The 56,731-nt window shown below is 69.9% G+C and carries 41 protein-coding genes, 1 tRNA gene, 2 rRNA genes and 1 pseudogene (1 of these 45 cut by a window edge); 15 read left to right on the plus strand and 30 right to left on the minus strand.

Annotated elements, in window-relative coordinates; all coding sequences use genetic code 11:
* From I004_RS35540 to I004_RS0123170, 3 genes are all read right to left on the minus strand, one after another.
* Window positions 1-80 carry the 5' portion of a hypothetical protein gene (locus I004_RS35540; protein ID WP_051345336.1) on the minus strand. It extends 205 nt beyond the left edge of the window, so 80 of the gene's 285 nt are visible here — the first part of the coding sequence; the start codon lies at window positions 78-80; the stop codon falls past the left edge of the window.
* 64 nt (window positions 81-144) lie between these two features.
* Entirely contained in the window at window positions 145-1,653 is a 1,509-nt protein-coding gene (gene miaB, locus I004_RS0123165) for a tRNA (N6-isopentenyl adenosine(37)-C2)-methylthiotransferase MiaB (protein WP_028437469.1), read from the minus strand.
* 103 nt (window positions 1,654-1,756) lie between these two features.
* Entirely contained in the window at window positions 1,757-2,662 is a 906-nt protein-coding gene (locus I004_RS0123170) for an oxidoreductase (protein WP_028437470.1), read from the minus strand.
* 145 nt (window positions 2,663-2,807) lie between these two features.
* Between I004_RS0123170 and I004_RS0123175 the strand changes: the two genes are divergently transcribed.
* The 4 genes from I004_RS0123175 to I004_RS35545 all read left to right on the plus strand — a co-directional run bounded on the left by I004_RS0123175 (window position 2,808) and on the right by I004_RS35545 (window position 5,879).
* Entirely contained in the window at window positions 2,808-3,398 is a 591-nt protein-coding gene (locus tag I004_RS0123175; RefSeq protein WP_028437471.1) for a TetR/AcrR family transcriptional regulator, read from the plus strand.
* Between the two features lie 76 nt (window positions 3,399-3,474).
* Complete coding sequence (locus I004_RS0123180) at window positions 3,475-4,497, plus strand: TAXI family TRAP transporter solute-binding subunit (RefSeq protein ID WP_051345337.1); 1,023 nt, start codon at window positions 3,475-3,477, stop codon at window positions 4,495-4,497.
* 429 nt (window positions 4,498-4,926) lie between these two features.
* Window positions 4,927-5,442 carry a hypothetical protein gene (locus tag I004_RS0123185; protein WP_158677075.1) on the plus strand — a complete coding sequence of 172 codons (516 nt, stop codon included), beginning with the start codon at window positions 4,927-4,929 and terminating at the stop codon, window positions 5,440-5,442.
* Window positions 5,439-5,879: a winged helix-turn-helix domain-containing protein gene (locus tag I004_RS35545; RefSeq protein ID WP_078511686.1), complete on the plus strand. Its 441-nt coding sequence runs from the start codon at window positions 5,439-5,441 to the stop codon at window positions 5,877-5,879. Before I004_RS0123185 ends, I004_RS35545 begins: the two co-directional genes overlap by 4 nt.
* A 7-nt stretch (window positions 5,880-5,886) precedes the next feature.
* Here the strand turns inward: I004_RS35545 and I004_RS35550 are convergent, their stop codons facing one another.
* The 7 genes from I004_RS35550 to I004_RS35560 all read right to left on the minus strand — a co-directional run bounded on the left by I004_RS35550 (window position 5,887) and on the right by I004_RS35560 (window position 14,300).
* Complete coding sequence (locus tag I004_RS35550; protein WP_051345338.1) at window positions 5,887-6,927, minus strand: hypothetical protein; 1,041 nt, start codon at window positions 6,925-6,927, stop codon at window positions 5,887-5,889.
* The gene (locus tag I004_RS0123200; RefSeq protein WP_486580181.1) at window positions 6,924-7,313 is read right to left on the minus strand and encodes a PadR family transcriptional regulator; all 390 of its coding nucleotides are present in this window, start codon (window positions 7,311-7,313) and stop codon (window positions 6,924-6,926) included. Before I004_RS0123200 ends, I004_RS35550 begins: the two co-directional genes overlap by 4 nt.
* Before the next feature lie 304 nt (window positions 7,314-7,617).
* Window positions 7,618-9,774, minus strand: coding sequence for a serine/threonine-protein kinase (locus I004_RS0123205; protein WP_028437475.1), 2,157 nt, complete (start codon window positions 9,772-9,774; stop codon window positions 7,618-7,620).
* Between the two features lie 293 nt (window positions 9,775-10,067).
* Complete coding sequence (locus tag I004_RS35555; protein WP_051345339.1) at window positions 10,068-12,068, minus strand: P-loop NTPase fold protein; 2,001 nt, start codon at window positions 12,066-12,068, stop codon at window positions 10,068-10,070.
* Window positions 12,069-12,220: 152 nt separating this feature from the next.
* Entirely contained in the window at window positions 12,221-13,120 is a 900-nt protein-coding gene (locus I004_RS0123215) for a nucleotidyl transferase AbiEii/AbiGii toxin family protein (RefSeq protein ID WP_037977424.1), read from the minus strand.
* Window positions 13,117-13,710, minus strand: a complete 594-nt coding sequence (locus I004_RS0123220; RefSeq protein WP_199779452.1) for a type IV toxin-antitoxin system AbiEi family antitoxin domain-containing protein — start codon at window positions 13,708-13,710, stop codon at window positions 13,117-13,119. The genes I004_RS0123215 and I004_RS0123220 overlap by 4 nt, the downstream gene beginning before the upstream one ends.
* Before the next feature lie 107 nt (window positions 13,711-13,817).
* Window positions 13,818-14,300: an ATP-binding protein gene (locus I004_RS35560; RefSeq protein ID WP_037977426.1), complete on the minus strand. Its 483-nt coding sequence runs from the start codon at window positions 14,298-14,300 to the stop codon at window positions 13,818-13,820.
* 203 nt (window positions 14,301-14,503) lie between these two features.
* Between I004_RS35560 and I004_RS0123230 the strand changes: the two genes are divergently transcribed.
* The 3 genes from I004_RS0123230 (at window position 14,504) to I004_RS0123240 (ending at window position 18,638) form a co-directional block, all read left to right on the plus strand.
* Complete coding sequence (locus tag I004_RS0123230) at window positions 14,504-15,298, plus strand: Scr1 family TA system antitoxin-like transcriptional regulator (RefSeq protein WP_028437478.1); 795 nt, start codon at window positions 14,504-14,506, stop codon at window positions 15,296-15,298.
* On the plus strand, window positions 15,295-15,498 hold the full coding sequence (locus tag I004_RS0123235) for a DUF397 domain-containing protein (protein ID WP_028437479.1): 204 nt from the start codon (window positions 15,295-15,297) through the stop codon (window positions 15,496-15,498). The genes I004_RS0123230 and I004_RS0123235 overlap by 4 nt, the downstream gene beginning before the upstream one ends.
* Before the next feature lie 95 nt (window positions 15,499-15,593).
* Window positions 15,594-18,638: a glycoside hydrolase family 38 N-terminal domain-containing protein gene (locus tag I004_RS0123240; protein ID WP_028437480.1), complete on the plus strand. Its 3,045-nt coding sequence runs from the start codon at window positions 15,594-15,596 to the stop codon at window positions 18,636-18,638.
* A gap of 102 nt (window positions 18,639-18,740) precedes the next feature.
* On the opposite strand, the gene I004_RS35565 is transcribed toward I004_RS0123240, so the two are convergent.
* The gene (locus I004_RS35565) at window positions 18,741-20,216 is read right to left on the minus strand and encodes a sensor histidine kinase (RefSeq protein ID WP_078511691.1); all 1,476 of its coding nucleotides are present in this window, start codon (window positions 20,214-20,216) and stop codon (window positions 18,741-18,743) included.
* A gap of 29 nt (window positions 20,217-20,245) precedes the next feature.
* Window positions 20,246-20,965 carry a response regulator transcription factor gene (locus tag I004_RS0123250; RefSeq protein WP_028437481.1) on the minus strand — a complete coding sequence of 240 codons (720 nt, stop codon included), beginning with the start codon at window positions 20,963-20,965 and terminating at the stop codon, window positions 20,246-20,248.
* Window positions 20,966-21,240: 275 nt separating this feature from the next.
* Between I004_RS0123250 and I004_RS0123255 the strand changes: the two genes are divergently transcribed.
* From I004_RS0123255 to I004_RS0123275, 5 genes are all read left to right on the plus strand, one after another.
* The gene (locus I004_RS0123255; protein WP_028437482.1) at window positions 21,241-22,017 is read left to right on the plus strand and encodes an amino acid ABC transporter ATP-binding protein; all 777 of its coding nucleotides are present in this window, start codon (window positions 21,241-21,243) and stop codon (window positions 22,015-22,017) included.
* A 224-nt stretch (window positions 22,018-22,241) separates the two neighbouring features.
* Window positions 22,242-23,162: a glutamate ABC transporter substrate-binding protein gene (locus I004_RS0123260; RefSeq protein ID WP_028437483.1), complete on the plus strand. Its 921-nt coding sequence runs from the start codon at window positions 22,242-22,244 to the stop codon at window positions 23,160-23,162.
* Between the two features lie 152 nt (window positions 23,163-23,314).
* Window positions 23,315-23,962, plus strand: coding sequence for an amino acid ABC transporter permease (locus I004_RS0123265; protein WP_028437484.1), 648 nt, complete (start codon window positions 23,315-23,317; stop codon window positions 23,960-23,962).
* On the plus strand, window positions 23,959-24,828 hold the full coding sequence (locus I004_RS35570; protein ID WP_037977429.1) for an amino acid ABC transporter permease: 870 nt from the start codon (window positions 23,959-23,961) through the stop codon (window positions 24,826-24,828). The genes I004_RS0123265 and I004_RS35570 overlap by 4 nt, the downstream gene beginning before the upstream one ends.
* 226 nt (window positions 24,829-25,054) lie before the next feature.
* Entirely contained in the window at window positions 25,055-26,857 is a 1,803-nt protein-coding gene (locus I004_RS0123275) for an FAD-dependent monooxygenase (RefSeq protein WP_028437485.1), read from the plus strand.
* Between the two features lie 424 nt (window positions 26,858-27,281).
* On the opposite strand, the gene recX is transcribed toward I004_RS0123275, so the two are convergent.
* The 6 genes and pseudogenes from recX to I004_RS35580 all read right to left on the minus strand — a co-directional run bounded on the left by recX (window position 27,282) and on the right by I004_RS35580 (window position 31,828).
* On the minus strand, window positions 27,282-28,097 hold the full coding sequence (recX, locus tag I004_RS0123280; RefSeq protein WP_078511692.1) for a recombination regulator RecX: 816 nt from the start codon (window positions 28,095-28,097) through the stop codon (window positions 27,282-27,284).
* Window positions 28,098-28,100: 3 nt separating this feature from the next.
* Window positions 28,101-29,234, minus strand: a complete 1,134-nt coding sequence (recA, locus tag I004_RS0123285) for a recombinase RecA (protein WP_028437487.1) — start codon at window positions 29,232-29,234, stop codon at window positions 28,101-28,103.
* 242 nt (window positions 29,235-29,476) lie between these two features.
* A complete protein-coding gene (locus tag I004_RS0123290; protein WP_028437488.1) occupies window positions 29,477-29,671 on the minus strand; it encodes a DUF3046 domain-containing protein in 195 nt (64 codons plus the stop codon).
* A gap of 45 nt (window positions 29,672-29,716) precedes the next feature.
* Entirely contained in the window at window positions 29,717-30,031 is a 315-nt protein-coding gene (locus I004_RS0123295) for an AzlD domain-containing protein (protein WP_028437489.1), read from the minus strand.
* Window positions 30,028-30,861, minus strand: coding sequence for an AzlC family ABC transporter permease (locus I004_RS35575; protein ID WP_078511693.1), 834 nt, complete (start codon window positions 30,859-30,861; stop codon window positions 30,028-30,030). The genes I004_RS0123295 and I004_RS35575 overlap by 4 nt, the downstream gene beginning before the upstream one ends.
* A gap of 140 nt (window positions 30,862-31,001) precedes the next feature.
* Window positions 31,002-31,828 (minus strand): annotated as a pseudogene (locus I004_RS35580) (AraC family transcriptional regulator).
* A 48-nt stretch (window positions 31,829-31,876) separates the two neighbouring features.
* Between I004_RS35580 and I004_RS0123310 the strand changes: the two are divergent.
* Both I004_RS0123310 and I004_RS0123315 read left to right on the plus strand, forming a co-directional pair.
* The gene (locus I004_RS0123310; RefSeq protein ID WP_199779453.1) at window positions 31,877-36,640 is read left to right on the plus strand and encodes an Lhr family ATP-dependent helicase; all 4,764 of its coding nucleotides are present in this window, start codon (window positions 31,877-31,879) and stop codon (window positions 36,638-36,640) included.
* A 105-nt stretch (window positions 36,641-36,745) separates the two neighbouring features.
* Window positions 36,746-37,600, plus strand: coding sequence for a DNA-formamidopyrimidine glycosylase family protein (locus tag I004_RS0123315; protein ID WP_028437491.1), 855 nt, complete (start codon window positions 36,746-36,748; stop codon window positions 37,598-37,600).
* A 565-nt stretch (window positions 37,601-38,165) separates the two neighbouring features.
* Here I004_RS0123315 and I004_RS0123320 read toward each other — a convergent pair.
* From I004_RS0123320 to I004_RS0123355, 8 genes are all read right to left on the minus strand, one after another.
* On the minus strand, window positions 38,166-38,549 hold the full coding sequence (locus tag I004_RS0123320) for a helix-turn-helix domain-containing protein (RefSeq protein ID WP_028437492.1): 384 nt from the start codon (window positions 38,547-38,549) through the stop codon (window positions 38,166-38,168).
* Between the two features lie 130 nt (window positions 38,550-38,679).
* On the minus strand, window positions 38,680-39,246 hold the full coding sequence (locus I004_RS0123325; protein ID WP_051345340.1) for a CinA family protein: 567 nt from the start codon (window positions 39,244-39,246) through the stop codon (window positions 38,680-38,682).
* Window positions 39,243-39,950, minus strand: coding sequence for a CDP-diacylglycerol--glycerol-3-phosphate 3-phosphatidyltransferase (pgsA, locus tag I004_RS0123330; RefSeq protein WP_028437494.1), 708 nt, complete (start codon window positions 39,948-39,950; stop codon window positions 39,243-39,245). Before pgsA ends, I004_RS0123325 begins: the two co-directional genes overlap by 4 nt.
* Entirely contained in the window at window positions 39,947-41,524 is a 1,578-nt protein-coding gene (rimO, locus tag I004_RS0123335) for a 30S ribosomal protein S12 methylthiotransferase RimO (RefSeq protein ID WP_028437495.1), read from the minus strand. The genes pgsA and rimO overlap by 4 nt, the downstream gene beginning before the upstream one ends.
* 128 nt (window positions 41,525-41,652) lie before the next feature.
* Window positions 41,653-42,474, minus strand: a complete 822-nt coding sequence (locus I004_RS0123340) for a helix-turn-helix domain-containing protein (RefSeq protein ID WP_028437496.1) — start codon at window positions 42,472-42,474, stop codon at window positions 41,653-41,655.
* Between the two features lie 191 nt (window positions 42,475-42,665).
* Complete coding sequence (locus I004_RS0123345; RefSeq protein WP_028437497.1) at window positions 42,666-45,392, minus strand: DNA translocase FtsK; 2,727 nt, start codon at window positions 45,390-45,392, stop codon at window positions 42,666-42,668.
* A 175-nt stretch (window positions 45,393-45,567) separates the two neighbouring features.
* Window positions 45,568-46,275 (minus strand): response regulator, encoded by a 708-nt coding sequence (locus I004_RS0123350; protein ID WP_028437498.1) that lies wholly within the window; start codon window positions 46,273-46,275, stop codon window positions 45,568-45,570.
* Between the two features lie 246 nt (window positions 46,276-46,521).
* A complete protein-coding gene (locus I004_RS0123355; protein ID WP_037977433.1) occupies window positions 46,522-52,215 on the minus strand; it encodes a HAMP domain-containing protein in 5,694 nt (1,897 codons plus the stop codon).
* A 500-nt stretch (window positions 52,216-52,715) separates the two neighbouring features.
* On the opposite strand from I004_RS0123355, the gene I004_RS0123360 reads away from it, so the two are divergent.
* A complete protein-coding gene (locus I004_RS0123360; RefSeq protein ID WP_028437500.1) occupies window positions 52,716-55,331 on the plus strand; it encodes a SpoIIE family protein phosphatase in 2,616 nt (871 codons plus the stop codon).
* An 86-nt stretch (window positions 55,332-55,417) separates the two neighbouring features.
* Here the strand turns inward: I004_RS0123360 and I004_RS0123365 are convergent.
* The 4 genes from I004_RS0123365 to I004_RS0123380 form a co-directional block, all read right to left on the minus strand.
* Window positions 55,418-55,490: transfer RNA gene (locus tag I004_RS0123365), tRNA-Thr, on the minus strand.
* A gap of 107 nt (window positions 55,491-55,597) precedes the next feature.
* Window positions 55,598-56,284 (minus strand): DegT/DnrJ/EryC1/StrS family aminotransferase, encoded by a 687-nt coding sequence (locus I004_RS0123370; RefSeq protein ID WP_028437501.1) that lies wholly within the window; start codon window positions 56,282-56,284, stop codon window positions 55,598-55,600.
* A 106-nt stretch (window positions 56,285-56,390) separates the two neighbouring features.
* Window positions 56,391-56,507 (minus strand): 5S ribosomal RNA (gene rrf / locus I004_RS0123375).
* A gap of 129 nt (window positions 56,508-56,636) precedes the next feature.
* Window positions 56,637-56,731, minus strand: a 23S ribosomal RNA gene (locus tag I004_RS0123380); the annotation flags it as partial.

Consider the following 56,731-nt stretch of genomic DNA (forward strand, 5'->3'; position numbering starts at 1 on the left):
AACTCGCCGAGCAGGAACGCCTCCCAACGGCGGTCGCGGAAGCCACCGGTCTCCTCGACGATCAGTCCCCAGCGCGGCACGCGCTCCCCTTCGTTCGGACTTCCTTGTGGACACGGGCGGTTCGGTGCGGCACCGCCGCCGAGTTCAGCAGACGCCGCAGCCGCTGCCGCCCGCGTCGGCGGGCAGAGGTTCGGGCACCCCGACGGTCGGCAGGCCCAGCATCACGCCCTGCTTCGCGGCCGCCGCCCCGCCGGGAGCGGCGTTCCGCGCCTCCCACGCGTCCCCGGCCCGCGTGCGGCGCACGGCGGTCGGCGGCGCCTCGGCGAGCAGGTGGTGGGGTGCCGCGTAGGTCACTTCGACGGTGACCATGTCGCCCGGCCGCACTTGCCCGGCGGGGCGCGCGAAGTGCACGAGCCGGTTGTCGGCGGCGCGCCCCGACAACCGGTTCGTTGCGTCGTTCTTGCGGCCTTCTCCCTCGGCGACGAGCAGTTCGAGGGTGCGTCCGACCTGCTTCTTGTTCTCCTGCCAGGAGATCTCCTCCTGGAGGGCGACGAGGCGTTCGTACCGCTCCTGGACGGTCTTCTTCGGGATCTGCCCGTCCATCTCGGCGGCGGGCGTCCCGGGCCGCTTGCTGTACTGGAAGGTGAAGGCCTGCGCGAAGCGCGCTTCGCCCACGACGTGCAGCGTCTCCTGGAAGTCTTCCTCTGTCTCGCCGGGGAAGCCCACGATGATGTCCGTGGAGATCGCCGCGTGCGGCATGGCCGCACGGACCTTGTCGATGATGCTCAGGAAGCGTTCCTGCCGGTAGGAGCGCCGCATGGCCTTCAGCACCCGCGACGAGCCGGACTGCAGGGGCATGTGGAGCTGCGGCATCACGTTCGGCGTCCCGGCCATCGCCTCGATCACGTCGTCGGTGAAGTCGCGCGGGTGCGGCGAGGTGAAGCGGACGCGCTCCAGGCCCTCGATGCGTCCGCAGGCGCGCAGCAGCTTGCTGAACGCCTCGCGGTCGCCGATGTCCGACCCGTAGGCGTTGACGTTCTGCCCGAGCAGCGTGATCTCGCTGACACCCTCGGCGACCAGCGCCTCGACCTCGGCGAGGATGTCGCCTGGCCTGCGGTCCTTCTCCTTGCCGCGCAGCTGCGGGACGATGCAGAACGTGCAGGTGTTGTTGCACCCGACCGAGACGGAGACCCAGGCCGCGTACGCGCTCTCGCGCCGCGTCGGCAGCGTCGAGGGGAACGCCTCCAGCGATTCGGCGACCTCGACCTGCGCCTCCTCCTGGATGCGGGCCCGCTCGAGCAATACCGGCAGCTTGCCGACGTTGTGCGTGCCGAAGACGACGTCGACCCAGGGGGCCTTCTTCACGATCGTCTCGCGGTCCTTCTGCGCCAGGCAGCCGCCGACCGCGATCTGCATGCCGGGCCGTGCGGCCTTCTTCGGCGCGAGCTGACCGAGATTGCCGTAGAGGCGGTTGTCGGCGTTCTCCCGTACCGCGCAGGTGTTGAAGACGACGACGTCAGCGCCGTCGCCGCCCTCCGCGCCCTCAGGCGCGCGCACGTAGCCCGCTTCCTCCAGCAGGCCCGCCATCCGCTCGCTGTCGTGGACGTTCATCTGGCAGCCGAACGTCCGCAGCTCATAAGTCTTCGCAGTCATCTCAGTCGAACAGGGTACGCGCTCGGGCACGGCGCACGCCCCTCGCAGCCGGAGCCCCTCTCCCCCCTCGTACCGCGGAGGCCGGCTCCCCCGTGTCCGCGGGTCAGGCGCGTCCGGGGGCGGCGGAGGTGAGGGGGAAGGCGACACCGGTGAGGCTCTCCGAGAGCCCCCAGAGGCGCTCGGCGTCACGCGCGTTCTTCGCGGCGGCACTCCTGCGGGCCGGCGCCGGGTGTCCGCGGCTCTCCATCAGACCGCCGGGTCCGGTGTAACTGCCGCTCGGCAGCGGCTGGGTGGCGGCGTACAGCGACGGCAGGGCACCCATCTCGTCGGGCTGCGCGACCAGTCGGTTCGTGGCTGCCATGAGCGCCTTCTCGGCCTTGTTCGTCGTGTGGCCCTGGAGGTTGGTCGCGGAGTACCCGGGGTGGGCGGCGTGCGCCGTGACCGGCGACCCCACCGACTCCAGCCGCCGGGCGAGTTCGGCCGTGAAGAGGAGGTTCGCGAGCTTGGACTGCCCGTAGGCCCTCCAACGGCTGTACCCGCCACGGGAGTTGATGTCGTCGAAGGCGATGCGGCCGGTGCGGTGCGCCATGGAGGAGACGGTCACCACGCGGCCGGTGATGTGCGGCAACAGGAGGTTGGTGAGGGCGAAGTGGCCGAGATGGTTGGTGCCGATCTGCATCTCGAAGCCGTCGGCCGTGCGGCGCTCGGGTATCGCCATGACGCCCGCGTTGTTGAACAGGACGTCGAGCGTGCCCTCCCACTTCTCGGCGAAGGCGCGTACGGAGGCCAGGTCGGCGAGATCCAGCCGCCGCACCTCGGTGCTGCCCCGCACCGTGGACGCGGCAGCCTCGCCGCGCGCCGTGTCCCGGACGGCGAGGACGACGTGCGCGCCGGCGCGGGCCGTCTCCCGCGCGGTGACGAGACCGAGGCCGCTGTTGGCTCCGGTCACGACGACCGTGCGGCCGGATAGGTCGGGGAGCTGCTGTGCTGTCCATCGTGAAGTAGTCATGACTGCGAATGTAGTCAGTGACAACATGGGTCGTCAATTCCAGCCACCGCATCGCGTCCCGACCACTCCTCCGGCCAGTACTCACCGGGTTCCGGGTGCTCTCCTGGCGAGCTGCTGACCAGGGCCGGTCGAGTACTCTGCCGCCATGCGCGCCCGCTCCTACCACCACGGCAATCTCCGCTCCGCCCTCCTCGCACGTGCCGAGGAGACGGTGCGCGAGCGCGGCGTCGCTGCACTCTCCCTCCGCGAGCTCGCCCGCGAGACCGGCGTCAGCCACGGCGCACCCCGGCGCCACTTCGGCGACCGGCAGGCGCTGCTCGACGCGCTCGCCGAGGACGGTTTCGTACGCCTCGGCGAGGACCTCGACGCCGCCGTGCGGGACGCCGAGCCGGAATGCACCGCCCAGCTGCAGGCCCTCGCCCGTGCGTACGTCCGCTTCGCCACGCGGCACGCGGCCCTGCTGGAGCTCATGTACGCCGGAAAGCACCGCGAGGGCGCCGAGTCCGTGTACGCGGCGGCGGAGCGGGCGTTCGCCGTCTCGCTCGGCGTGATCTCCACCGCGCAGGAGTCCGGCGAGCTCGTGGCCGGCGATCCCGAATACCTGGCCCAGCTGGCGCTCGCGACACTCCACGGGCTGGCCGCCATGGCCAACAGCGGGATGCTCGACGCCGACGAACTGGAATCCGTCGTACCCGACGCTGTCGAGAAACTCCTCCACGGGCTGCGGCGACGGTGAGAGCCGCCGGCCCGCCGCCCCCGCCCGGTGCCCCCGGCCTCGCGTCCGGCGCCCTTGCCTGGCACGATCACCGTCCATGTTGAGCCTCCGACGTACCGCAAGCCGACTGAGCGGCGGCCTGCACACGGGCAGACGGCACCTGCTGCGCACCGCCGCGGCCGTGGTCGTCGTACTCGGGGTGCTCGTGTGGTGGCTGGTGCCAGGCGGCAGCGCCTCCCCCAGCGGCACCGTCACCTTCGCCACGGGTGTGCCGACGGGCGTGTACGCGCGCTACGGCTCCCTCCTCCAGGAACGTCTCCACCGCGAACTGCCCGACGTCCAGCTGCGGTTGCTCAGCAGCCAGGGCTCGGTGCAGAACCTCGACCTGGTCACCTCCGGCAAGGCCTCCTTCACCATCGCCGCCTCGGACGCGGTGGCCACCTACAAGGACGGCAAGGAACCGGGCGCCGGCGGGCTGCGCGCGTGCGCGCGGCTGTACGACGACTACATGCAGCTCGTCGTCCCGGCGGGCTCGGGTGTGCGCAGCGCCAAGGACCTCAAGGGCATGCGGGTCGGCGTCGGCCAGGAGAGGTCCGGGGTGAACCTCATCGCGGGAAGGCTGCTGCGCGCCGCCGGGCTGGACGCCGACAAGGACGTGCACGCGGTACGCCAGGGCATCGACCGCATGCCCGACCTGCTGGAGAGGGGCAAGATCGACGCCTTCTTCTGGTCCGGCGGCCTGCCGACCGCGGCCATCGAGAACCTGTCGGCGAGGACCAACATCCAGCTCGTACAGCTCGGTGATCTGGTGGAGAAGCTCCACGCCCTGGAACCCGAGACGCGCTACTACCGCGCCGCCGTGATGCCTGCCGACGCCTACCCGTCCATCCAGCAGGGCGAGCCCGTCGACACCGTCGCCGTGGCGAACCTCCTGGTCACCACGGACCGTACGGACACCGCCCTGACCGAAGGCATGACGCGGGCGGTGCTCAACAGCCGCGACCAGATCGGCGAGAAGGTCCACGCGGCGCAGAAGGTCGACAGGCGCACCGCGATCTACACGGCGCCGCTGCCGCTGCACAAGGGCGCCCGGCACTACTACAGGTCCGTCAAGCCGTAGCGCGCCGGCGCGCGGGGCGGAGGGATGGCAGTACCCAGCCCTGCCGAGCGTTCGAAGCAGCGCCGTATTGCCCGATCCGCTGGAGCCCACCACGGCGCGTACGCCGACGCCGAGTTCGATGTTGGCGTCGTCGGGAGCCGGCGTCCGGCGGATACGGACGGACGGCCGAGGTCACCATCCCGGCCGTCCAAGAGTCCCGCGCCAGGCCCCTGTTGGTCCCGGCCTTCAGCCAGGCGCGGCGTCCCCGGACCTCCGCGGCCGCGCACCGCGCTGAGCGGCGCTCCCCGACCGGCGCGCCGCCGCGCCCGCCCCAACTCCCGGCCACGCCTGGCACTTTCCACCCAGGCAAGTACTTGCCGGACCCGACAATCGACTGCTACTTTCCTATCGGGAAAGTAGTTTCACCGGAGAAACGTAGGAGTGGTCACCATGACCGAACGGCGTACGACGCCCGACGAGGCAGCCCGCGCGCTCACTCAGGTCGGCCGGAGCGAGGAGCAGGCGCTCGAGGGTGGCACGAGCGACACCCTCTGGGTACGGGTGGTCTTGGGCCTGCTGCTCCTGGGGAACCTCGCATCGCGCGACTTCCTCGATGTCGACGTCAGCTCATGGATCTCCATAGGGTTTTCGCTGCTGATCGTCGTGTACGCGATAATGCTGCGGACCCGCCGCGGATCGAGCGCGCTCGGCCGCTCCGCCCGGGTCGACAGGACGTCGGTGGCCGCGAGGAACGCGACGAAGTACACACAGTGGGTGCCGTTCGCGATCGTGGTGCTGGCACTCGCGGTCGGACTCACAGGAGCAGGCTTGGATCTCCCGTACTGGCAGACCGCCCTCGGCGCCGTGCTGACGGCCGTCCTGATCTTCTTCGGGCCCGCCCTGGAGCGGGTCCTGCTCACTGCCGGCAGGCGCCGGCCCCACAAGCCGGACACCGTCCGCCCATGACACGTCCCGGCATCGACCCGGTCCTTCTCGACCCCACGCGCCTGTCCATCGTGTCGCTGCTGGCGGCAACCGAGTGGGGCGAGTTCGGGTGGGTGCGCGACTCCGTGGGCCTGTCCGACTCGGCGCTCTCGAAGCAGGTCACGACGTTGAGCAAGCAGGGATACGTCGAGGCGGAGAAGGGCTACGTGGGCAAGCGCCCCCGTACCTGGCTGAGCGTGAGCGCTGCCGGACGGCGCGCCCTGGAGGGCCATGTCTCGGCCCTCCAGGGCATCGTCGAGCAGTCGCGGCAGGCGGGCGAGGCGCACGGCAGCGGGGAGCGGCCGGGGACCGGCACCCGCGCGAGCGCCCCCCGTGCAAGCGGCCCCGACCCCGGCTCCGGTTCAGCCTCCGCCTCGGATTCCGGCCCGGCGAGGCGCCCGCCGCCCGCGAGCGCCTGACCGGCGGCTACTCCAGCGGTGCGCTCCCGCGGCGCACCGGCAGCTCCCCCACATCACGCCGAACGAGACGGGCTCCCGAGGCGGCCAGCGCCGCGGCGAGAACCGTGAGCGCGGCGGTCTGAGCGCCCGCGGCGTACACGTGAAGGCCGGAGATGCGGGTCTCCATGAGCAGGACGAGCATCCCCGTACGCTCTGCCAGCACCGCGCAGGTCAACAGCGCCACGGCCAGGGGCACTTCGGGACCGGCGGCAGCCACGGCGCCACGCGCGCGGGCCGCGAACCAGCAGACCCCCGCCACGATGCACGCCGTGCCGCTCGACCAGACGGAGTCGGCGCCGTCCCTCCACGCCACGACCGAGCCGCCCATCAGGACGCACGAGCCCATCAGCGCAAGGCCCGGCGGCATCGGCAGACGTGCCGGCGGGGCCGAGCCGTGGAAGGCGCAGGCGACCGCGAGGACGGTCAGCCAGCCGGAGGCCGCGAAGGCGACCGAGTAGCCGTCGACGGACACGGGCCAGCCGGTCACCCAGTCCACGACGGACGTCAGCCCGGGCAGGTTGGCAAGGACGGTGAGCACGAACGCGGTCCTCCGCCGGTCGCGCAGCAGCGCCGCGTAACCCGCAACCCAGCACAGCGGCAGCAGCCACAGGCAGGTGGCCCGCACGCCCTCCAGCACACCGTGGGCGTCGAAGGCGCTGATGAAGAGGGCGCTCTCGTGCGCGGGCCCTCGGCTGTACCAGGCCAACGAGAGGGCACGGTCGGTGAGTTCACGCGCCCCGTGCATCAGCATGCTCAGCAGCGCGAACAGCCGCACGGTGGCTCCGGCCACGGCGTACCGGGGTTCGGCGCGCGGCCCGCCCATCCGGGTCCGCACCGCGAGCGCGGCGATGCTGGCCACCTCGCGCCAGGAAGGCCGCAGTTCCTCCTGCTCGTACTCGTCGAAGTCCTCGAGGTAGGTATCGACGATCTCCTCCTCCCGTTCGGCGCGGTAGGAGGCGGGCAGCATGCGCAGGACCCTGCGGTAGCGCTGTTCCAGCAGCGACGTCATGCGCCACCTCCGGCGAGTCCGGGGCGCACCGTCCCGTGCCCGGGTGACTGCTTCCCAGGAGCGCCGCGACGGCCGGCCACCCGCCGGGCCGCGGTCCGCGCACCCTCCGCCATGCTCTCCGCCTCCTCCGACAGCGCCGCCTCACCGGCGTCGGTCAGCCGGTAGTAGCGCCGCAGGCGTCCCTGGTGGGCCTCCTCGCGGTCCAGCTCGATCAACTCGTCCTCCGCCAGCCGGTCCAGCACGCCGTAGAGGGTGCCGATCCGGAGCTGCACGCGGCCGTCCGACAGCGCGTCGACCTCCTGCACGATGCCGTAACCGTGGCGCGGCTCGTCGGTCAGCGCGACGAGGACGAAGAACGCCGTCTGCGTCATTCCTCTCGATGCCATGGGGCATTATATCTTGGAAGGCAAGATATTGGCGCCGAACGGCCCATCGAGGAACGGGACTTCAGCCGAGTCCCTGGTCAAGGCACCTTTTCCGAGGGGGAAGTTCGACTGGAGCGCGGGTGGAACGGGGCCGGAGCTGGGCGAGGTTCCACCGGTGGTCCTCGAAGTCCTGGGCGTGAGCGCTGAGTTGGGTTGGCCGTGGTACTCGATGGGCTCGGTCAACATGTGCGCCGGAAGCAAGGCGGCAGACGCCGCCCCTCGCGATGACGCGTGCGCTGTCGACGCGCTCACCTCGCCACCTGGGTCAACCGTCCTTCGGGACCTTCCACATTCGGATCTTGCCGTCGCTCGCCGCCGTTGCGACGAGCCGGCCTCCTGGGCTGAAGGCCACCTTCTGGTCGCCGCCCTCGAACCCCGTCAGAACAGCGAGCGGAGTGCCGTCCTCCTGATCCCACAGCCGCACGTCACTGAAGTGAGCGGTGGCGAGCGTCTTGCCGTCAGGGCTGGATTCCACGTCATCGGAAGAAGAGATGAATCCTCCATCGACGAGAGGGTCCTTCTCGCGGCCGCTCCCCGCATCCCACTGCCTCACCTTGTCTTCCGCACCGACGGTGAACAAGGTCTGGCCGTCCTGGCTGAACGCCACACGCGTGATGCTCTCGGGGTGGTGGAAAGAGGTGCCGGCCTTGTGGTCGGCCACGTTCCACAGTCGCCCCGTGCGAACCGTACGGCCGCTGGGTTCGTAGCCTGCGGAGGCCACCCTCCGGCCGTCCGGGCTGAAGGCGATGTCCCACACCGGCAGGCCGTGGTCGAGGGTAGCGAGGTCACGGTCCTCGCGGCTGCGGGCGTCCCACAGCCGTACCTTGCCGTCCTCGCCGCCGGTGGCGACGACCTTGCCGTTCGGGCTGAACGCCACGTCCCTGACCGGATCCGAGGTACTCACCGTGAGCGTGGCGATCTGCCGGCGCGCGGCGATGTCCCACAGTCCCATCGTGCCGTCAACGGCCACCGCGGCAAGCCTCTTGCCGTCGGGGCTGTACGCGAGACAGGAGATCCCCAGCCCTTGCTCCTCGCCGCGTTCGTTGCGCTGGTTGAGGGTGGCGCGCTGCTCTCGCCCCGCCACGTCCCACAGCCGCACTTTGCCTCCCTGGACACCGGCGGCGAGAGTCTTGCCGTCGGGGCTGAACGCCACGTCGTCAACCGCGTCGTCGGAACTGGTCAGCGTGGTCGTGGGCTTGAGCCAGGGAGCGGAGTCCCCGCCCCCGCCATGGCTGGGAACGAAGAACGCGATCAAGGCCGTCACGAGCAGAACGCTGCCGATCACGATCCAGCTGACCCGTCCGCCCGGCCAACTCTGCACGGGCGCATAGGGGTTCGGGGAGAACTGGTCCGGTGCATTCGGACCCGGCCGGGAGGGGCTCGGTTGCTGACGCGGCGCCCCCTGGGCCGAGGCCTGCCTCGCCGGAGGCGGCGCGGGAGCCCCGGCGACGTCCGGTGAGCCCGACGCGACGGGGACCGCCGGGTGAGCGGGCTGAGTCGGAGCCGAGTGGACGTCGACAACCGTGCGTTCCGGTGTGGGTGTTGCGCGGCAGTGGTGGATGACCTCGGTGGGGGTGGGGCGCTGGTGTGGGTCTTTGTGCAGGCATCGGGCGGCGATGCTGCGGAGGGGTTCGGGGCAGTCGTGGAGGTCGGGGTCCTGTTCGAGGATGCGGTAGGTGACGCTGTGGGCGCTGCCGCCGCCGAAGGCCAGCCGTCCGGTGACGGCGTAGTGCGCGATCAGTCCGAGGGCGAAGATGTCGACCGCCGCGGTCAGCTCCTGCCCCTTGATGTATTCGGGCGCCATGTACGCCGGCGTTCCCGCCCGCACCCCCGTACCCGTCACCGAGGTGACGTCCGCGGCGCGTGCGATACCGAAGTCGATGACCTTGGGCCCCTCCGCGGTCAGCAGAATGTTGGAGGGCTTCAGATCGCGGTGGATCACCCCGGCGGCGTGGATGGACTGCAGGGCTTCGGCGACCCTGGCGATCAGACCCAGTGCCGCATCCACGTGCAGCGGCGCTTCCTCGTCGACCGCGTCCTGCAGGGAGGGCCCGGGCACGTAGGCGGTGGCCAGCCACGGCTCGTCCGCCTGCAGGTCCGCATCGACCACGGGCACGGTGTAGAGCCCCTGCACCCGGCGGGCCGCGGACACCTCCAGCTCGAAGCGCTTGCGGAAGGCCCGGTCGCCCGCGAACTCGCGGTGCACCAGCTTCACCGCCACCTCACTGCCGGCCGGCGTGCGGCCCAGATACACCCGGCCCATCCCACCGGCACCCAGCACCGCTTCCAGCCGGTACGGACCCACCTGGCCCGGATCACCCGACCCCAGCGGCCGATGCGGCGGCGCACCCGTCGGCCAGCCCGGCCCCACATCCTCACCGGCAGGCGTAAATGCCCGGCCACCACGTCCCACCTCAGACATGCCGACGACTCCCCCCGCGCAACCACGCTCCACACCCCGCCGCCCGACGGGAACCCGGCCCGCCCCGGCCACCAGATCCAGGGCTTCGCAAGCGGCTCCGAGCGAGCCACACAGTAAACCAACCGATCACCCCTGAACAGGTCTCCCAGGAGGCCCGAGTCCCGCGGAACCGTTGGCCCCGCCCCCTCCTTGACGGGCCAACTCGACCTGCCGCACCGCATGTTGAGGCGGACCGGCGTGACGAAGAGACTTAAGCCCTCTGCAGAGACTCTGCCCCTACCGGGACCAACGGGTCATGCGGACGAGTCGCCGGGCGCGACCGCGGAACTCGCTGAACTCCCCCGCGAGCGGCGCTCCTGCGCGGCTCGGGCGACAAGTTGCTGCAACTTGTCCGGACCCGCCGTGATCTCCGCCTCCAGCTGGTGGGCCCTTGCCTCGCGCGCGGGCGTGACGCGTCCGGTGAAGAAGATCACCGGCCCCGTGTAGAAGCCCCCATGCCGAAGGCCTTCGACATCCTTGAATCCGGCCTCGCGGTCCGTGCCGCGAGTGATGTCGGAGATCAGCAGATCGTGGTCCCCGGCCGCAAGATGCCGCTCCGCCTCCGTCCGGTCCTCCACCACCTCGACGTACGCTCCCGCCCGCCGCATCGCGCTGACGTCCAGCTCCACGCTGGCCGGGTTGTCGTCGATCCACAGGATGCTCATGTCCGCGAGCGGTTGCGGGACACGTGCCCCGGGGAGGTCCGCGAGAGGCGGGGCGCCGTACTGGGGCGCCTGGTACTGGGGCAGTTGGTACTGCGGCGGAGGCTGGTACTGGTACAGCTGCGAGGGGACCCCCACGGTCTGTTCGGCGGTGGAGGGCAACGGCTGCTGCCGGAGCTGCTGGATCACTTGCCCGTACGCCTGCGGCTGCTCCAAGTCCTCGATCTGCGAGGGGCGTTGGCGGATCCGCTGGATCAGCTCCTCGTACCGGGGCTGCCGCTCCAAGTCGTCGACAAGTGAGGTGAATCCGCTGTCGGTGACCAAGTCCGGGAATTCCCGGGGCAGTTCCTGCTCGAGTTCCTCCAGGTTCTCCTTCCAGGAGTCCATGTCGGCCAGCGAAGGCTGTCGAACCAGATGCTGCGCGAAGAAGCCCGCCACTTCCTCGTCGCTTGCCATCCCGTCCTCGACCTGCCGGGGCCTGAGCCGCAGCCGGAGCCGGACCTTGCGGTACGTCTGGAACTCGGTGAGGACGTCACCGTAGTCGCCGCCGGCTTCGCTGCTGCTGACCAGCATCCGGTAGAAGTCCGGGTACAGGTGCTGGAGCACGAGGGCGCTGACCACCGTGTCGGCGGCCTGGGACACGAGGTCGCGCCACAGCGGGTTGAGGCCGACCTGCAGCACGAATCCGTTGATCAGCTTCTTGATACGCCGCGGATTGCTCTCGGCATGCAAGGCGATGCGGGAGTAGAGACCTGCGTTGAGCAGCGCATCGATGCCGGAGTCCCGTGCACACTGCCGGACGAATTCCTCGATTCCGCTGCTGTCCGGCTCGGGAATCCGGTAGGTCGTCTGGAAGATCTTCTCCATGAACGCCGACCCCGCCGGTGACAGATTGCGCAGCAGGCCGTTCGAAGCGAGCGCCGAGCGGTCGCAGCCGATGACGAACGCGACCCCCGGCACGTCCAGATAGACCTTCACGGCCTCGCACACCGCGAGGACCGTCTCCTCAGAGCAGCGGTCCAGGTCGTCGATGAAGACGACCAGCAGCTCACGGGGCGAGAATTCGCCGTTCTCGACCCGCTCTTGCACCGCCGTTCGGATCGCCTGCCGCGTGGCGTTCCGGGCCTGCGGACTCACGGAGAACTCTTTCCAGAGCCGGTTCACCAGCGGAGCCAGGCCGAGCAGTCCGACAAGCAGCATGAACGCGGCACGGCAGAAGGCCCGCAGGGTCCTGCGCTCGGAGAACCCCTGGATCACGCGGCGCACGATCCGCTTGTCGAGGCGCATCAGAACGGACTTGATCAATCCCTCGAGGGCGTCGCCGTCCTCGTCGGTCGAAGTCCACGCGTTGTACCAGACCGTGCGTGCCCCGTGTACGTCCGTCAACTCCTTGTCCACGAGGCGCATCAGGCTGCTCTTGCCGGTCCCCCACCCCGAGTCGACGGCCAGGGTGAAGGGCGTGGAGCTGCGGGAGGCGACGAGCAACGCGGCGAGCTGCTGCGCGGGGCCGCGGGCGCCCAGGAGATCTGCTTGCGCATCGCTGACAGGTTCGTCGTTGATCAGTGAGAACTGCTGCGGGTCGAACCCGGCCACGGCGTGCCCCCGTTGTGTGCGCCAGCGAAACCGCCGCCATCGTAATCGCAACGCACCCAACTGCCGCTCGTGCAGGGGGAGTCGGCGAGCAGACGCGAGGAGCGGATCTGTCGCGGGGAACGAGCGGGAAGCGTCCGGCATCCGTTCGGCCTTCACAGGGGACGCCACTCCCGTACGTGTGGGTCCCAGGCATGTTCCACGGCCCGGCCGGCAAGGACAGGATCCGCGAACTGCGCCACCTGTGACAGCGTCTGCTCGAAGGATTCCGGCAGACGGTCTGCCAGACGTTGTCTGCGTATCCAAGTGGCCCACCTGCGCTGCGCCCGCTCGGCGAATCCCTCCAGTTCCGGCAGCAGCGTCCGCAGGGCCACGTTCCGGTGGTCGGCCACCGCCCTGATGGAGACCGACAGTTCTTCGGCACCTATGCCGTGCCGCGACGCGAGCAGATACACGTCGGCGAAGTCCCGCCATCTGGTGTTGACTTCGCCGCGTTCGAGCATCGTGATGATCTTCTCCGCGTGCACCATCGTGAGGGGATATCCGAAGAGACGGACGGCGCCTCCCCGCAGGCGAGGCAGTTCGATCCTTCTGGGCCGCGGGACAACCGGGTCGCCGACGTTGACATCCACATGGAAAGCCATGCGGGCGGACGCCAGCTGAACCGGCATCACCACCCTTACGCCGTTGTACTCGTCCTCCTCCCTGATGGCATCCGCGCGGGCGGCGTCCGAGTCGAAGACCACTCCGTCATCGATCCGGTGCTCCGCGATCTCACGGATGGCGCCGAGCACGGCCTCGGGAGTGGCCTGCAGCCGGTCGGCCCGAAGATCCACATCCCGGGTGGGACGGCGCATCTCGTAGGCGGCCAGGAGCACGCCGCCCTTGAGAATGAACCGGTCGGCATGGGGAGAACGGACCAGACGGTCGAGAAAGCACTCCAGGACGTACAGCTGGTGCAGCTCCTCGGTCGCGCGGCCGCTCTGCCTCGCGAGGTTCTGAAGGTCCAGATACGTACGTCCGGCCTCGGTGGCGCGGGTGGGGCGCGGGGTCACAGCAGGATCTCCAGGCTGTTCCGAAGGGGCGCCGCCGCCTGCGGAAATCGTTCAGCCATGGCCATGAGCCCGGAAACGCCGCCTTCCCTTCGCCGCAGCCACGCTCGAAGGGCTCCCACCGCGAGCTCGCTGCCCAGCTGGTGACGCAGACGGAACGCGTCGACGATGCAGCGTTCGGCGTTGTAGATCCCGATCTCCTCATCGGGCCCCAAGGGGAGTGATTCGCGCCCGAGCTGGAAGGTCTCCGCGGAGAAGTGGTGCCAGGTGACCGGCAACGCCGCCCGTGGGGTTCTCCGGCCTCGCGGGATCGCGATGTCGACGCTGGAGGGGATCTCGTCCGTCAGTCCGTGACGTGACAGCGCCGAGACCAGGCACACCGTGGCCACGGGAACGCGATGAGCGACCTCGATGAGGTCGAGATCCACGATCGGCTCGGCATCGGTGCGCCGGTAGAGACCTCGGCTCACCCGCTCGACCGACCCTTCGCGCACGAGCCGTCGCAGCCCTCGGTCGGTCACACCGAGGCGGCGGGCCTCGGAGTATCCGAACGTCCAGGGCAACCCACTGCCGCTACCGGCCCCGCTGATCACGCACCTCCACATTGGGCGTCGGAAAATGCTCACACCTAGCCTACACCTGTTCACAAATTCCGTCGCTTTCTGGAGTGGCGCCTCCGAAAGGCCTGCGGGCTGCGCATTCACCGGATCTCCCCCTGCCGGATGCCGGTGCCGGTGAGGTCCAGTTCCGCCCAGACCGTCTTGCCCGAGGGGTGGCGGGCGTCGACACCCCAGCGCGTGGCGAGCGAATCCACCATCAGGAGCCCGCGTCCGGACTCGACGTCCTCGGGCGGCAATCGGCACGGGACGGGACCGAACTCCCGCCCGGCGTCGGCCACTTCGACGCGGAGCGTTGCGGGCAGGAGAAGACCCGGGCCGGTCAGCAGACGCAGACGGAAGCTGCGGCCGGGCACGCGCCCGTGGGTGGCGGCGTTCGCGGCAAGTTCGGCGATGAGCAGAGTTCCGGTCCGTGAGACCTCGTCGTCGTACGGCCAGCCCCACGCCGCCAGTTGCTCGGTTCCCATCAGACGGGCGAGGCGGGCTCCTCGGGGAGTCGAGCTGAACAGCTGCGCGAACTCGTGGACGGGCGCGCTGATTTCGGTCCGGGCGATCTCGGTTTTCACGTCACAGAGAGTGGCTGCCCGGACATAATCGGTCGAGGGGATCGGCCGGTACGAGGTGCCCCCGTACCGATGCGTCCGCGCGGCTGTACGCCGCGTCAGCAGTGACGCGGCCGCCGTCCCCCCCGTTGAGTACGGGCACGAAGGGGGTGACGCTGCATGAGCGAGGCGAACACGTAGCGCAGCGGACGGAGACCGGGGACGCGGTGGATCCGCTGCTGAAGGCGATCGGCAGGCAGATCAGATTCCTGCGGGAACGGGCGGGACTGACGCAGGCGGAACTCGGCGAACGCATCGGCTACGGCGTCGACTTGGTCTCGTCCGTCGAACGGGGCCGACGCGCACCGAAGCCGCAGTTCATCGACGGGGCGGAACGGGTTCTGGACGCGGGCGGGTTGCTCTCCGCGATCCGCGACGACGTCGAGCGTGCCCGACTACCCGCTCGCTTCAGGGACTTCGCGCTGTGGGAGAGGGACGCAGTCAGCCTTTACGCCTACGAGCCGTTGACGGTGCCTGGGCTCTTGCAGACGGGCAGCTACACCCGAGCGCTGGTGAACAGTCACTGTCCCCCACTCAGCGATGAGACGGTGGAAGACCGCGGTGCCGCTCGACTGGAGCGGCAAACGATCTTCGACCGCAGTCCCGCTGTAGTGATGGGCTTCGTGATCGAAGAGGCGGTACTGCGACGGCCGGTGGGCGGACGCGCCGCGATGAAGGAACAACTGCGCCAACTGCTGAACAAGGCGAACCTGCGAAACGTATCCGTCCAGGTCATGCCGACCTCTAGATGGCAGCACAACGGTTCACTCGGCCCGCTGACTCTGTTGGAGACGACAGATGGACGCGTTCTCGCATACACCGAAGCCCAAGGTGTGAGCAGCTTCATCACCGACCGCACAGGGGTACAAGTGTGCGGCCAACGGCATGGGATCATCCGCATGCAGGCTCTGGACGCTGAGGAGTCGGCCTGTCTCATCGAGGAGCTGGCAGGGGAGCTATGACCAACGAGCAGTGCAAGCTCAACACGGAGTTGGACTGGGTCAAGAGCAGCTACAGCGACAGCGAGGGTGCTAACTGCGTCGAAGTCGCCGACGCGACCACCTCCGTCCACATCCGGGACTCCAAGAACCCGGAGGGCCCTCACCTCACCGTGCCCCGTACCGGCTGGACGCGGTTCCTCCAATACGCCACTGCGGACTGAAACACAACGCTGTCGCTGCGGCCAGCGGGATGGCAGGCTCCTCACCAGGTGGAACGTAACGAGGACCAGAGGACCCGCAGATCGGAGCAGCCGCCATGCACGACGACCGCCGCATCGTCGAGGACCGCCTTCGCCGTGTCCTGGCCGAACGCATCAAGCCAGCCGTATACAGCAGCCCCCTGCCTCTGACCGTCGAGCGTTGGGACGTCCCGGGTGAGCCCGTGCCCGTCGCGGAGGGGCTCGCCGCCACGTACGGGCCCTCGAAGGCCGGTGATCGGTGGGGCCCGGCGTGGGGTACGACCTGGTTCAAGGTCACCGGCCGGGTGCCGGAGGAGTGGAAGGGCCGGACCGTCGAGGCGGTGCTGGATCTCGGCTTTCAGCGGAACATGCCGGGCTTCCAGTGCGAGGGCCTGATCTACCGGGCGGACGGCGAAGCCGTCAAGGCGCTCAACCCCCGCAACGACTGGGTGCGCATCGCCGATGCGGCCGGCGGCGGCGAATCCGTGGAGCTGTTCGTCGAGGCGGCGGCGAACCCCATCGTCAACACGCCCCAGACGCCGACGTACCAGGGCGACAAGCTCACTTCCAGCGACCGCCCGCTCTACCAGCTGCGGCGGATGGACCTCGCCGTCTTCGAGAGCGAGGTCTGGGAGCTCGTGCAGGACCTGGAGGTCGCCGGTTCGCTGATGCGGGAGCTGCCGCTGGAGGACGCGCGGCGATGGGAGCTGCTGCGTGCGATCGAGGATTCGCTGGACGCTCTCGGCGTTCATGACATCGTTGGCAACGCCTCCCGCGCACGGGCCGCGCTCAATGGCGTGCTCTCCACTCCGGCACGTCCCTCGGCGCACCGGATCAGCGCCGTCGGGCACGCGCACATCGACTCGGCGTGGCTGTGGCCGCTGCGGGAGACCGTACGGAAGGTGGCCCGTACGGCGTCGAACATGGTCAACCTCATGGACGACCACCCCGACTTCGTCTTCGCCATGTCCTCGGCCCAGCAACTGGAGTGGATCAAGAACTACCGGCCCGAGGTCTACGCGAAGGTGAAGAAGAAGGTGGCGGACGGCCAGTTCGTGCCGGTGGGCGGCATGTGGGTCGAGTCCGACACGAACATGGTCGGCGGCGAGGCCATGGCCCGGCAGTTCGTCTACGGGAAGCGCTTCTTCCTGGAGGAGTTCGGCGTCGAGACGAAGGAGGTCTGGCTGCCTGACTCGTTCGGCTACACGGCAGCGATGCCGCAGATCGTGAAGCTGGCGGGAGCGAAGTGGTTCCTGACGCAAAAGATCTCCTGGAGCGAGACGAACAAGTTCCCGCACCACACGTTCTGGTGGGAGGGAATCGACGGCACTCGGGTCTTCACGCACTTCCCGCCCGTGGACACCTACAACTCCGACCTGGGCGGCGCCGAGATGGCGCACGCCGCCCGCAACTATCAGGAGAAGGGCGCCGGTACGCGTTCGCTCGCGCCCTTCGGCTGGGGCGACGGCGGCGGCGGATCGACGCGCGAGATGCTGGCGCGGGCCGAGCGGCTGAAGGACCTGGAGGGCTCCCCGCGGGTGACGGTCGAGAAGCCCTCGGCCTTCTTCTCCAAGGCGCACGAGGAGTACGGCACGAAGGCCCCGGTGTGGGCCGGCGAGCTGTATCTGGAGTTGCACCGCGGCACGTACACCTCGCAGGCGAAGACCAAGCAGGGCAACCGCCACAGCGAATCCCTGCTGCGCGAGGCCGAGTTGTGGGCCGCGACGGCGGCGGTACGCACCGGGCACACCTATCCGTACGAGCAGCTGGACGAGCTGTGGAAGACGGTGCTTCTGCACCAGTTCCACGACATCCTGCCCGGCTCGTCGATCGCCTGGGTGCACCGTGAGGCGCGCGAGACGTACGCGCGTGTGCGGGCGGAGCTCGAGGAGATCATCGCGGCGGCGCAGTCCGGCCTGGCGGGCGAGGGCGACGTCCCGGTCACCTTCAACGCCGCACCGCACGCGCGCGACGGCGTGGCCGCCGGCGGGGGGGCTCCCGCCCGTGAGCGCACCGGCGGTACGCCCGTCACGGCGGAGGAACGGCCCGGCGGCGGCTGGGTACTGGCCAACGGGCTGCTGCGTATCGAGGTGGACGGGCGGGGCCTGGTCGTCTCCGCGTACGACAAGGACGCCCGCCGCGAGAGCGTCGCACCGGGTGAGGCGGCCAACCTCCTCCAGGTGCACCCGGATCTGCCCAACCACTGGGACGCCTGGGACGTCGACGCCTTCTACCGGCACAACGTCACCGACCTGACCGGCACGGACGAGCTGGAGCTGTCCGAGTCCGGCGAGGGCCGGGCGACCATCCGCGTCGTGCGTTCCTTCGGCGGTTCGAGCGTGGTGCAGCGGCTGACGCTGCGCGCCGGTTCGAAGGTGCTCGACATCGACACCGAAGTGGACTGGCACGAGAGCGAGATGTTCCTCAAGGCGGCCTTCCCGCTGGATGTGAAGGCGGACCGTTCCGCGGCCGAGACGCAGTTCGGGCACGTCTTCCGTCCGACGCACACCAACACCTCATGGGAGTCGGCGAAGTTCGAGATCTGCGCGCACCGCTGGCTGCAGGTCGAGGAGCCGGGCTGGGGCGCCGCGCTGGTCAACGACTCGACGTACGGGCACGACGTGACGCGTACGGTCCGCGAGGACGGCGGTCAGACCACCACCGTGCGGCTGTCTCTGCTGCGTGCGCCCCGCTACCCGGACCCCGAGACCGACCAGGGATCGCACCGGCTGCGGTTCGCGCTCGCACCGGGCGCGACCGTGGGCGACGCGGTGCGGGAGGGCCACTGGATCAACCTGCCGGAGCGCACGGTGCGGGGAGCCGGCGGCACCGTCGCCCCGCTGGTCGGTGTCGACAACGACCAGGTGGTCGTCGAGGCGCTCAAGCTGGCGGACGACCGCAGCGGCGATCTGGTGGTGCGCCTCTACGAATCGCACGGCGGGCGGGCACACGCGGTGCTCTCCACGGGGACGCCCGTCACCTCGGTGAGCGAGACGGACCTGCTGGAGCGTCCGCTGCCGGATGCCGCCCCCCGCGAGCTGTCGGCGGACGGTTCCGTGGAGGTCACCCTGCGCCCGTTCCAGATCCTCACGCTGCGTTTCGCGAGGGCGAAGGGGCAGTAAGACACGGCCTGCGCGAACGGCCCGGCCTCGGCGGCGAACTTCCTTCCGTGGCCGGGCCGTTCGCATCGCGCGTCGCGTCGCGTCAAGTGTCGAATCCGGACGTCAGGTGTCCGCTCCCGCCGTCTCCTGCGGCCGCTTCGTGAGGGAGACGACCTCCCTGACCGACTCGACGTCGCTCCCGGCGTCGTCCGTCGTCGGCCGGCTGCGCGGCACGGTGATCAGGACGCACAGACCCTTCGGCTCGTTGTGCGCGTAGGTGAGCTTCGCGCCGCCCGAGTCGAGCAGCGCCCTGGTGATGGACAGCCCGAGCCCCGAGCCGGAGATGTTCTGGTGCCGGCTGCTCCGCCAGAAGCGGTCGCCGATGCGTTCCATCTCGTCCTCGCTGAGCCCGGGCCCGTGGTCGGCGACCTCCACGACGACGCTCTCGCCGTCCCGGGAGACGCTCACCGTGACCCGCTCGCCCTCCGGCGTGAACTTGATCGCGTTGTCGACGACCGCGTCCAGGGCGCTGGAGAGGGCGACGGGGTCGGCCCATCCCGTCACGGCCTGAGGGCCGGCCGACTCCATCACGACGCCCTTGATCTCGGCCACGGGCAGCCACGCCTCCACGCGCTCGGCCGCCACCTCCGCCACATCCGTCAGCCGGAGATCCGCGGAGGTGTGCTCGGCCAGGGCCAGGTCGAGCAGATCGTCCAGCACCCGCGCCAGACGGTTCCCCTCGGCCTGCACGGACTTGAACTCCTCGTCCGCCTCGGGCAGTTCGAGGCCGAGCAGCTCGATGCGCAGCAGCAGCGCGGAGAGCGGGTTACGGAGCTGGTGCGAGGCGTCGGCGACGAACGCACGCTGCTGCTCCAGCGCGCCCTCGACGTTGTCGGCCATCTCGTTGAACGAGCGGGCCAGCCGCCGCAGCTCCGGCGGCCCGCCCGACGCGGCAACGCGGGACTTGAACTGGCCGACGGCGATCTCGTGGGTGGCACGGTCCAGCGTCCGTACGGGACGCAGCACCCAGCCCGTCAGGCGCAGCGCGAGCCCGACGGCGAGCAGCATCGCCGTCGCCTCGCCCGCGACGATCGGGAGCCAGCCCTGAAGGATGCGCGAGCGCAGCTGTCCGGTCGGTGATTCGGTGAGCACGACGGCGGCCACGTCGCCGTCCCGGATGACCGGCGACGCGACGGCGATGTGACCCTCCTGCCAGGGCCAGACCTGCTCCGGGTCGTGGCTGCGGCGTCCCGCGAGTGCCTCGGCGAATGCGTCGGCGCCCTGGCCGGAGTCGGGCACCTTCCAGCCGCCGGGCGCGACGCCCAGGGCGCGCCCGTCGCGGAGGAAGACGCCGACCTCGATGCCGTAGAGGGAGTGATAGCGGTCCAGCTCGTCCTGGAGTATGGCGCGGCGCTCACCCTCGTCGGGCGAGGAGGCCACGAACTGGGCGAGGGCTGCGAAACGCGCCGTGTCGTCGATGCGGTCGACGACCACGCGCTGCTGCTCGGTGGCGGCCTGGCTCATGGCGAGCGGGAAGCCGAGGGCGAGCAGCACACCGGTGAGCAGAATGATCAGCAGTGGCAGCAGTCGGGCGTGCATGGTCTCTTCCGGCCCCCGGGTCCGTAGGCCTAAGCCGTCTGCTGCGGCTCGACGAGGCGGTAGCCGACGCCTCGTACGGTCTCGATCAGTGCGGGCAGGCGCAGCTTGGAGCGCAGCGACGCCACGTGCACCTCCAGCGTCCGCCCGGTGCCCTCCCAGCTGGTGCGCCAGACCTCGCTGATGATCTGCTCGCGCCGGAAGACGACGCCGGGGCGCTGCGCGAGCAGGGCCAGCACGTCGAACTCCTTGCGCGTCAGGGCCACGGAGTCGCCGTCGACGCACACCTGCCGCGTGGGCAGCTCGATGGTGACGGCACCGACACGGAGGGTGCTCTCCGTGGGTGTGCCCTCGTCCCGTGCGGTCTCGGCGCTCTCCTCGGAGGCGGCACGGCGGCTGACGGCGTGGATGCGGGCGAGCAGTTCCCCGGTGTCGTACGGCTTGACCACGTAGTCGTCGGCGCCGAGGTTGAGGCCGTGGATGCGGGAGCGTACGCCGCCGCGCGCCGTCACCATGATCACGGGCGTGGAGCTGATCTTCCTTATGCGGCCGCACACCTCGAAGCCGTCCTGGTCGGGCAGGCCCAGGTCGAGCAGTACGACGCCGAAGGGAGTCACGTCGGCCGAGGGAAGCAGCGCACGAAGGGCCTCCTCGCCGCTGCGGGCGTGCACCACGTCGAAGCCATGGCGCCCGAGCACGGCCGAGAGCGCCGCGGCGACGTGATTGTCGTCCTCGATGAGCAGCAACCTCACGCGGGCCTCCCTCCGTGATGCCGTTCCGGGTCCGCGGCGGACACACCGCAGCACTGCATCAACCCGTACCGGCGCAGGTGAGTCAAGGGGCTCCCGGTCGCTGGCGGGGTTCTGTTATGCAGCCGGTACGACAGACTACGGATTCCGAGGTCACGGTGCGGCCGGGTCCGTTCCGCGACGGGATCGTTATGCTCAATTTCCCCTCAGATGTAATGACGCTGGCCGCGGTCGCTCATTAGTGTCCTCGCAACCGACGAGGACGGAGCTACACGCCGATGAGCGAAGTACCGGCGCCCAGGGATGCCGCTCCCGCTGCGGACAAGCTGGTCGTACTGGACAACGTCAACAAGCACTTCGGTGCGTTGCACGTACTCCAGGACATCGACCTGACCATCGCGCGCGGAGAGGTCGTCGTCGTCATCGGGCCCTCGGGGTCGGGCAAGTCCACGCTGTGCCGCACCATCAACCGTCTCGAGACGGTCGACTCCGGCAGCATCTCGATCGACGGCAAGCCGCTGCCCCAGGAGGGAAAGCCGCTGGCCAAGCTGCGTGCGGACGTCGGCATGGTCTTCCAGGCGTTCAACCTCTTCGCGCACAAGACGGTGCTGGAGAACGTGATGCTCGGGCAGACCAAGGTCCGCCGCACCGACAAGCAGGCGGCCGAGCAGAAGGCTCGGGCGCTCCTGGACCGCGTCGGCGTCGGCAACCAGGCCGACAAGTACCCCGCGCAGCTCTCCGGCGGTCAGCAGCAGCGGGTGGCCATCGCCCGCGCGCTCGCCATGGACCCCAAGGTGATGCTCTTCGACGAGCCCACCTCCGCGCTCGACCCTGAGATGATCAACGAGGTCCTTGAGGTGATGAAGCAGCTCGCCGACGAGGGCATGACGATGGTCGTCGTCACCCACGAGATGGGCTTCGCACGCTCGGCTGCCAACCGGGTCGTCTTCATGTCGGACGGCCGGATCGTCGAGGAGGCGACACCGGAGCAGTTCTTCAACAATCCCCGCAGTGACCGGGCGAAGGACTTCCTGGCGAAGATCCTTCACCACTGATGTGCCGCTGAGCGGAGTTCCGAGCAGATCCGATCCAGATCCCAGACGCCCCCCGCAACGACCGCCGGTCCACCCGCCGCCCGGTTCGCCGGCCGTCCGGCTGCCACCCCACCGGCAGCCGGGAGGTCGGCCCCCGCGGCAGCGGATCCGAGGGGCCGGCGACCCGCACGACCGGTTGTGCAACGACCGCCGACCAGCAGAACACCGAGCAAGGGATGCCCATCATGAAGTTCCGTAAGCCCGCCGCCTCGGCGGCCGTGGTCCTCACTCTCGCCCTGTCCGCCACTGCCTGCGGAGGCAAGGAAGGCCCCGCCGGCGACAAGCCCGGTGGCGACACGGACACCAAGGCGCTTCCGAAGTACGAGGTCGCCAAGGACGTCAAGATCGACTCGCCTGTGATCGAGAAGGCACAGAAGCGGGGCAAGCTGATCATCGGCGCCAAGTCCGACCAGCCCTACCTCGGCTTCCAGGACCCCTCCTCGAAGAAGTACGAGGGCTTCGACATCGAGGTCGCCAAGATGGTCGCCGCCGACCTCGGCTTCGCGGCCAAGGACATCCAGTTCAAGACCATCGACTCCTCCGTCCGCGAGACCGCGATCTCCAAGGGCCAGGTCGATCTGATGGTCGGCACGTACACCATCAACGACGAGCGGAAGAAGCAGGTCAGCTTCGCCGGCCCGTACTACATGGCCGGACAGGACCTCCTGGTCCGCAAGGACGAGAAGTCGATCAAGGGCCCGGACAGCATCAAGGGCAAGAAGGTCTGCTCGATCACCGGCTCGACGCCGCTGCAGAACCTCAAGGACAACAAGTCCAAGTACGGCGCCGAGCCGGTCGAGTTCGGCAAGTACACGGACTGCGTCAAGCAGCTCATCGACGGCCAGGTCGACGCCATGACCACCGATGACGCCATCCTCAAGGGCTACGCCGCGGAGCGTCCCAAGAAGCTGAAGGTCGTCGGCGAGACCTTCAGCGAGGAGCCGTACGGCATCGGTCTGAAGAAGGACGACAAGGAGCTGCAGAACGCCGTGCTCGACGCCGTCGAGGCGCACCAGAAGGACGGCAGCTACAAGAAGGCCTACGACGCGACGCTGGGCCGCTCCGGTTCGAAGTTCGAGGAGCCGCCGGCCCTGGAGCGCGACTGACGGCTCGGCCGACGGCTGGTCCGACGGCTCATCCCACCTCGCGCGGCGGTCACGCCTGACCGGCAGGCCGGCGCCGCTCCGTGTCCCGTACGCCCGTCCTCGCGGGCGGGCGTACGGGACACGGCTTTCCCTGACCGCCCTGCGGAGACCCTATGAATGTTCTGCTCGACCACTTGGACCTGTTCCGTGACGGATTCATCGGAACGGTCTCACTGACCGCGGCGAGTGCCGTGCTCGCGCTCGTACTCGGCGTACTGATAGCCGGCTTCCGGGTCTCGCCGGTGCCGCCGCTGCGCGCGTTCGGCACCGCGTGGGTGACGCTCCTGCGGAACACGCCGCTGACGCTGCTGTTCCTCGTGGCCTTCTTCGTACTGCCGCAGATCGCCTTCCCCGGCATCAGTTCCTACATCCTGGGCGTGCTGGCGCTGGGCTTCTACACCTCGTCGTTCGTCTGCGAGGCGGTGCGCTCCGGCATCAACACCGTGCCGATGGGTCAGGCAGAGGCCGCGCGGAGTCTGGGCATGACGTTCGTCCAGACGCTCCGCATGGTCGTACTGCCGCAGGCGACCCGGACCGTGATCCCCCCGCTGAGCAGCATCATGATCGCGCTCACGAAGAACTCCGCCATCGCCGGCGCCTTCAACAACCCCGAACTCTTCAGCGTCCAGAAGGTGCTGAGCGACAAGGGCTTCAACGTCATGGTCATCTTCGTCTGGGTGGCCCTCGCATACCTCGTGCTCGTCTTCCTCGTCAGCGGCTTCTTCCGGCTGCTCGAGCGCAGGCTGGAGGTCGCCCGATGAGCTCGTCCGTACTCTTCGACGCGCCGGGGCCCAAGGCTCGCGCGCGCAACCGCACTTTCGCCGTCGTCGGCTCCGCCGCGCTCGTGGCGCTGATCGCCTTCGTCGTCTACCGGCTGGCCGCCAAGGGCCAGCTGGACGGGGCGATGTGGGACATCTTCAACTACGCCGGAGTGCGCAACTCGATCGTCACGGGCCTCGTCAGCACGCTTGAGGCATTCGCGATGGCTGGCGTGCTGTCGCTGGTGCTCGCCGTGGTCCTCGCCGTGGGGCGCCTGTCCGACCACAAGCCCGTCAGCTGGGTGTCCACGAGCGTCATCGAACTCTTCCGGGCCGTGCCTCTGCTGATCACCATCTACGTGCTGTGGGTCGGCTTCTTCACCAAGGAGCCGCTGTGGGCCGTCGTCATCGGCCTCACCCTCTACAACGGCGCCGTGCAGGCCGAGGTGCTGCGCGCCGGCATCCTCGCCGTGCCGAAGGGCCAGAGCGAGGCCGCGTACGCGCTGGGCATGAGCAAGACCCAGGTGATGACGACGGTTCTCATCCCGCAGGCCGTGCGGTCCATGCTGCCGACGATCGTCAGCCAGCTCGTCGTCACGCTGAAGGACACCTCGCTCGGCTTCGTCATCACGTACGAGGAACTCCTCTACGCCGGGCGGCAGATGGCCAGCACGATCCTGGTCGACGGGGAGAACCCGTACGTGCCGGTGGTCCTGGTCTTCGGTGCCATCTACGTCGCCATGTGCCTCGCGCTCTCCGCGCTCGCCAACTGGATCGAGCGGCGCGGCCGACGCGCCAAGACGGGCATCAAGGTGGCCGACGCGCAGACCGCGACCCCCGAGGGCGCGGGCGTCGGGAACGTGGCCTGACGCGGTTCTCGCAGTAGAGCGGCCGCGGGAGCGGCGGACCGGACTTGTCACCATGTGTCCGGACCGCCGCTCCCGCCGTTCCGGCTCAGCTTGACGGGTGACCTGGCACTGGGTTGCATACGTTTGTGATCGCGCTCTGTGCTCCACCCGTTCCGGCTTTTCCCTCCTCAACCGCGTGTGCGGGCCGGGCGGTTCGCAGTGCCCTTCACCGCACGGGGACCCGCGCGTGAGCGAGTCGGAAATCATCGTCGTCGGCGCGGGGCCGGCCGGACTCGCGCTGTCGCTGGCGCTCGCAAGGTCCGGCGTCCCCTCACTCGTGCTGGACAACAGCGACGGCGAGGTCACCCAACGCGGCGCCCGCAGCTGTGTGCTGCGCCCCGACACCGCCTCCTGGCTGGCCGCGACGGCGGCGCCGCACGCGACCGTTCCCGGCGCACGCTGGACGCGCTGGAGCACGCGGCGGCGCCAACAGCTCGTCCAGGCCATCGAGTTGACAGAGGAGAGCTCACCGGTCCACGTGGAGCAGCACGCGCTGGAGCGCGGGCTGCGGGCCGCGCTCGCGCGGGAGAAGCTCGCCCACGTCGTCACCCGCAGCCATGTCGACATCATCGAGCAGGACGCGACGGGCGTCACCGCGCACACACGGCCGCGCGGTTCGGCCACCCCGGCCGGCGATCAGGACGACGGTGACGGCACGGGTGACTCTGTCGCCACCGGACGGGAGGGCGGCAGGGCCGCGGGCGCGGGCCGAGGTGGCACATGGTGGCGCGGCAGTTATCTGGTGGGCTGCGACGGAGCGCGGTCGACCGTGCGGAAACTCCTCGGCGTCGGATTCGCGGGGCGCACAGCCGTGGAGCGGCATGCGGTGGCCGCGCTTCGCGCGGAGCTACCGTGGGAGCAACAGGCCCTGCTACACCGTGAATTGGGTGCCGGGAGCGGGGGCCGGGCGGGCAGGCCGCAGGCCGAGGTGACGGCGCGGCCGCTGCCCGACGGCGTGTGGCGGCTCGACTGGCTCCTCCCGCCACGCGGCGAACTCGTCACACCCGAGGCCCTGTTGGAACGCGTGCAGGTCACCCTCGGGCAGTGGAACCGGGACGCGCGCGGCCGGGGCGGCGAAGGCTCCAGCGCGAGTGAGGCAGTGCGGTACGAACTCCTCGACACCGGGGTCCACACCTCGCACCAGCGGCTCGCGCGCCGGTGGCGTGTGGAGCGTACGTTCCTCGCGGGCGATGCGGCCCACCTCGTCGGCGCGCTCGGCGTCCAGTCCGTCGACGAAGGACTGCGCGACGCCGCCAACCTCGCCTGGAAACTCGCGCTGGCCTGGCACGAGGCCAACGGTGTGCGGGGGCCGCGCATCGACCGGGACGCGATCGACGTGCTCCTGGACAGCTACGAGACGGAACGGCGCGGCGCCGTCAGCGCCCGGCTGCGCGCCGTCGATCAGGCACTTCCGCTCGTGCGCCGGGAGGGCGGAGGGCTGCGGTCGATGCTGCCGGGCGGCGGTGCCCGCACGCCGATGGAACTGCTCACCGACGGGCATCTGGGGCGGGGACTCCTGGGAGGTCCGGCCACCTACCGGCGCTCGCCGCTCACTCCGGCGGGGAACGCGGTCGAAACGGTGCCGGTGGGCACCCCGCCCGGGGCGCCTGTGGACGACGTACCGGTCATCGCACTGGACGGTGAGCGCGGCAGGCTGCGCGGGCAACTGTGCGGCTCGGGCAGCGAATTGCTGGTCCTGCTCGTCGCTCCCGGTACGGCCGTGTGGGACAGCCGCCACTGGCTGTCGGCGGGCATGATGCCCGAACTGGCCGCGGCCGTAGACGCATTGCCGCTGAAGGCACAGCTTCTCGTGACGGAGCAGTACCCGGGCGCGGCAGCCCACACCGTGCTGGTCATACGGCCCGACGGTCATCTGGTGGCGGCCCTGCCCGGGCCGCGCACCGCCGAGCTGCGGGCGTGCGCGGACGCGGTGCGGGGCGGCACCCTCCCGGGGAACCAGCCGGCCACATATCGCAGGGCCCGGCGCTAGACGTGAGGATGCGGACGGGGCGGGCTTTGCGCGCCGCTCCGATGCGTGCGGATGCGGGCACCCGGCCGGCCGGTGCGAGGCAGCGGCACAACTGGCCTTCGGCCGCAGGGCACTTGCGAGTGTGACCGGTTCGAGAAGGCGCCGCCGAGCCACTGACGCGTCAGCGCTTCACGGATTCGGTGAGCGGGGCCCTGCGTTGTGCGTCGGCCTCGTCGTACCCGGACGGAGACGGATGCGTGCCGCCGGACCGGGCCTTCACGAGCCGGTCGGCACGCGCCGTGGCTTGGAGAGGCCGGTCGCAGGCACCTCGGATGCGGCGCTTCCAGCGAGCCAGCTCACCCCTGCTCCCGCGGTGACGACGAGAGCGCCGAGGGCCTCGCCGACGCGCGCCCCGGACCTGACCCGTGAGGGCACGGGCTCCGGGTCAGTCGCCGGGCAGGAACCGGTCCAGCGTCTCCGGGTCCTCCCCTTCCTCCTCCAGCGCCTTCCGCACCACGCGCAGCGCCAGCCCTTCGCCGTACCCCCTGCGGGCCAGCATCCCGGCAAGCCGCCGTATGCGCTTCTCGCGGTCGAGCCCCCTGGTGGAGCGCAGCTTGCCCTCCACCAGCGCGCGTGCCGTCTCCGCCTCGCGCTCAGGGTCGAGCTGCCCGACGGCGTTCTCGACGACCTGGGGCTCCACACCCTTGGTGCGCAGCTCCCGGGCCAGGGCCCGGCGTGCCAGCCCGCGGCTGTGATGCCGGGACTCGACCCATGCGTCGGCGAAGGCGACGTCGTCGATCAGCCCGACCTCCTCGAAGCGGGAGAGCACCTCCTCAGCGACCTCGTCGGGGATCTCCCGCTTCCGCAGCGCGTCTGCGAGCTGCCGACGCGTCCGCGGCGTACCGGTGAGCAGCCTCAGACAGATCGCGCGTGCGCGCTCCGCCGGATCCTGCTCCGGGCCCGCGTCCCGGGCACGCCGAGACGGGATGCTCTCCCCGTCCTGCTCCGGGGTCCCGTCATCGGCGCCTTCCTGATGCCCCTCGGCGTGCCCGTCGGTCTCCTCGCCCAGCTGGTCCTCGCCCTCGTGGCCGAGGAGTTCGCGCTCCTCTTCGGCGTCGTCCGGCAGCACCCCGTCACCGGGGCGCGGGCCGGACTTACGCCTGCGTGAGCTGCGTGTCGTACGCGGTGGCCCCGCCTCGGCCCTCGACGAAGAGGAGCCACCGCTGTCTTCCTGGACCGGCCATTGGGTGCGCCGTGTCACGGATCAGCTCTTCGCGGCAGCGGACTTGGGAGCCTTCGCCTTCGGCGCGGGGACCGTCTTGGCCGCGTCGGCGGCACCGTCCACCGGGGGCGCCGCAGCGCCGGCGGCATCGGCACCGGGCTCGCCGCCCGGCTCCTCCGGCACCACTCCGATGCCCAGCTTCTCCTTGATCTTCTTCTCGATCTCGTTGGCCAGGTCGGGGTTGTCCCGCAGGAAGTTACGGGCGTTCTCCTTGCCCTGGCCCAGCTGATCGCCCTCGTACGTGTACCAGGCGCCGGACTTGCGGATGAAACCGTTCTCCACGCCCATGTCGATCAGCCCGCCCTCGCGGCTGATGCCCTGCCCGTAGAGGATGTCGAACTCGGCCTGCTTGAAGGGCGGGGCGACCTTGTTCTTGACGACCTTGACGCGGGTGCGGTTGCCCACCGCGTCCGTGCCGTCCTTGAGCGTCTCGATGCGGCGGATGTCGAGCCGCACGGAGGCGTAGAACTTCAGTGCCCGGCCGCCGGTCGTCGTCTCGGGCGAGCCGAACATCACGCCGACCTTCTCGCGCAGCTGGTTGATGAAGATCGCCGTGGTCTTGGAGTGGCTGAGCGCTCCCGTGATCTTCCGCAGCGCCTGGCTCATCAGCCGGGCCTGGAGGCCCACGTGCGAGTCGCCCATCTCGCCCTCGATCTCCGCGCGCGGCACGAGCGCGGCCACGGAGTCGATGACGATCAGGTCGAGCGCGCCCGAGCGGATGAGCATGTCGACGATTTCCAGCGCCTGTTCGCCGTTGTCCGGCTGGGAGAGGATCAGCGCGTCCGTGTCCACACCGAGCTTCTTCGCGTACTCGGGGTCGAGTGCGTGCTCGGCGTCGACGAATGCGACAGTGCCGCCGCCCTTCTGGGCGTTGGCCACCGCGTGCAACGTCAGGGTCGTCTTGCCGGAGGACTCCGGCCCGTACACCTCCACCACTCGGCCGCGCGGAAGACCTCCGACGCCGAGAGCTACATCGAGGGCGGTGGACCCTGTGGGGATGACCTCGACCGGCTCGTTCGGCCGCTCCCCCATGCGCATCACGGCGCCCTTGCCGAACTGCCGTTCAATCTGCGCGAGGGCGGTTTCGAGCGCCTTCTCGCGGTCGGTTTCTGCCATGGGTGCCACCCGGTTTGCTTGAGTCGATCGCTTCACGTCCAAGACGCTAGCGTCTGCCACTGACAATCGGCCCGGCCCCTGCTCCTCGCCCGGGTAGGCGGGAGCGGGAGTACCCGCCAGGGCCTCCATGAGAATCGATGTTCGATTTTGGCGTCAAGGTACTCCGATATTCTGTGGAAAACTCCCGAAATCCCTGCTCAAAAGGGCGAGTTGGGCCGGTCCGGCGACAGAGCGACGGCCGGTCACCTCTTGTCGGCGGGCACATCCATCACGGCGCACACGATCCGCCAGACGTCCTTCGCGTCCCAGCCGGCCTCCAGCGCCTCGCACACCGTGCGGCCGCCGAGATCGGCCATCACATGGTCACGCGAGAAGGAGTCCGCATAGGACTCGCCGAAGTGGTCCGCCATCCGCTGCCAGAAGTCCGTCAACCGCATGCGACCAGTATCCAGCCCGGCGCGACCCGGCCGTCCGCCCTCCCCTCACGGGGCCCAGCCCAGGGCCCGTACCGCCGCGGTGACCAGCACAGCCGCCGCGATCACGACGAGGAAGGGCGCACGCAGCAACAGCACCACCGCAGCCGCGGCCAGTCCCGCCGCCTTCGCGTCCAGCAGCAGCGCGCCGCCCTCGCTGAAGGTCTGCTGCGCCGTCAGCGCGGCGAGCAGAGCGACCGGAAGCAGCGTCACCAGCCGCTTGACGAGCGGGCGTTCCAGCATTCCCTCCGGCACCGACAGCCCCAGCAGCTTCGCGGCGTAGCAGCCCAGCGCCGTCAGGCCGATCGCGATCCACACGCTCATCGCCGCTCCTCCCCCGTCTGCCGGCCGCCCTCGTCGGAGACCTCGGGGCCGACGCCCGCCTCCGGACCTGCCGCCGCGTCAGGCTCCTGCTCCGGCTCCCGGTCCCGCTTCTGATCCCTGCGTCCCCGCAGCAGCAGTACCGCGGGCGCCGCCAGCGCCGCGAGCAGCACCGGCACACCGCCCGGGAGCACGGGCAGCAGCCCGAGCCCGAGGGCGACGGCGAGGGCGGCGGTCGCGCGCGCGGAGGTGGTACTGAGCATGGGCGCCAGCAGCGCGAGGAAGACCGCGGGACCCGCCGCGTCCAGTCCCCACGTCTTCGTGTCGCCCAGTGCTCCGGCACCCAGCGCCCCCAGCAGCGTGGTGAGGTTCCACAGCACGAAGAGGGTCACGCCCGTGACGGTGAAGCCGATCCGCGCTCCCCGCCGGGTGCGCTGGGCGAGGGTCACCGCCGCTGTCTCGTCGATCACCATATGGGCGGCGAAGGGACGTATCGCGCCCGGCAGCCGCAGCAGGGTGGCGAGCCGCAGCCCGTAGAAGGCGTTCCGCACGCCCAGGAAGAAGGCTCCCGCGGCGGCGGTGAGCGGGCTCGCGCCCGCCGCGAGCGCGCCGACGAGAGCGAACTGCGAGGCGCCGGTGAAGACGAACAGGCTGAGCGCGCACGTCTGGGGCAGGCTGATGCCCGCACCGGCCGCCGTCACCCCGAAGGCGAATCCGGACAGCCCGACGGCGACGCCCACGCCGAGGGCGTCGCGTACGACGCCGCGGTCGTCGGTTCCGTTGCCGGAGGGCGGGCCGGCGCTGAGCTGGAAGCCGTTCTTCTGTTCGAGCACGGCCTCACGCTAGTCACGGGGCCGACAGCGGTCTTGTACGTTCTTGCGCTCCCGCCTGTTCAGGGAGATCGCACTCAGGGAGATCGCGCTCAGGGACATCGCACCGCCGGGACGGACGCGAACACCCCTTCTCAGGCAGTTCAGCCGGGCCGCAGACGCTCACGCTGGTAGGCGCCGGGCGGCACGCCCACGATCCGTCCGAAGTGCCGGCTGAGATGCGACTGATCCGTGAAACCCACCGCCGCAGCGGTCTCCGCGAGCGGCACGCCGGCGCGAGCAGCCTGCGTGCCCGGTGCACACGGGCATCGGTCAGCCAGGCGTGCGGCGGCATCCCGTACCGCTCGCGATACGCCCGCAGCAGCGAGAAGGTGCCGGTGGCCAGCTCGCCGGCAAGCGCCTCAAGGGTGGGAGGATCCGCCATCCGCTCCTCCAGGACCGCGCGTGCGCGCTCGGCCGTGCGGGCTCCCGCCGTGGCGACGGGCCGGGACGGGATCGGACCTCCGTACAGCCGCAGCACCCGGGCTATCGCGATCCGCATCAGGCTGTCCGCGGCAAGTGCCTGGCCGCCCTCCGCCGCGCGGTGCACGCGGGCGATGAGGGCCGCGCTGTCGGGGTCGTCGACGGACGTGGTGACGAAGCCGGGAGTGCCGCGGAGCGATGTCGTCTCGGCGGCTATGCGCGCGACCAGCGAGGGTGCCGGATAGAGCACGTCGTAGCGCCAGCCCTCCGGGCTGCCCGCGTGCGCCGAGTGCGGGACACCGGGATTGATCAGCGCGAGTCCACCCGGCCCGGCACGGTGCTCGACACCGCGGTGCTCGAATGCCTCCACGCCCTCGGCGATGGCCCCGATCACATAGGCGTCGTGCGTGTGCCGGGCGAAGGTCTTGCGCAGGTACCGGGCGCGCAGCAGATCGACGTCCGGCAGCTGCGGGTGCTGCCAGTGCCGCGCGCTCTCGACCGTTCCCATGCGCCCATTCTGCGCCGTGCTGCGGCGTTGTCAGTGGTGAGGTGCACGATGGAGACCATGGGTCAGACCTCGCCGGGCCCCTCGCCGGCTTCGGCACTCGATGTGTTCTCCCCCGCGACCCGGGCCTGGTTCACGGGGGCCTTCAGCTCGCCCACGTCCGCCCAGGCCGGGGCCTGGCGTGCACTCGCCGAGGAGTCGGACGCGCTGGTCGTGGCGCCCACCGGCTCCGGCAAGACCCTGGCCGCCTTCCTCGCCTCGCTCGACCGGCTGGCCTCCACTCCCCCGCCCGCGGACCCGATCAAGCGCTGCCGGGTGCTGTATGTCTCACCGCTGAAGGCACTCGCGGTCGACGTGGAGCGCAATCTGCGCAGCCCGCTCACGGGCATCCGCCAGGAGTCCCTGCGCCTGGGGCTGCCCGAGCCGGACATCAGGGTCGGCATCCGCTCCGGTGACACCCCTGCGGCTGAGAGGCGCTCGCTGGCCCGCCGCCCTCCGGACATCATGATCACGACGCCCGAGTCGCTGTTCCTGATGCTCACCTCCGCCGCCCGTGACGCGCTCTCCGGTGTCGAGACGGTGATTCTGGACGAGGTGCACGCCGTGGCGGGCACCAAACGCGGCGCTCATCTCGCCCTGTCCCTGGAGCGGTTGGACGAGCTGCTGGAGCGCCCCGCGCGCCGGATCGGGCTGTCCGCGACGGTCCGTCCCGTGGACGAGGTGGCCCGCTTCCTGTCACCTCAGCGCAAGGCGACCGTCGTGCAGCCGCCGTCCGGCAAGGAGTTCGACCTGTCGGTGGTGGTGCCCGTCGAGGACATGGGCGAGCTGGGCAGTTCACCCGCGCAGGACAGCGCCGGGGGTGCGGGCGGCGGCAGCGGCCCGGGTGGCGGCGGAAAGCCGTCGATCTGGCCCTCGGTGGAGGAGCGCATCGCCGACCTCGTGCAGGCGCACCGCTCGACGATCGTCTTCGCCAACTCCCGCCGTCTCGCAGAGCGTCTGTGCAACAGGCTCAACGAGATCGCGTACGAGCGCGCCACGGGCGAGCCCATGCCCGAGCACCATTCGCCCGCGGAGGTGATGGCCGAGGCGGGGGCGGCGAAGGGCGCCCCGCCCCTGCTGGCCCGTGCGCACCACGGCTCGGTCTCCAAGGACCAGCGTGCGCAGGTGGAGGAGGAGCTGAAGTCTGGGCGGCTGCCCGCCGTGGTCGCCACTTCCAGCCTGGAGCTGGGCATCGACATGGGAGCCGTCGACCTGGTCGTCCAGGTCGAGTCGCCGCCGTCGGTCGCGTCGGGTCTCCAGCGTGTGGGCCGCGCGGGCCATCAGGTCGGTGCCGTCTCGGCCGGAGTGGTCTTCCCCAAGTACCGCGGTGACCTGGTGCAGTCGGCGGTGGTCACGGAACGGATGCGCGAGGGCGCCATCGAGGCGCTGCGCATCCCGGCCAACCCGCTGGACGTTCTGGCACAGCAGCTGGTCGCGATGGTCTCCGTCGACACCTGGGACGTGGAGGAGCTGCTGCTTCTGGTGCGCCGCGCGGCACCGTTCGCCTCTCTTCCAGATTCGGCGTACCACGCCGTGCTGGACATGCTCGCGGGCCGCTATCCGTCCGACGCCTTCGCCGAGCTGCGGCCGCGGCTGGTGTGGGACAGGGTGGCGCAGACCCTCAGCGGCAGGCCCGGCGCCCAGCGCCTCGCCGTCACCTCCGGGGGCACGATCCCCGACCGGGGCCTGTTCGGTGTCTTCCTCGCGGGTGCCGACCCGAAGAAGGGCGGCGGCCGGGTCGGCGAGCTGGACGAGGAGATGGTCTACGAGTCGCGCGTGGGCGACGTCTTCACGCTGGGAACCACCTCCTGGCGGATCGAGGACATCACCCGCGACCGTGTGCTCGTCACACCCGCTCCGGGCGTTCCGGGGCGGCTGCCCTTCTGGAAGGGCGATCAACTGGGCCGCCCGCTGGAGTTGGGGCGCGCACTCGGAGCGTTTCTGCGCGAGGTCGGCTCGCTCGGCGCCGAGGCCGCGCGCGAACGGCTGTCGGCGGCAGGACTCGACGACCTGGCCGTCGGCAACCTGCTCACCTACCTCGACGAGCAGCGCAGCGCCTGCGGTCACGTCCCCGACGACCGGACGATCGTGGTCGAGCGCTTCCGCGACGAGCTGGGCGACTGGCGGATCGTCGTGCACTCCCCCTTCGGGGCGCAGGTGCACGCCCCGTGGGCGCTGGCCCTCGGAGCGCGTCTCACCGAGCGGTACGGCATGGACGCGCAGGTCATGCATGCTGACGACGGGCTCGTCCTCCGCCTCCCCGACGCCGATCTGATGGGTCTGGATCTGCTGGAGGAGGCCGCTGCGGGGCAGCCGGCCGGGGGCAGCACGGCCTTCGACGACGGGCAGGCCCCGGTCGGCGTCTCCGACGTCCTCTTCGACGCGGGTGACGTCGAGCAGATCGTCACGGACCAGGTCGGCGGCTCCGCTCTCTTCGCCGCCCGCTTCCGTGAGTGCGCCGCGCGTGCGCTGCTGCTGCCGCGCCGCAACCCGGGCAAGCGCACACCTCTGTGGCAGCAGCGTCAGCGGGCCGCCCAACTGCTCCAGGTGGCATCGGAGTTCGGCTCGTTCCCGATCGTGCTGGAAGCGGTACGGGAATGCCTTCAGGACGTCTTCGACGTTCCGGGCCTGTCGGAGCTGATGGGCGACATCGAGGCCCGCCGCGTCCGCGTGGTCGAGGTGACCACCACCGACCCCTCCCCCTTCGCGCGATCCCTGCTCTTCGGCTACGTCGCGCAGTATCTCTACGAGGGCGACTCACCGCTGGCGGAGCGCCGTGCGGCCGCCCTGTCGCTGGACTCGCGGCTGCTGGCGGAGCTGCTGGGCCAGGCGGAGCTGCGCGAACTGCTCGACGCGGAGGTGCTGGCGGAGCTGGAGCGCGAACTGCAGTGGCTCAGCGAGGACCGCCGCGTCAAGGACGCCGAGGGCGTGGCCGACCTCCTCCGGCTGCTGGGCCCGCTGACGCCGGAGGCGCTGGGGGAGCGCGGAGCGGACCCACGGTGGGCGGAGGAGCTGGAGTCCGCCCGGCGGGCGATCCGCGTACGCATCGCCGGGAAGGAGCACTTCGCCGCCGTGGAAGACGCGGGCCGGCTGCGCGACGCCCTGGGAGCGGCGCTCCCGGTGGGCGTCCCGGAGGCGTTCACCGAGCCGGTCCCGGATCCTCTCGGCGACCTGCTCGCCCGGTACGCCCGTACGCACGGCCCCTTCGTCTCCGCCGACGCGGCCGCGCGCTTCGGGCTGGGCACCGCCGTGGCGGAGGGCGCCCTGCAGAGGCTCGCGGCATCCGGACGTCTGGTGCAGGGCGAGTTCCATCCAGCCGGGGTCGGCCAGGAGTGGTGCGACGCGGCAGTGCTGCGCCGGCTGCGCCGCCGCTCGCTCGCGGCACTGCGCCAGGAGCTGGAGCCGGTGCCGGCTTCCGCGCTCGCGGCGTTCCTGCCGCAGTGGCAGCACGTGTCCGCACCGGGCGCGGGCAGCGTGCGCGGCATCGACGGACTGATGCGCACGGTCGAGCAGTTGCAGGGCGCGCCGGTGCCCGCATCGGCCCTGGAGAAGCTGGTGCTGCCGGGCCGCGTGCATGACTACGGCCCCGGAATGCTCGACGAGCTCACCACCTCCGGCGAAGTCCTCTGGGCCGGTGCGGGTTCACTGCCCGGCAAGGACGGCTGGCTCACGCTGTATCCCGCGGACACGGCGGGGCTGCTCCTTCCGCCGCCCCTGCCGCTGGAGCTGACGCCGCTCCACCAGGCCCTGCTGGACGCCCTCGCCCCCGGGTACGGGCTGTTCTTCCGTCAGATCGCCGACCAGGTACGTGCCACGTCGGCCCCGGAGGCGACGGATCCCCAACTGGCCGACGCCCTCTGGGATCTGGCCTGGTCCGGCCGCGTCTCCAACGACACGCTGGCTCCGCTGCGGGCGCTCCTCGGCTCGGGCCGTACGGCGGGGTCGACGGCACACCGCGCCAAGCGTACGGTCCCGCGCGGGCGTTACGGCTCGCTCACTGCCGCCGCCACCCGCAGCGGCACGAACCGCCCGACCGCTTCCCGCAACGGACCCCCCACCGTCGCCGGTCGCTGGTCCCTGCTGCCACCCGTCGAGACGGACGCGACGCACCGGGCGCATGCCCTGGCCCGCACGCTGCTGGACCGGCACGGCATCGTCACCCGGGGCGCGGTGGCGGCGGAGGGCGTGGAGGGCGGCTTCTCCGCCGCCTACCGGGTGCTGGCCGCTTTCGAGGAGAGCGGCCAGGCGCGGCGCGGCTATGTCGTGGAGGGCCTCGGCGCGGCCCAGTTCGCGATGGACGGCGCCATCGACAGACTGCGCGCCGTGCACACGGCCCGCGAGCGTGAACAGCACTTCCGCGCCGTGGTCCTGGCCGCAGCCGACCCGGCGAACGCATACGGGGCGGCTCTCCCCTGGCCCGATCCCCCGGAGGGTGCGACACACAAGCCCGGCCGGAAGGCCGGCTCCGTCGTCGTCCTGGTCGACGGCGAACTCACCCTCTACATGGAGCGGGGCGGCAAGACACTGCTCGTATGGCCCGGCACATCCGAGCCGGGCGCAATCGCCGGCGACGACGTCCTGGACCCCGGGGGCGGGGTCCCCGCGCCCGCCACGGCGGCCGAGGCGCTGGCACGCGCGGCGCTGGAGGGCGCCCTTGGCACCGTCACCGTGGAGCGTGTGAACGGAGCTTCCGCGCTCTCGTCACCGTTCGGCAGCCTCCTGGAGACCGCAGGCTTCCACGCCACGCCCCGCGGCCTCCGACTGCGGGCCCGATGACGGAAAACGGCCGGAATCAACCGGCCGCGGGGCGCGGCAAGTCGGCCTACCGCTGGCGGCGTACCGCACTCACCGCTGCCGCTGCCCCGTTGCAAGGATGAGCCCATGCCCGAAGGAGACACCGTCTGGTACACGGCCCGCCGACTCCACGAGGCGCTGGCCGGGCAGGCCCTGACGCGTACTGATTTCCGCGTCCCCCGGCTCGCGACGGCGGACCTCACCGGACGACGGACTCTCGAAGCGGCTCCCCGCGGAAAGCACATCCTCATCCGCGTCGAGGGCGGCTTCACGATCCACTCGCATCTCGGCATGGAAGGTGCCTGGCGGGTCAGCACACCGGAGCATCGCACGCGCGGCGGCAGCGGCCCCGCGCACCAGATCCGTGCGGTCCTGGCCACGTCCTCCGCCACGGCGACCGGCTACCGGCTCCCCGTTCTCGAACTGCTGCGCACAGACGAGGAGTCGGGGGCCCTCGGACACCTGGGGCCGGATCTTCTCGGCCCGGACTGGGACGCTCAGGAGGCCCTGCGCCGTCTGCTGACCGACCCGGGCCGCCCCCTCGTCGAAGCCCTGCTCGACCAGCGCAATCTCGCCGGCATCGGCAACGTCTACGCCGCCGAGCTGTGCTTCCTCGCGGGCAGTTCGCCCTGGGCACCTCTGGGTGAGCTGCCGCCGTCCCGCCTCGAGAAGATACTCGCCGCAGCGCGGAATCTTCTCGACGCCAACAAGGACCGCTTCGACCGCCGTACGACGCAAGCCCCCGCCGGTTCGGACCGCGACCGCGCGCTGTGGGTGTACGGCCGGGCCAACCGCCCCTGCCACCGCTGCGGCACCACAGTCCGCACGGGCCGGCACGGGCCCGCGGAGCGCCCCCGCACCGCTTTCTACTGCCCTCGCTGCCAGCCCGGTCCTCACCCTCGGACGCCCGGATCGCCGGATTCCGGCCGGGCCTCTCGCTGACCGCCCACACCTCATGTACGACCCGGAGTCAGTCAGGCTCCGACTCCTGCGGCCGCCCCTGAACTTGCCTGCCCCACCCGGCCGTTCGCCGCCCGGGCCCCTGGCCGTACATCTGCGCGGGGCGCCGCACCGTCCGGCTTGCGGCCTGTTGACGCGGAGTTCCGAGCGTCACATGCACGGGTATCAGGCCCAGCCCCCAGCCGAGCACCGCCGCCATCGCCGCCCCCGGAGGAGCACCGGGTGCTATGAGCGGCCACCCCAGCCAAGCGCCGGCCGCCACAGCCCCTGCTGTCAGGGCCCGGCGCACCGGCAGCCACCGTATGGAACCCGTCATCTCCGCGCACCTCCCGGGCACGTCCGATGCTGGTCACGCTCAGCTCATCGTCACGTACTCAGTGCGACCGCGCGACAGCAGAGCGGCATCGGTGCGTGCGACTGCGGTTCGGCGCCGCGCGGCGGTCGTACGGCGCCGAAGCCGACGCCCCGTCACGGGACAGCGAGAGGCCCCGCCGGACGAACCGGCGGGGCCTCTCGGCGAACTCTCGTGCTGTCCGTGCGGGGCGCGTCAGGCCGCGACGACGTCGACGGCTTCCGCGGGCGCCTTGATCGTGACACGCTCCTCCGGAACACCTGTGACGGAAGTCACGGAGATCGGGTTGAGGACAGTACGCCGCATCGGGGCGGGCACGGTCTCGCTCGCAGCGGATTCGGCCAGCTCCGCGAGTGCCAGCTCGTCGCTGACTTCCCGCATGAGCTCGGACATCCGCACATCCAGCGCGTCGCAGATCGAGGACAGCAGCTCGGAGGAAGCTTCCTTCTGACCGCGCTCTACCTCGGAGAGATACCCGAGCGAAACCCGGGCAGATGAAGAGACTTCGCGCAGGGTACGGCCCTGGCGCTGGCGCTGCCGACGCAGCACGTCACCCAGCAGGCGACGGAGCAGAATCATCGGTGCTCCTCCCTCTCAACGCGCGGCGTCTTCCACAGCTTGATACCCACCACCCCATCGGGCGTGAATCCTTCAGACTCCACCGTACCGCCTCGGGCTGCACCCGTGCGGGGAGCGATGTCGTGTTCACTCAGGGCTGCAAACAACCATTCCCCCCGTCATGTTCCTTATCCTTCCTCCGCGCATTCCCGGCCAGTTCGTCGCGCAGCAACCCCAGTGCGCCCGTCACGCTCCGCCTGCGGATCTCCGCGCGGTCACCGTCGAAGCTGAGCGCCCGGCAGGTCGTCCCGCCGTGCGGGCCCACGACAGCGGTGTAGACCGTGCCGACGGGCTTGCCGTCCTGCGGATCCGGGCCGGCGACCCCTGTCGTGGACAGTCCCCAGGACGCGCCCAGTGCCGCTCTTACGCCCTCGGCCATGCTCCGTGCCACGTCCTCGTCGACGGCTCCCCGCTCCGCCAGCAGCGCCTCGTCGACGCCCAGCAGATCCCTCTTCAGATCTGTCGCGTATGCGGTGACCGAACCGCGGAAAGCGCGCGAGGAACCCGGTGCGGCAGTGATCTCGGCGGCCACCAGCCCTCCCGTCAGCGACTCGGCGACAGCCACCGTCTCCCCGCGTTCCACCAGCAGCTCCAGCACATGCGCGGCCACGTCGAAGAATTCCTCTTCGCGGTCCTCGGGCGGCGGGATGTCGCTCATGACCGCTCCGGTCCGGCCGCCTCCGCGGCTCGCGCTTCCCGCTCGCGGGCACGCCCGGCCCTGCGCAGCAGGATCGCCTGCCGTACGTAGTCGAGCCCGGTCACGACCGTCAGCACGACGGCGACCGCCATCACCCACCAGCGCAGCGTGGCGAGCGGCCCGGTCAGCGCCAGCACGTACATGCCCACGGCGACGCCCTGCGCCAGGGTCTTGAGCTTGCCGCCCCTGCTGGCGGGGATCACACCGTGCCGGATGACCCAGAAGCGCAGCGCCGTGATGCCCAGCTCCCGGAAGAGGATTACGCCTGTCACCCACCAGGGCAGGTCGTCCAGAACCGAGAGGCAGGCCAGAGCGGCACCCATGATCGCCTTGTCGGCGATGGGGTCCGCGATCTTGCCGAAGTCGGTGACGAGGTCGTAGCGGCGAGCCAGTTCCCCGTCGAAGAGGTCCGTGATCATGGCGACGGTGAAGGCGGCCCAGGCGAACGAGCGCCAGGTGGGGTCGTGCCCGCCGTGCCACATCATCAGGGCCACGAATCCGGGCACGAGCAGCAGCCGCACCATCGTGAGGATGTTGGCGATGTTCCACAGGCTCACTCTGCGCACCGCGCCCGCGTCAGCACCGGGCAGGGGCTCGTACTGGGGCTTGTGCTGGGGTTTGGCCATCGCACCACCACTCGCCGCGGAGGCCGGGACTCCTGTCATCCGCCGGCCTCCTTGCTGCCTCCGCCGCCCTCGTCGCCCCCCTCGGCACCGCTGTGCAGAGGCTCCGCGACCAGGTCCACGCCTTCTGTGGCGACCACTTTCGCCTCGACCATACGTCCGATCGCGGAGCCTCGTAGCGGTGCGGGGCCTCCCGTCAGCAGCACGTGCCCGTCCGTTTCCGGCGCCTGGTGCGCGGCGCGGCCAACGAGCACGGTCCCTTCGGCGTCGTGACCGTCACCGCCCTGGCCGTCCTCATCGCTCTCGACGGCCTCGACGAGCACGCGCACGGTCTCCCCGAGCCGCTCCTCGGCACGCTGAGCCGACAGCTCCTCAGCGAGCCGGGAGACCCGCTCGAGACGTTCCGCGACGACATCGGGGGCGTTCTTGTCCTCGTAGCCCGCGGCCTCCGTCCCGTCCTCATCGGAGTATCCGAAGACTCCGATGGCATCCAGGCGGGCCTCACTGAGGAAACGCTCCAGCTCGGCGACGTCGGCCTCGCTCTCACCGGGGAATCCCACGATGAAGTTCGAACGGACGCCCGCCTCCGGCGACTTGGATCTGATCGTCTCCAGCAGTCCGAGGAAGCGGTCGGTGTCGCCGAAACGCCTCATCGCGCGCAGCACGGCCGGGGCGGAGTGCTGGAAGGACAGGTCGAAGTACGGGGCGACCTTGTCCGTCTGCGTCAGTACGTCGATGAGATCGGGGCGCATCTCGGCCGGCTGGAGGTAGCTGACCCTGACGCGTTCGATGCCCTCGACGGCGGCCAGTTCGGGCAGCAGCGTCTCCAGGAGCCGGATGTCGCCCAGGTCCTTGCCGTAGGACGTGTTGTTCTCGGAGACGAGCATGACCTCGCGCACGCCCTGTTCGGCCAGCCAGCGCGTCTCTCCCAGTACGTCCGAGGGCCGCCGGGAGATGAAAGAGCCGCGGAAGGACGGGATGGCGCAGAACGAACACCGCCGGTCGCAGCCGGACGCCAGCTTCACGGACGCGACGGGGCTGCCGTCCAGCCGCCGACGCAGGGGCGCTCGGGGCCCGGAAGCCGGAGCGACACCCTCCGGGAGGTCGGCGGGCCCTTCGGGCATCAGGTCTCCGTGGCCGGGCAGCGCGACCCCGGCGGCGTCCTGCCGCTCGGCAGGGCTGATGGGCAGGAGCTTGCGGCGGTCGCGGGGGGTGTGCGGGGCGTGCACGCCTCCGCCGAGGATGGTCTGCAGCCGGTCGGAGATGTCGGCGTAGTCGTCGAAGCCGAGCACGCCGTCGGCCTCGGGCAGCGCCTCCGCGAGCTCCTTGCCATAGCGCTCGGCCATGCAGCCCACGGCCACCACGGCCTTGGTGCGGCTGCCGCCCTCCGAATCCGCGCCGGACTTCAGGTCGTTGGCCTCAAGGAGTGCGTCGACGGAGTCCTTCTTGGCGGCCTCGACGAAACCGCAGGTGTTGACCACTGCGACATCGGCCTGCGCGGCCTCTTCGACGAGATCCCAGCCGTCCGCCGCCAAGCGGCCTGCGAGCTCTTCGGAGTCGACTTCGTTGCGTGCGCATCCAAGCGTGACAAGGGCGACAGTGCGGCGTTCGGGCATGGACTCAGCGTACTTCGTCGCGTTCCGCCCACCGGCCGCAGGTGATGCTGCGACTGGTGGGCGGAACGCGCTCCGGCCGGGTCCTCGCGCGGTCGCGCCGCGGTGCCCAGGTCAGGGCGCTGCCGGAGTCAGCCCGCCTCGGGGTCACCCCGGGTGTAGCTGACGCGCTGGACCTGGCCGTCCTCGCCGACGTCCTTGACTTCCTTGCCGTTGACGTAGAGCTTCACGCCGCCGGCGTTGCCGAGTACGAGGCTGAGGCGCTTGTCGTCGGTGAAGACCTTGCTCTTGCTCTTCTTCAGCACACCCTCATGCATCAGCCGTCCGTTGTGGTCCCGCGCGGAGATCCACACGTCCTGCTCCGCGGTCATCTGCACCGTCACCTTGTCCGCGGGGGCCGCGGCGATGGCGCTGTCGGATGCCTCGGGGCTGTCGGACGGCTTCTGGTCCTCGGGAGCGGAGGTCTCCGGAGGCCTGGAGGGAGTGGCGGTGTCCGTGGGCTCCGACGACGGTGTCTCCTTCGCCTTGGAGGGCTGCTGCTCACCGCCCCCTCCGACGAGGGTGAAGCCGACGAAGCCGACGACCGCGACGATCGCGGCGACCATGGCGGCCGTCCAGTTGGGCCTGCGCCGTTCCGGCCTGATGCGTTCGGCCTCGAAGAGGGCGGCAGGCGGGGTCGGCTGGGGACGTCCACCGTGATCCGCGTCGTACTGCGCGACGAGCTCTTCGGGATCCAGCCCGACTTCGCGCGCCAGGGTCCGCACATGCCCGCGGGCGTAGACGTCACCACCGCAGCGGGAGAAGTCATCCGCCTCGATGGCCTGCACGATGGGGACGCGCACTCTCGTAGACGTACTGACTTCATCCACAGTCAGCCGTGCTTCGTTGCGTGCTTGCTGGAGGGCTTGACCGACCGATGGACGGTCCTCTTCCGCTGCGTTGCCGATGGACACGGGGGCGCCTTTCGAGCGTGTAGCCACCTGCTGGACGTTCAGTCTAGGGGCGGGGCAAAAGAGCGGGGCAAGCGGGCGGACGAACTTTGTACGCCATCAGGATTGTCGTACCGCCTGACTTCGGACACTTCCGCACACTCCCGTCTCCCAACTTGACGTATACGCCGGGGAAACGGTTGCCTCACTCGTCCTTATGGGTGAGACTCCCCGCGGATCACGGCCAGCACACCATCAAGTTCATCGGGCTTGATCAAAACATCGCGCGCCTTGGATCCCTCACTGGGCCCGACCACGCCACGCGATTCCATGAGATCCATCAGCCGGCCGGCCTTGGCGAAGCCCACGCGCAGCTTCCGCTGCAGCATCGACGTCGAACCGAACTGGGTCGAGACGACCAGTTCCGCCGCCTGGCAGAGCAGGTCCAGATCATCGCCGATCTCCTCGTCGATCTCCTTCTTCTTGCTCTGCCCGACGACGACGTCGTCTCGGAAGACCGGGGACATCTGCGCCTTGCAGTGCTCGACGATCCCCTGGATCTCGTCCTCGCCGACCCAGGCCCCCTGCATGCGTACCGGCTTGTTCGCGCCCATGGGCAGGAACAAGCCGTCACCCTTGCCGATCAGCTTCTCCGCACCTGCCTGGTCGAGGATCACCCGGCTGTCGGCGAGGGACGACGTGGAAAAGCCCAGCCGGGAGGGCACGTTGGCCTTGATCAGGCCGGTGACGACATCGACGGACGGGCGCTGCGTCGCCAGCACCAGGTGGATGCCCGCCGCACGTGCGAGCTGCGTGATCCGTACGATCGCGTCCTCGACGTCGCGTGGGGCCACCATCATCAGGTCGGCCAGCTCGTCGACGATGACCAGGAGGTACGGGTACGGGGCCAGCTCCCGCTCGCTCCCCTCCGGCGCGGTGGCCTTCCCGCTGCGCACGGCCGCGTTGAAGTCGTCGATGTGCCGGTACCCGTAGGCCGCCAGGTCGTCGTAGCGCAGGTCCATCTCGCGCACGACCCACTGCAGGGCCTCCGCGGCTTTCTTGGGGTTGGTGATGATGGGCGTGATGAGGTGCGGAATGCCTTCGTAAGCGGTCAGTTCGACCCGCTTGGGGTCGACGAGGACCATCCGCACGTCCTCCGGAGTGGCACGGGCCAGCACGGAGGTGATCAGGCAGTTGATGCACGAGGACTTGCCGGAACCCGTCGCGCCCGCGATCAGTATGTGCGGCATGCGGGCGAGATTGGCCGAGACGTAGCCCCCTTCGACGTCCTTGCCGAGGCCCACGAGCATCGGATGTTCCTCGCCCGCCGCCTCGGCGGAGCGCAGCACGTCGCCGAGATTCACCATCTCCCGGTCGCTGTTGGGGATCTCGATGCCGACCGCCGACTTGCCCGGGATCGGGCTGATGATGCGCACGTCCGGGCTCGCCACGGCGTAGGCGATGTTCTTCGTCAGTGCCGTGATCTTCTCGACCTTCACGGCCGGACCGAGTTCGATCACGTACCGGGTGACGGTCGGCCCACGAGTGAAGCCGGTGACCGCGGCGTCCACCTTGAATTCGCTGAAGACGTTCGTCAGGGACTCCACCACACGGTCGTTGGCAGCGCTGCGCGTACGGCCCGGCCCGCCCCGCTCCAGGAGGTCGAGGGAGGGCAGCGAGTACGTGATGTCGCCGGAGAGCTGGAGCTGTTCGGCCCGCGGCGGCAGCGCCTCCGGGTCCTTCCGGGCGGAGGACTTCGTCAGATCGGGTACCGGAGTGTCCTCGCGCCGGCCCGCGGCGCTCTCGCCGCGCTCGCGACGCGCACCGATCTCTGACTCGCTCTCATCGCCGGAATTCTTGTTCCGCTCGCCGGAGGAGACACCGTTGCTCAGGTCGGCGACGAGCTGCGAGGGCTGCACGCCGTGCAGCAACGCCCCGTCGAGCGAGGCCGCCGCGCCCGCGGCGACGTCGAGCGATTCGTCCGACCGGCCGACGCCCGCGCCGCTGCGGCGGGCGCGGCCCTTGCGCGAGGAGCGGCGCTCATCGAGGGCATCCTTCTCCGCCTGTGCCGGGTCGAGGTACTCCTTGCGCATGCTGTGCGCACGTCCTCGCGCAGGGCGGTGCTCCGCGTCGGCCTCGTCATCCTCGAACTCCCTTGGCCCGGCGGGCGGGTCCGCGAGGCCCAGCCGTACGGCGAGCGCACGCAGCCTTCGCGGGATCGCGTTGACGGGCGTGGCGGTGACAACCAGCAGACCGAACACGGCGACCAGCACGAGCAGCGGCACGGCGAGCGCCCCGCCGACCGTCTCGATCAGGGGCCGGGACGAGGCCCAGCCGATGAGGCCCCCCGAGTCCTGGATGGCGCTCTCGCCCGCACCGCGCCCGGGAGCGCCGCACGCGATGTGCACGAGCCCGAGCCCGCCCACGACCAGCGCCGAAAGCCCCACGACGATACGGCCGTTGGCCTCCGGCTTCTCCGGATGGCGGATGAGGCGTACGGCGATGACGCCGAGGAGCACCGGCACGAGCAGATCGAGCCGGCCGAACGCCCCCGTGATGAGCATCTTGACGAGCTCGCCGACGGTGCCCTTGAGGTTGGACCAGGTACCCGCGGCGATGACCAGGGCGATGCCGACGAGCAGCAGGGCCAGCCCGTCCTTGCGGTGGGCCGGGTCGAGGCCCTTGGTGCTGCGCCCTATGCCGCGCAGGAGCGCGCCGAGGGTGTGGGCGACGCCGAGCCAGCAGGCCCGCACCAGCCGGTAGATACCACCGGTGGGCGACGGAGCCGGCTTGGGTGCCGCCTTCGCTTTCGCCTTGGCGGGAGGCTTACGGGCAGCTGCCTTCTTGGCGGTGGCCTTCTTCGCCGGCGCCTTCTTCGCGGCAGCCTTCTTCGCGGGTGCTTTCTTGGCTGCTTTTCCGGAGCCTGACGTACGAGAGGCCATGGTGGTGAGGTTACCGTCGTCGGGCCTCCGGGGCACGAACGGCTGCGCAGTGCCTGTGTGCTGACAGGGGCCGGATCGCCACCCCTGCCCCAGGGCAGGCTCATGACGTTGCGTCAGGCTGTCGTGCGGCGGATACGGCTACCGAGGCCCGGGCCGGGCCTTCGGTCCGGCCCGGTCAGTTCTGCGAGGGCACCTGGGCCGTGGCGCTGCCGCCCGCACCGGGTTCGAGGGCGTCAAGTGCCCGGCGCAGCCCGGTGATTTTGCGTTCGAGGTGCGCGGCCGTGGCGACGGTGGCCGATTCGGCGCTGTCGCCCAGCTGCTTGGACAGCGCTTCCGCCTGCTCCTCCACCGCGGCGAGGCGGGTGGACAGCTCGGTAAGCAGTCCGTGGGGCTCGGCGCCCTCCTCGGCCTCAGCACTCTCCGGTGCCGGGCCGGAGGAGCCGCTGCCGTTCTCCAACTGGCGCCGCAGCAGTGACGCCTGCTCACGCAGCTGGACGTTCTTCATGTAGAGCTCGACGAACACGGAGACCTTGGCGCGCAGCACCCACGGGTCGAACGGCTTGGAGATGTAGTCGACCGCACCCGCCGCATATCCCCGGAAGGTGTGGTGCGGGCCGTGGTTGATGGCCGTCAGGAAGATGATCGGGATGTCCCGCGTGCGCTCCCGGCGCTTGATGTGGGCAGCCGTCTCGAAGCCGTCCATGCCGGGCATCTGCACATCGAGCAGGATGACCGCGAAGTCGTCCGTCAGCAGCGCCTTGAGCGCTTCCTCCCCTGACGATGCCCGCACCAGCGTCTGATCGAGCGCGGAGAGAATGGCCTCCAGCGCCAGCAGATTCTCCGGCCGGTCATCGACCAAGAGGATCTTGGCCTTCTGCACCATGGCCCGTCCTCCTCGCCCCGGCAGTCCGTCGGACGCCGCCCCTGGGGGCCGCTCATCGACAGCGCCGCCCGTCCTTGTGCGGGTCATCGTAGCCGCACGCCGGTGTTCGCCACACCCTGTCACCGTGATGTCACTGTGCACACAACAAAAACGCCTCAGGGGACCAAAAGGTTCCCGGTTGACCGCACTTCCACACGTCATCGACACACTCTGTCAGCGGTCGACTGCTACGAGCACCGTGCCACATCAGCGCCCGCTCATCCACTCCTGCATGACAGACAGCAGATGATCCGTGTCCACCGGTTTCGTGACGTAGTCGGACGCTCCGGCCTCGATGCTCTTCTCCCGGTCGCCCTTCATCGCCTTGGCCGTCAGCGCGATGATCGGCAGCCCGGCGAACTGCGGCATCTTGCGGATCGCGGCAGTCGTCGCATAGCCGTCCATCTCCGGCATCATGATGTCCATCAGCACGACGGTCACATCGTCGTGCTGCTCCAGGACCTCGATCCCCTCGCGGCCGTTCTCCGCGTAGAGCACCTGCAGTCCGTGCTGTTCGAGGACGCTCGTGAGCGCGAAGACATTCCGGATGTCGTCGTCGACGATGAGCACCTTCTCGCCTCCGAAGTCGCCCCCGGGGCCCGGCTCGACGAGATCCTGCCCGCTGTGCAGCCAGGCCTCGTCCTGAGCGCCCTGTGACCGCGCGGAGGCGGCTTCCGTCCCGTCTCCCCGGCCGACTGCGGCGCCGGAGCCGTTGCGACCGAGCTGAGCCCTGCGGCCTCCGCGGCCGTTCTGCAGTGCGCGGGGCTCCGGCTGCGCCTCCGGGGGCAGTTCCGGCTGCTGCTCGGGTTCCGCGGCGTTGCGTTGCCTGCGACGCCGTACGAGAGAGGCCGCGGCCCGTTCCGCTTCCGATGCGGCCAGGTCGCTCGCAGCCAGCTCCTGGCCCTCGGCTGTCGTCCCGGCTTCGGCCTCCCGGACCTCGGCGGCAGACTCCTCCGCGTCCTCCTCGACCCGCTCCAGCGGAGCGATGCGCTCCGCCGCGGCTGCACCGGTCTCCGCGGCGGCGGAGACGGCGAGCGTGCCCGAGCCGAGCTGGGCATACCCCTGCGGCGGCAGCTCCGTCGGATGCAGCGGCAGGTACAGCGTGAAGGTGGAGCCCCGGCCGGGCTCGCTGGCGGCATAGATCTCACCGCCGAGCAGCCGGGCGATCTCACGGCTGATGGACAGGCCCAGGCCCGTACCGCCGTACTTGCGGCTCGTCGTGCCGTCCGCCTGCTTGAACGCCTCGAAGATCACACGCATCTTGCTGGCGGCGATCCCGATGCCGGTGTCCGTCACCGAGAAGGCGATCATCTCCGCCTCGGCGTCCAGCAGCGATCCGTGCTCCAGCATCTGCTCCCTGATCACGTCAGGAACGTCCGCCTGCGCGGAGCGGATCACGAGCTCGACGGCGCCGGTGTCCGTGAACTTCACGGCGTTGGACAGCAGGTTGCGCAGCACCTGAAGCAGCCGCTGCTCGTCGGTGTGCAGCGTAGCCGGCAGCTCCGGCGAGACGCGTACGGAGAAGTCCAGCCCCTTCTCGGCCGTGAGCGGCCGGAACGTGGCCTCCACATAGTCCACCAGCTGGACGAGCGCGATGCGCGTGGGGCTGACGTCCATCTTGCCCGCCTCGACCTTGGACAGGTCGAGGATGTCGTTGATCAGCTGCAGCAGGTCCGACCCCGCTCCGTGGATCGTCTCGGCGAACTCGACCTGCTTCGGGGAGAGATTGCTCTCCGCGTTGTCGGCGAGCAGCTTCGCGAGGATGAGCAGCGAGTTGAGCGGAGTGCGCAGCTCGTGGCTCATGTTCGCCAGGAACTCCGACTTGTAGCGCATCGAGACCGACAGCTGCTCGGCACGCTCCTCGAGGACCTGCCGCGCTTCCTCGATCTCCCTGTTCTTGATCTCGATGTCGCTGTTGGTCTGGGCGAGCTGCTCCGCCTTCTCCTCGAGCTGTGCGTTCGACTCCTGCAGCGCACGCTGCCGGTTCTCGAGCTCCTCGGAACGGTCCCGCAGCTGTTCGGTCAGCTCCTGCGACTGCTGGAGCAGGACCTCGGTCTTCGTGTTGACGCTGATGGTGTTGACGCTCGTGGCGATCATTTCGGCGATCTGGTTGAGGAAGTCCTTCTGGATCTGCGCGAAGGGCTGGAACGTCGCCAGCTCGATCACGCCGAGGATTGTTCCCTCGAAGACGACGGGCAGCACGATGACGTGCGCCGGCGGTGCCTCTCCGAGTCCGGAGGAGATCTTCAGATAGCCGGGCGGAGCGTTCTCGACGAGGATCGTGCGCGCCTCCTGCGCGGCCGTCCCGACCAGGGACTCGCCGGGCGTGAACGTCGTCGGCATGGTCTCCGTCGAGTAGCCGTAGCTGCCGACCAGCCGGAGCTCGTAGCTGCCGTCCGCGCTGTGGTCCGCACCGATGCCGACGTCCTCCCTGTCCTCGCCGGTGGAGAAGGCGAGGTAGAAGGCGCCGTGCTGCGCGGAGACGACCGGCGTCAGCTCGCTCATGATCAGACCGGCGACGTCCTTCAGGTCGCGGCGGCCCTGCATGAGGCCGGAGATCCGGGCGAGGTTGCCCTTCAGCCAGTCCTGCTCCTGGTTGGCGAGGGTGGTCTCGCGGAGGTTGGCGATCATGGTGTTGATGTAGCCCTGCAGCTGCAGGATCTCACCCGCCGCCTCCACGTCGATGCGCACATTGTGGTCGCCGCGCGTCACCGCGGTGGCGACGTCGGCGATCGCACGCATCTGGCGGGTCAGGTTGGAGGCCATCTCGTTCACCGAGTCGGTCAGGTCCTTCCACGTGCCCGCTACGCCGCGCACGCGTGCCTGACCGCCCAACTGCCCTTCCGTGCCGACCTCGCGGGCCACCCGGGTCACCTGCTCCGCGAAGGAGGACAGCTGGTCGACCATCGTGTTGATGGTGGTCTTCAGCTCCAGGATCTCGCCGTTGGCCTCGATGTCGATCTTCTTCGTCAGGTCACCGCGCGCGATGGCGGTGGTGACCATCGCGATGTTGCGGACCTGACCGGTGAGGTTGGAGGCCATCGAGTTCACGGACTCGGTCAGGTCCTTCCAGGTGCCGGCGACACCGGCCACCCGCGCCTGACCGCCCAGGACACCGTCCGTACCGACCTCGCGGGCCACCCTGGTGACCTCTTCGGCGAACGTGGAGAGCGCCGTCACCATCGTGTTGAGGGTGTCGGCGAGCTGCTCGACCTCACCGCTCGCCTCGACGGTGACCTTCTTCGTCAGGTCGCCGTTGGCGACCGCGGTGGCGACCTGCGAGATGTTGCGGACCTGGCTCGTCAGGTTGTTCGCCATCAGGTTGACGTTCTCGCTCAGGTCCTTCCAGATGCCGGTGACGCCCGGCACCCGCGCCTGGCCGCCCAGCATCCCCTCGGTGCCCACCTCACGGGCCACGCGCGTGACCTGCTCCGCGAACGAGGACAGCTGGTCGACCATCGTGTTCACGGTCGTCACCAGCGCGAGGATCTCGCCCTTGGCGTCAACGGTGATCTTCTTGGAGAGATCACCGTCCGCGACCGCGGTGGTCACCTCGGCGATGTTCCGCACCTGGGAAGTCAGGTTGTTCGCCATGAAGTTGACGGACTGGGTGAGGTCCTTCCACGTCCCGGAGACGCCCTTGACCTCCGCCTGACCGCCCAGGATGCCCTCGGTGCCCACCTCACGGGCCACCCGCGTGACCTGCTCGGCGAACGAAGAGAGCTGATCCACCATGGTGTTGAGGGTGTTCTTCAGCTCCAGGATCTCCCCGCGCGCGTCCACGGTGATCTTCTGGGACAGGTCACCGCGGGCGACCGCTGTGGCCACCTGGGCGATGTTGCGCACCTGGTCCGTCAGGTTGCCGGCCATGCCGTTCACCGAGTCGGTCAGATCGCGCCAGACACCGGCGACGCCTGGCACCTGTGCCTGACCGCCGAGCCGTCCTTCGGTACCGACCTCGCGGGCCACCCGCGTGACCTGCTCGGCGAACGAAGAGAGCTGGTCGACCATCGTGTTGATGGTGTTCTTCAGCTCCAGGATCTCCCCGCGGGCGTCGACCTCGATCTTCTGCGACAGATCACCGCGGGCCACGGCCGTGGTCACCTGGGCGATGTTCCGCACCTGCGAAGTCAGGTTGCCCGCCATGAAGTTGACGGAGTCGGTGAGGTCCTTCCACGTGCCCGAGACGCCGTCGACGCGGGCCTGGCCGCCCAGGCGGCCCTCCGTACCCACGTCCCTGGCCATCCTGGTGACCTGCTCGGCGAAGGAGGACAGCTGGTCCACCATCGTGTTGACGGTGTTCTTCAGCTCCAGCATCTCGCCGGAGACATCCACGGCGACCTTCTGCGACAGGTCGCCGTTCGCCACCGCCGTCGTCACCTGCGCGATGTTGCGGACCTGCCCGGTGAGGTTGCGGAACGCCGTGTTCACCGAGTCGGTGAGGTCCTTCCAGGTTCCGCCGGCGCCGGGCACCTGCGCCTGACCGCCCAGTTCGCCCTCGACGCCGATCTCCCGTGCGACGCGGGTCACTTCGGCACCGAACGAGGAGAGCTGGTCGACCATCGTGTTCACCGTGGTCTTCAGCTCCAGCATCTCGCCGGAGACATCCACGGTCACCTTCTGCGACAGGTCGCCGTTCGCCACCGCCGTCGTCACCTGCGCGATGTCCCTGACCTGCGCGGTGAGGTTGCGGAACGCCGTGTTCACCGAGTCGGTGAGGTCCTTCCAGATCCCGGCGGCACCGGGCACCTGCGCCTGACCCCCGAGGACGCCCTCCGTGCCGACTTCATTCGCCGCACGGGTCACCTCGTCCGCGAACGTACGAAGCGTCTCGGTCATCGTGTTGATGGTCTCGGCGAGCTGGGCGACCTCGCCCCGCGCGTTCACCGTGATCTTCTGCGACAGGTCGCCGTTCGCGACGGCCGTGGTCACCTGCGCGATCTCACGCACCTGGGAGGTGAGATTGCCCGCCATGAGATTGACGGAGTCGGTGAGGTCCTTCCAGACGCCCGCCACTCCCTGCACACGGGCCTGGCCTCCGAGTTCGCCCTCGGTGCCCACCTCACGGGCGACTCTTGTCACCTCGGACTGGAAGGAGGAGAGCTGGTCCACCATCGTGTTGACGGTGTTCTTCAACTCCAGCATCTCACCGGCCACATGGACGGTGACCTTGCGTGACAGATCACCCTTCGCGACGGCGGTCGTGACGAGAGCAATGTCACGCACTTGAGCGGTCAACCGGGACGCCATCGTGTTGACGGAATCCGTAAGATCTTTCCACGAACCGGACATACCACGCACGCGTGCCTGGCCGCCCAGCTTGCCCTCGGTGCCGACCTCGCTTGCGACGCGCGTCACTTCGTCCGTGAACACCGACAACTGGTCGACGAGCCCGTTGACGGTACGCCCGACCTTCAGGAACTCACCGCGCAACGGCCGCCCGCTGCCGTCGGCTCCGCGGGAGCGCAGATCCATCCGCTGCTCCAGGTCACCCTCGGCCACCGCGGTCAGCACCCTGCCGACCTCGGAGACGGGCCTGACCAGGTCCTCCACCAGAGCGTTGGACGCGTCGATCGCCGCAGCCCACGAGCCCTCGCAGGTGCCTGTCTCGAGCCGTTCCGTCAGCTTGCCCTCGCGGCCCACGACCCGCCGCACACGGGCCAGCTCACCGGTCAGATGAAGGTTCTGATCGGCGACCTCGTTGAAGACCGCCGCGATCTCTGCCATCGGCCCGTCGCCGGTGACGGTGAGACGCTTGCGGAAGTTGCCGTCCCGCATGGCCGTCAGAGCCTGCAACAGCCGGTTCACGGATGCCGCGTCGACCTCGATCGTCCCGCTCTTCCGGGAGCGGCTGCTCTTCGCGCGCGCACTCTTGCCACGCACCGCTGCGCCAGACTCCACCGTGTCCCTCCCGAAGGGTCGACCGTCCTGCCGTCATACCCGGGCTTCTGCTTCGAGCGTTCCCAGTGTTTCACCCTGCCCGAACCAGGCGATAACAGTTCGGCAGCATGGCACACGGCTCTCCACACACCCCGGACGGAAAACACACTGGATCCGGCACCCGCGCACACTGCGAACGTAAGTAACCTGGCTTCCGGCTGTCCATCCGTCCCGTGTTGCGGACAGAGCGCGAAAAGTGCGGATCGTGTGGAAGAGCACGAAGAGTGCGGGACAGCTGCGAGAACATGAAAGGCAACGGAGGGGCGCTGCGGGTGACGCAAGAGCAGAGCGCCGAGCGCGGGGGCATGCCCGCGGACGGCGACGTGGGTCTCCCGGCCGGCGGTAATGGGAACAGCCCGGCAGACGGCAGCGTGAGTGCACCCGCCATCGCGGCGCAGCACACCCCGCGGGGCGCGGACGGCGCACCGGCGGGAAGCGATCAGCGATTCAAGGGGAGACGAGTGATCACCGCGAGGGCAGCGGCCACGTTCGAGCCTGTCGGACGTTCCGTCGCGACCGCCCGCGCCTTCGTGCGGGACACCCTCCAGGGCTGGGGACTCGGCGACATCGTCGACGACGCCGTCGTCCTGACCAGCGAACTCGTCACCAATGCCGTCGTTCACGCGGGCACGGCCGCCGAAGTGGTGTGCCTGCGCAACGGCGACGGCGTACGCATCGAAGTCGTCGACCGCTACCCGGAGCGGGAGCTGCCGCTCCAGGACCCGGCCCACGTCCTGGGCAGCCCGGACCGGGAGGGCGGCCGGGGCCTGCTGCTGTGCGCGGCGCTGGCCTCCCACTGGGGCGTCGACTACACGGCCGCCGACAAGCGCGTCTGGTTCAGCCTCGACCTGCCGGAACGTCCCGTCGGCACCCGTGCCGCCGGCCCCGCACTGCCCGACGACGCACTTCCCGTCGCCGATACGCGCGTACGGGTCGCCGTCGTGCAGGTCGACCGCGGCGGAGCCATCGCCGCCTGGAACGATGACGCGCAGCAACTCTTCGGGTACCCGGCCGAGCAGGTCATCGGCAAACCGCTCACCGACTTCGCCGCATGGCCGCACACCCCCGGCACCAGCACCGGAATCGCCGAGGCGCTGCACCTCTCCCGCTGGGAGGGCTCGTACGGGCTGCGGGACGCCGACGGCCGTACGATCCCCGTCTACGCCTCTCACCTGCGCGTGCGCGACAGCGACGGAGAACCGTCCACCGTGTGCCTGCTCGTACGGGACCACGAACGTGCCGTTCTTCAGTCCCCGTTGCGCTCCCCGGTGACGGACTCCACCGGCCGCCAGGAAACCGGGGACGGTCCCTCTGACCCCTTCGAAATCTTCATCGGTTCTCCCGCTCCCGACGATCTCGACGGACTGCTTCAGCGGACCGTGGAACGCGCACGCGACATGCTCGACGGCGACTCTGCCTACCTCCTCCTCGCCACGGACGACGAGACCGAACTCGAAGTACGGGCCTCCACCGGCCTGCCCTCCGCGCGCCAGCGCTTCGCCCGCGTCCCTGTCGAGGCGGGCACCGGACGGTACGGATCGGCCCGCATGCCTTCCGTGCACGAGGACCTCACCGTCGTACCGGGGGCGGTCCCGCTGCTGGCCGGCACGGGCATGCGTTCCGTCGTCACGGTTCCGCTCAAGGTCGAGGGCCGGCTGACCGGTTCGCTCGGCGTCGCCACGGAATCGCCCGGCCGGTACACCAACGAGGAGGCGCTGCGGCTCCAGTTCGCCGCAGACCGCATCGCGCTCGCCGTCGAACGCGCCCGCCTCACCGAGCTGGAGCGGCTGCGCCGCGGCTCGCTCTCCTTCCTCGTCGAGGCGTCCGACCTCCTGGCGGGCACGCTCGACCGGGACCAGACGCTGGCGCTCATGGCGCAGATGACGGTTCCCACCCTCGCGGCATGGTGCGCCGTCTACACGGTGGCCGAACCCGGCTCGGACCCGCAGCTGTCGTACGTCCTGCACGAGGACGAGGACCGCATCGACCACCTCAAGTCGCTGCTCAGCAAGGTCGATCCGCCGGACCCGGTGCCCGCCCCCGGCGCCCGCGTATGGAGCGCACCGTCCGACGAGGCACACTCGGCCGCGCTGCGCAGTTCGCTGCGCACGGTGGTGCTGGGCGAGGAGGAACACCATCTGTCGCCCGGCTCGACGCGGGCCACGGCGTCCGCGGTGGGTGGCGAAACGGTCGTCCTGCCCCTCGTCGCACGTAACCGCGTCATCGGCATGCTCACCCTGGGCAAGCCGGCGGACGAACGCTTCCGGCAGGAGATCCTCGAACTCGCCGAGGACCTGTCCCGCCGTGCCGCACTGGCCCTCGACAACGCGAGGCTCTACTCGGAGCGCACGGCCATCAGCCAGTCGCTGCAGCGCAGCCTCCTTCCGCCGGAACTCCCCGAGGTCAGCGGCGGAGTCGAGGTCGAGGTCATCTACCGTGCGGCGGGCGAGGGCAACGAGGTCGGTGGCGACTTCTACGACCTGTTCGACATCTCCGAGGACACCTACGGCTTCGCGATCGGCGACGTGTGCGGCACCGGCCCGGAGGCGGCGGCGGTCACGGGCCTCGCCAGACACGCCCTGCGCCTCCTCGCACGCGAAGGTCTCGGCGGGCCGGCGGTGCTGGACAGGCTCAACACGGCGATCCTCGACGAGGGCGCACGCAGCCGCTTCCTGACGCTGCTGTACGGGGAGTTGCGGCCGCAGCGCGACGGGAGCGCCGAACTCAAGGTCGTCTGCGCCGGGCATCCGCTCCCGCTGCGGCTCCGCCAGGACGGCAGTGTGGAACCGGCCGCGGACCCGCAGCCGCTCCTCGGCGTCATGGACGACCTCGAACTGTACGAGCAGACCGTCTTCCTCGACCCGGGCGATGTGCTGCTCTGCGTCACGGACGGCGTGACCGAGCGCCGCGAAGGCACCCGCATGCTCGGGGACGACGGCCTCGCCGACGTACTGACCAGCTGCACAGGGCTCACCGCGGGCGCCGTGGCCGCGCGCATCATGCGGGCCGTCGAACGCTTCGCGAGCGCTGCTCCCTCGGACGACATGGCCATCCTCGCCATGCGCGTGCCCGAGTAGCCACATCCGCCGCACAGGCACCGCATAATGCAAAAAGCAAGAGGCTCCCGTCGAATGACGGGAGCCTCTTCGAATTGCTTGCTCAGAGCCCCAAAACGGAATCGAACCGTTGACCTTCTCCTTACCATGGAGACGCTCTGCCGACTGAGCTATTGGGGCGCGCGGCAGCGGCGCCGATCTTACCCGATGCGGAACGCCGCTCCGAACACCTGCCCCCACAGCGACAACTGCCGCGTGCTGTCTCCTGGTTCGCAGACCAACGGTCTTCAGCAGGCCGCATCCATCAAGAGGCCGCCGAGGCCATTGCACGCGGAGACCAGCCTGTGGAGTTCGCGCTTCGTCATCGACGTCTCCACGGGCAGCGCGAGCGTCTCGTCCGCGGCGCGCTCCGACTCGGGCAGCCACACATCGGTGCGGAACTCCGCCGTACGGTGCGCCGGATTCTTCACCGGTACGTAGCAGGCCACTCCGCGCGCCCGGAGCGCCCGCTTGAAGGCATCCCGGTCGGGCCGCCCGTTGCCGGGTACGCGCACCACGTACTCCGTGAACTCGTGCTGCACCCCGAGAGCGACGGTCGGTATCACGACGCCGCGCAATCGACGCTCCAGGTAGTCCGCGAACCGACGGCGGCGTGCGCCGTCGACCGAGATCACGGAAGGCCCGTTACCGGGTTCCACGACTCGGAGGCCGCGCCGCTGCGCCACCTCGTGCAGGCACACCATGTCAGCGGGGTGCCCGAAGAGATGCACGGGCGCTATGGCGACGGTGCGGTCGGTGAGTGCCGCCTCGACGGACGACGGGGACAGACAGAAGCTGAGCGGATCAATGTCCGCGAACACGGGCCTGGCTCCTACGGCACGTACGACGCCAGCCACTTCGGCACCGCCGAAGGCCGGCACCACAACGTCGTCGCCGGTCCGTATGCCGGCGGCCGTCATCTCTGTCGCGCTCATGACGCCGATGGTGCGGGCGGAAAATGAACTCCCGGTGACAGCACGAACAAGGGCTGTGGTTTCCGAACCCAACAGTTCGGAAACCACAGCCCCTTTTTCAATAGGAGTTCGGCGGTGACCTACTCTCCCACACGCTCCCGCATGCAGTACCATCGGCGCAGTAAGGCTTAGCTTCCGGGTTCGGAAAGTAACCGGGCGTTTCCCTCACGCTATGACCACCGAAACACACCCCGGAAACCGGAACCGGTCCGGGGAAATCTTTATGTGTATCAGCGATGAACGCTGTTCAGTTGTATCCGCACAACGGTTGTTGTTTCAGATACCGCACAGTGGACGCGAGCAAAAAGAATCTGTGGTCAAGCCCTCGGCTTATTAGTACCGGTCAACTCCAACCCTCACGGGTCTTCCATATCCGGCCTATCAACCCGGTCATCTCCCGGGAGCCTT

Source organism: Streptomyces sp. TAA486 (assembly GCF_000426165.1).

Bases quoted from the DNA above. Each gene is read 5' to 3' on its own strand.
- miaB (WP_028437469.1), bottom strand. From the start codon at position 1,653: ATGACTGCGAAGACTTATGAGCTGCGGACGTTCGGCTGCCAGATGAAC.
- I004_RS0123170 (WP_028437470.1), bottom strand. From the start codon at position 2,662: ATGACTACTTCACGATGGACAGCACAGCAGCTCCCCGACCTATCCGGC.
- I004_RS0123175 (WP_028437471.1), top strand. From the start codon at position 2,808: ATGCGCGCCCGCTCCTACCACCACGGCAATCTCCGCTCCGCCCTCCTC.
- I004_RS0123180 (WP_051345337.1), top strand. From the start codon at position 3,475: ATGTTGAGCCTCCGACGTACCGCAAGCCGACTGAGCGGCGGCCTGCAC.
- I004_RS0123185 (WP_158677075.1), top strand. From the start codon at position 4,927: ATGACCGAACGGCGTACGACGCCCGACGAGGCAGCCCGCGCGCTCACT.
- I004_RS35545 (WP_078511686.1), top strand. From the start codon at position 5,439: ATGACACGTCCCGGCATCGACCCGGTCCTTCTCGACCCCACGCGCCTG.
- I004_RS35550 (WP_051345338.1), bottom strand. From the start codon at position 6,927: ATGACGTCGCTGCTGGAACAGCGCTACCGCAGGGTCCTGCGCATGCTG.
- I004_RS0123200 (WP_486580181.1), bottom strand. From the start codon at position 7,313: ATGGCATCGAGAGGAATGACGCAGACGGCGTTCTTCGTCCTCGTCGCG.
- I004_RS0123205 (WP_028437475.1), bottom strand. From the start codon at position 9,774: ATGTCTGAGGTGGGACGTGGTGGCCGGGCATTTACGCCTGCCGGTGAG.
- I004_RS0123235 (WP_028437479.1), top strand. From the start codon at position 15,295: ATGACCAACGAGCAGTGCAAGCTCAACACGGAGTTGGACTGGGTCAAG.
- I004_RS0123240 (WP_028437480.1), top strand. From the start codon at position 15,594: ATGCACGACGACCGCCGCATCGTCGAGGACCGCCTTCGCCGTGTCCTG.
- I004_RS35565 (WP_078511691.1), bottom strand. From the start codon at position 20,216: ATGCACGCCCGACTGCTGCCACTGCTGATCATTCTGCTCACCGGTGTG.
- I004_RS0123255 (WP_028437482.1), top strand. From the start codon at position 21,241: ATGAGCGAAGTACCGGCGCCCAGGGATGCCGCTCCCGCTGCGGACAAG.
- I004_RS0123260 (WP_028437483.1), top strand. From the start codon at position 22,242: ATGAAGTTCCGTAAGCCCGCCGCCTCGGCGGCCGTGGTCCTCACTCTC.
- I004_RS0123265 (WP_028437484.1), top strand. From the start codon at position 23,315: ATGAATGTTCTGCTCGACCACTTGGACCTGTTCCGTGACGGATTCATC.
- I004_RS35570 (WP_037977429.1), top strand. From the start codon at position 23,959: ATGAGCTCGTCCGTACTCTTCGACGCGCCGGGGCCCAAGGCTCGCGCG.
- recA (WP_028437487.1), bottom strand. From the start codon at position 29,234: ATGGCAGAAACCGACCGCGAGAAGGCGCTCGAAACCGCCCTCGCGCAG.
- I004_RS0123290 (WP_028437488.1), bottom strand. From the start codon at position 29,671: ATGCGGTTGACGGACTTCTGGCAGCGGATGGCGGACCACTTCGGCGAG.
- I004_RS0123295 (WP_028437489.1), bottom strand. From the start codon at position 30,031: ATGAGCGTGTGGATCGCGATCGGCCTGACGGCGCTGGGCTGCTACGCC.
- I004_RS0123310 (WP_199779453.1), top strand. From the start codon at position 31,877: ATGGAGACCATGGGTCAGACCTCGCCGGGCCCCTCGCCGGCTTCGGCA.
- I004_RS0123315 (WP_028437491.1), top strand. From the start codon at position 36,746: ATGCCCGAAGGAGACACCGTCTGGTACACGGCCCGCCGACTCCACGAG.
- I004_RS0123320 (WP_028437492.1), bottom strand. From the start codon at position 38,549: ATGATTCTGCTCCGTCGCCTGCTGGGTGACGTGCTGCGTCGGCAGCGC.
- I004_RS0123325 (WP_051345340.1), bottom strand. From the start codon at position 39,246: ATGAGCGACATCCCGCCGCCCGAGGACCGCGAAGAGGAATTCTTCGAC.
- pgsA (WP_028437494.1), bottom strand. From the start codon at position 39,950: ATGACAGGAGTCCCGGCCTCCGCGGCGAGTGGTGGTGCGATGGCCAAA.
- rimO (WP_028437495.1), bottom strand. From the start codon at position 41,524: ATGCCCGAACGCCGCACTGTCGCCCTTGTCACGCTTGGATGCGCACGC.
- I004_RS0123345 (WP_028437497.1), bottom strand. From the start codon at position 45,392: ATGGCCTCTCGTACGTCAGGCTCCGGAAAAGCAGCCAAGAAAGCACCC.
- I004_RS0123350 (WP_028437498.1), bottom strand. From the start codon at position 46,275: ATGGTGCAGAAGGCCAAGATCCTCTTGGTCGATGACCGGCCGGAGAAT.
- I004_RS0123370 (WP_028437501.1), bottom strand. From the start codon at position 56,284: ATGAGCGCGACAGAGATGACGGCCGCCGGCATACGGACCGGCGACGAC.